A 56,684-nucleotide genomic window follows, 5' to 3' on the forward strand; every position below is an offset into this window, starting at 1 on the left:
CATGGGCATCAACTGGGTGTTTCATTCAATCGTCCTTACAACACTACAAAAAGGAACCTAGCACGTACGCACACGCATAGGGCGGCATTTCCTCACAAATGGTCGTCAAAACTGGTATAAAAAGCCTAAACAAAGTTAATCTTTGCGTCGCTTTCTTAAATTTTATCGTCGCGAAGCTTAAAGCGAGCCTAATTTACCCCCTTCTCCCCCAGCGTGTTTCGCAATTTGCATCGCAAAATGCAAATGTGTCAAAATTTTGGTTATACGTAATTCCAATACGAATCATTCTAAACCGCTTGCGCTGCGCGACTCAGATTATAGGCTTGCCCGATCCCGAATGCGACGGAAGAGCCCTATGAAAGCCTATCAAATTCACGACTTTTCTGCGGCGCCGCAGGTCCGCTCCCTGCCTGATCCGGTTCCCGCCGCAGGAGAGTTGAAAATCCGCATCCATGCCTGTGGTCTGAATTTCGCCGATCTGCTGATGATGCAGGGGCGTTATCAGGACACCCCCGCCCCGCCCTTCACCTTGGGGCTGGAATGCGCGGGCGAGGTCGTAGGCTGCGGCGAAGGCACATCGACCCCGCTGGGCACGCGCGTTGTGATCTATGCCGGTCAAGGGGGGCTGGCGGACTATGGCTGCTTCCCCGAAGAAAGCTGCATTCCGCTTGCGCAGGGCACATCCTATCTGGAGGCCGCGGGCCTGCTGATCGCGCATGGCACCTCGCATCTTGCGCTGGACCGGAAGGCGGGCTTGCGTAGCGGCGAGACGCTGGCCGTCATCGGAGCGGCTGGCGGGGTCGGGCTGACCGCCGTGGAAATCGGCGCAAGGCTTGGCGCAAAGGTCATTGCCGTGGCCCGCGGGGCAGAAAAATGCGCGGTGGCGCGCGCAGCAGGCGCGGCGATCACGCTGGATAGCGAAAGCGCCGACCTGAAAGCCCGCCTGAAAGAACTGGGCGGTGTGGATGTCGTGTATGATGCCGTGGGCGGCGCGTTGGGCGAGGCCGCATTTCGCGCGCTCAAACCGGGCGGACGCTTTCTGCTGATCGGCTTTGCGGGCGGCACTCCGCCCGAATTGCCGCTGAATCACGCGCTGGTCAAGAACATCTCCATTCTCGGCCTTTATTGGGGCGGAATGCGGCAGATTGATCCGGAGATGTTCCGCAGCTCTGTCGAAGCCGTGATGCAAGATCACGCCAAGGGGCTGCTGACCCCGCATATCTCGCATGTCTTCGATCTTGCCCAGATCGAGGAGGCCTTTGAAATGCTGCGCAGCCGCCGCTCGACCGGAAAGCTGGTCATCCGGATGGCACCTTCCACATCCGCGTGAAAAACTCTCCGGTTAACCTCTTTTCCGGCCAAAACCGCAGCGACTCTCTCTTGAAATGATCAGCAAGCCTGCCAATATCGGCAGACGACAAGCGTGCCACACGAGGCGCGCGCCGCTTCATGGAGGGATTTGATGGCTGGTTTTAACACGATGCGCACCAATGCCGGTACGCGTCAGGCGCTGATCGACGAAGGTCTGCGCGCTCATATGAACAAGGTCTACGGGCTGATGTCGGCAGCGATGCTGATCACCGGGGTCGTGGCATGGGCGTTGGCCGGTCTTGCAATGACCAATGATCCGTCGATGGCCGTCGGCACCATGCGCAATGGCACCATGCTGACCCAGTTCGGCGCGCTACTTTACACCTCGCCGCTGAAATGGGTGGTGATGCTGGCCCCGCTGGCCGTGGTCTTCCTGTTCTCGGCCACGATCCACCGCATGTCGGTTGGTGCGGCGCAGCTGGTGTTCTGGGTCTATGCCGCCCTTGTCGGTGCCTCGATCTCGTCGATCTTCCTTGTCTTCACCGGCGTTTCCATTGCGCAGACCTTCCTCGTGACGGCCATCGCCTTCGCGTCGCTCTCGCTTTATGGCTACACCACCAAACGTAACCTGTCGGCTATGGGTTCGTTCCTGATGATGGGTCTGATCGGCCTCATCGTGGCCTCGATCGTCAACATCTTCATCGCCAGCTCGGCGCTTGCCTTTGCGGTGTCCGTGCTGGGCGTGCTGATCTTCGCGGGCCTCACCGCCTATGACACCCAGAAGATCAAAGCGACCTATATCGAAATGGCCCATTCGGGCGAGGACTTCCTTGGCAAAGCGGCCATCATGGGGGCGCTGAGCCTCTATCTGGACTTCCTCAACCTGTTCATGATGCTCTTGCAGCTCATGGGGAACCGCGACTAAGGCGCCTACCTGCCTGTCTCGGCCGGAAAGCCAATAGCGCAGCCGCCGATCTTCGGCGGCTGCTTTCATATCTAGCCACCCCTCCCCCTTTCCCCTGCCTGCCAGAAGGCCCTGCGAAACCGCCTTCAAAGGGCCATTGTCAGCCGCTATCATTCGGGTCATGGAAATCGTTATCATCGTCGCGGTCATCGCATCGCTTTTCTTTGTGATCGGCATTGCCGAACCTCTGGCCGCGCGTTTGCGCCTGCCCTATTCCGTGATCATCGCGCTGCTGGGTATCCTGATCGGCAGCGCTGCCATCTTCTTCTTGCAGACCACCCTGACCGACGCGCTGAACCCGCTGGCCGAGGCGATCCTGAATTTGCCGATCAGGGCGAATGTCTTCCTCTATATCTTCCTGCCGCTCTTGCTGTTTCAGGTCACGCTGGGCATGAACCTGCGACGGATGCTGGATGACTGGGTGCCCATTCTGGTCATGGCCGTGGTGGCGGTGGTGGTGGCGACACTCTCGGTGGGCTATGCGCTGTCCTATACCTCCAGCCTGCCGCTGGCCGCCTGCCTTCTGGTCGGCGCCATTGTCTCGACCACGGACCCTTCGGCTGTGGTCAGCATCTTCCGCTCGCTTTCGGCCCCGCAACGCTTGGCGCGGATCATCGAAGGCGAGAGCCTGCTGAACGATGCCGCCGCCATCGCGCTTTTCGGGCTGTTTGTCAGCTATGTCATGCTGGGAGTACCGGACCCCAAACTGGGCGAGGCGCTTGGCCGCTTTCCGATGCTGATCGCCGGAGGCGTCATGACGGGCTGGATCCTGTCGCAGATCGGCCTGCGGATCATGGGCCTGTTTCCACGCTATGAACAGGCCCAGATGTCGATTTCGGTCGCGCTGCCCTATCTGGCCTATATCATCGCCGAACAGCTTATCGGGGCCTCGGGGGTGATTGCGGTTGTCGCCGCCGGGCTGACGCTCAATCTGGCGGGCCCGCGCCGGATCGAGCCGACGACATGGACCAATATGCGAGAGACATGGGATCTGGTGGCGCATTGGGCAGGGGCGCTGATCTTCATTCTCGCCGCGCTGCTGATCCCGCGGCTGCTTGAAGGCACGACAGTCACCGACTTCCTGCTGATCGGGGTCGTGGTGCTTGCCGCCATTCTGGCGCGTGCGGTGATCCTGTTCGGCCTGCTGCCGGTGCTGACCCTGCTGCGCCTTTCGCCGGTCGTGGAACGCCCCTATCGGGTGGCTATCCTGTGGGGCGGGCTGCGCGGCGCGGTCACATTGGCGCTGGCGCTGGCGGTCACCGAAAACGCGCTGGTCCCTGTCGAGATCAAGCGCGTGGTCGGTATTCTGGCCACCGGCTTCACCCTGTTCACCCTGATCGTGCAAGGGACAACCCTGCGCAGCGTGATCGGGCGGCTGGGGCTGGACAAGCTGTCCCCGCTGGATCAGGCGCTGGCCAATCAGGTGATCGCCGTTTCACTGCAAACCGTGCGGGAAGATGTCGCCAAATCCAGCGACAACTACAAGCTGAACCACGAGATCGTGCGGGCCGAGGCCAAGCGCTTCGGCGAGCGGCTGGACGAGGTCGTGCGCTCGGCCGAGGCCGGTGCCAATATCCTTGACCGTGACCGCATCACGCTGGGTCTGATCGCCTTGGCGGGGTTCGAGCGCGAACAGGTGCTGATCCGCCTGCGCGACCGCTCGATTTCCGCGCGCATCGGCGAGGCCGCGCTGAGCCAGACCGACCATCTGATCGAGGGCGCCCGCACGCATGGCCGGACCGGCTATCAACGTGCCGCCCGACGCGCGGTGTCTTACGGGCGCGCCTTCCGCATCGCAAGCTTCCTGCATAACCGCGCGCATTTCTCCGCCCCGCTGGCCCTGCTGACCGCCGACCGTTTCGAACGCCTGATCTCGGAACGGATGATCCTGCGTGATCTGGACACCTTCATCGACGCCCGCATCCGCCGGATCCACGGGCGTCGCGTGGCCGACCTTCTGCGCGAATTGCTGGGCCGTCGGGTGGAAAATATCGAAACCGCCCTCTTCGGCCTGAGGCTGCAATATCCCGGCTATGCCGAGGAACTGGAGCGCCGCCTGATCCGCCGCACCGCGTTGCGGATGGAAGAGCGCGAATATAACATCATGCATGAGGACGGCCTGATCAGCGAGGAAGTCTTCATTTCGCTGATACAGGATATCTCGGCGCGCAGGCTTCAGGCCGAAGAGCGCCCGATGCTGGATCTACAGGTGCAGCGGGCCGATATCCTGCGCCGGATGCGACTGTTCGAGGATCTCGACGACGCGGTGCGCAAACCTCTGGGCCGCAGCCTGCGCACGCGCTATTTCGACCCAGGCGACAAGATCATGCGCAAGGAAAGCCATGCCCGCAGCGTCTTCTTTATCGCCTCCGGCGCGGTCGAGCTTGAAACCGCGGGGCAGATCTCGCGTCTGGGCCGTGGCGACATGTTCGGCGAACTGGCTCTGCTGACAGGCAAGCCGCGCCGCACCGATGTGCGCGCGATCACGCCCTCGACCATTCTGGAACTCGACGAGAAACGCTTCCGTAAACTGATGCGCCGCAGTCCCGCGATCCGCGAAGCGGCAAAGATTGCGGCCGCCAAACGCGGGGTCTCTATCGACGCGCTGCTGGAGGAAACAAGCTGAGGGCGCTTTGCGACCTGACCCTTTGCGCCGTAAGCTGAGGCCGCAGCGGGGATGTGCCGGACACATGCCCGCCGCCCTCAGGCCGCGCGCAAGACAACAAGATAGTCGGTCAGCGCGTAGCGTCTGACGGGGAGGGTTGCCTCGATGGCGGCGAGCACGTCCTCGGGGCGATGTGTGGCAAAGACGCCGCTGACCGGCAGCTGCAACAGCGCCTGTTCCATCACGATCACCTTGCCATGCCGATAGCGGCCAAGGTCGTCCAGAACCCTGCCCAAAGGCTGATCCTCGAAAATGAACCGCCCCGACATCCAGGCATTTCCGGTCTGCGGGCTCCATTGTTGGCGTGCACCCCAGTGATGGCCCTCCAGCAGCACCTGCTGGTGCCTGCCAATCTTCAGATCGCCCGCATGGGGATGCGCCAGACGGGCCTCGCCCTCCTGCACACTTACGGCCAGCGCATGTTTCCAAAGATGCAGCTGATACGCCCCTGCCCCCGCCTGCAAGCTGACATGCCCGGCTTTCAGATGCAGCAGCGACGCGTTCTCGGCCACGCGGAACCGCGCGCGGCCCTGACGCAGACGCAGCCAGCCGCCGCCGTGATCTTCGGCGGCAAGCGCTGTTCCGGCATCCAGATCCACTGCGGTGCCACCGCTGAGCTGCGCCGAACGGATTTCCCCGATTCCGGTCTCCTGCAGGACCGGCGCGGCCATGCGGTGGTGCACATAGCCCAGCCCTGCCGCCGCAAACCCTGCCGCCAGACCTGACGAAAGAAAGGCCCGTCGACTGGCGCTGACCGGCCTTCGGAACACCGGAGCCGGAAGATCCTTCACATCATCCAGAGCCCGCCAGACATCCCAAAGGGCCTCGAACTCGGCACGATGCGCAGGATCTTTGGCCAACCAATGCGCCGCAGCCTGCCGGTCCTGTTCTGTCGCCTCTTTGGAATGGAGCGTCACAAACCAATGAAGGGCCTCGGATTTCACAGCGTTCTCTTCCTTCATGACATGCGTCACATCCGTGTCCTAATCTTCCTGTAGATCGCCTGCCAATTCGTCACGGCATCGCTGCAAGGATTTCATCACCAGTTTCTCGACGGCGCTGCGGCTGATCCCCATTTCCGCAGCCACCTCCGAATGCGACAACCCGTCGAACTTATGGAGCGTGAACGCCTGCCTTTGCCGCGGTGGCAGGGACGCAATCACCCTTTGCAGCCTGCGCAGCCTTTGCGCGTAATCATAGACCTGTTCCGTCGAGGGCGCGTGGCGGCTTTGGGTCTCCATCTCCGGTGCGGTTTCGTATCGCACCCGCGTGCTATGCGCCCGTAGGAAGTCATTCGCGACGTTATTGACCACGCTATGGACGAAGGAAGCCGGATGCGCGACATGCGAGGCGTCCCCTAACCGCTGGAGCTTGAACCAGCTTTCCTGAAGGACATCTTCCGCATCCGCAGGACTGCCCAACCTTGCCGCCACCCGCCGCGTTATCGCCCGATAGTTGGACAGAAAAACCCCGAGTATCTTTCGACGGGAGAGATCATCCGGCATGGCACAATCGCCCTGACGCGCCCCCCTGAGAAAGGGACACGACACCCGACACGGACCTGCCTGAAGATGCAAGGAAGCTGGACACCAGAACACCCGAATGTTTGAAGTGGCGTCAGGCTCCTCCGGTTTCTATGGGCTACCTTATCATAAGCCTATTTGCAAGATTTTCGACCGAAATTCCCGACAAAAACACTCTGACAGGCACTCTGCCATGCCCCGGCATTCCGGTCAGAAATCAAGCGATGCCGAGATAAAGTAGGTGCGGGAATCCTCGGTGTAATCTGCATCGGTGTCGGGCTGTTCATCAAAGATATTATTGACCCCTGCTTTCAGCGAGGCATGGTCCGTCAGGGTGTATTTGGCCAGAACATTGGCCACGGTATAGGCCGGAATACGTTCTTCACCGCTGCTATCCTCGCCGGTCACTTCAACCTGCTTGCCATAATGGTCAATCGAGCCGGTCAGCATCAGCCGGTCCGTCGCCTGCCATGACAGTTCCGTATGGATCTTGATATCGGGCTCTTCCGAAAGCACCGACCCGCTTGCAAGGTCTTTGGATTCAAGCAGTTTCGAGAATGTGGTATTCCATTGCAGCCTGTCGCTCAGCGCATAGTTCAGATTGCCCTGTATCCCGCTCGTGCGGGCTTCGTTGACATTGACATATTGTTTGACCCGCACACCGTTGAACGTGCCGATCTCGTTGCCCTGAATGCGGTTGGTAATGTTATTGAGGAAACCGCTGACGCTGCCGGTGATCGGCCCCTGATCATAATAGAAACCGGCCATGTAATTGGTGGCCAGTTCCGGCTTGAGATCGTCATTTCCCAGCCAGTAGGTCATGATGCCGCGATTGGCCTTATATTCGGCATAGAGGTAATCTTCATTCGACTGGCGCAGATTGGGTGCCTTGAAGCTCTTGCCGATCCCCGCTTTGAAGGTCAGCGCATCAGTGATGTCATAGGCCGCATTCACCACCGGCGAGAGATGGTCGCCGTAGATGCTGTTATAGTCATAGCGCAATGCGGTATCGATGCGGAAGCGGTCGGTGATCGACATCTGGTCTTTGGCATAAAGGCCGAGCTTGGTCATATCCGAGGTGCTTCCCCCGCCGGCAACACTGCCATCGGGGCTGTAATAAAGGCTCCCCTGCCCGCCATCTGCCAGCCGCGCATGCGACGCCTCAAGACCATAGACCACCGCATGGTCGATGCCGCCCAGCGTGTAGGTATCGGTCAGCGTGCCTTCCAGACCATAGGTCCGATAGTCTTCCGACTGCTGCAAGGTGGTGACGGTATCGGTATTGCTGACCGCCAGATCCGTTGTCGATTTCTCCCAGAACAGGCTCAGGGCCTCCTCGCCAAAGCTCCATTGTCCGCTATGGCGCAGGGACAGCGTATCACGGACAACCCCGTTAAGACCGTCATCCTCTGCGGTATCTTTCATATAGCTCTGGTCGGAATGGCCGATTTCGAATGTCAGATCCTGCGCATCATCAGGGCGCCAGTGGACCCGTGCCTTGAGATCCTTGCTTTCGCGCTGCCCGCCATCTTCATCGTCATCATGGCGGGTAAAATCACCCCATAAAGACATGCTCAGAGCGCCTTTGATCAGAGGTGCCGAGACAGAGCCGCTGACACGTTTGGTCGATCCCGTCTCATCACCGGTTGCGGCGTAATATTCTGCCGTAAGCGCGCCTTTCAGCCGCTCCTGATCGTCCTTCTTGGTGATGATATTGACCACCCCCCCGATACCGCCGGACCCGTAAAGCGCAGCCCCCGGCCCCTGAATGACCTCGATCCGCGCGATCGCATCCATCGGCACCCATTCCAGATCGCCTTTATAGGATGCGCCCTTCTGCTTGAGTTCCTCTGTGGTGACCGGCACACCATCAATCATGATCTTGGTGTAATCAGTGCCCGCCCCCCCGATGCTGATCTTGTTATTTGTCACAAATACGCCCGGCACGCTTTTCATCGCCTCGGCCACATTCGTATTGCCGCCATTTGCCAGATCTTCTGCCGTCACAACGGTTTTTGTACCCGCCTGAAGACGCGGATCATCCGACATCAGCGCGGAATTCGGCGTTGCAGGCGCAAGACCGCCCCCCTCGACCAGAATCGGATCAAGCGCCACCGCGCCATCGTCCCCGAGAGTGCCCGCCCCCGTATTGCCGACAAGCGTCACGGTGCTCTCGCTGGTATACTGGAACACAAGGCCCGTCCCTGACAGGACAGTTGCCAAAGCGGCATCCACCGACAGCGCCCCCGAAACCCCCGATGACCGTTTCCCGCGAACGAGATCCGCCGGATAGAAAATCTGTAGCCCCGATGCCTGACCGAATTGCGTCAGCACGGACCCAAGCGGACCCGGCGCAATCGCATAGGACACTGTCACCTGTGCCCCTGCGGGCGAAATCACGGCAGCCCCCCCGAGTATGGCCGTGGACGCCATGACTCGAAAACCCAGACTCGCGCAGAAACGGCTATAAGGGCGGCAGGAAAGACGGCTCAGTTTCATGGATAGGGTCCCAGTTCAAAATCTTCTCGCGCGCAGACATACGAGCGTTGCTGGAGAATAGACGTCTGCCACAGCCCGCCACCTCAGCCTGAATTTGAAATTTTCTGAAAAACCGCAGGGATTATGCCCCGCGACGACCGGAACCCGATAGACGTCAGAGGCCCTTTGGGGCGCAAAGACACGAAGCGCCAGCCGCTCGGGTCTCTTTGCAGAATATTGTTCGACACCCAAAGGCCGTTCTGGCCTAGAATAATATTATTTATAATCAATATTTTGAAGTTTCGCCCGACACCCAGAATGTCGTCCTGCCGACATCAAAAAACCGTCTTTCGACATCGTTTTCCCGACCTGTCCTGATGCCCCACGGCGCCCAGGCAAAGAAAAAGGCTGTTGGATGTCACTGAGAACTGACCCAGCCACGATAGAAAATGTCACTGAGAATTGACCCATGTGGAACCCTTCCCCTGACGGGATTTGTCGGGGGGCATTGGAGTGATCGACATGGATATTTTGAGCGTCATTCGACGTTGGGCACTTCGGGATAAGTTGCCCATCCGAGAGATTTCGCGACGGACTGGTTTGTCGCGCAACACAATCAGGCGTTACCTGCGCGCGGGTATCGTGGAGCCCAAGTTCAAAGCGCCATCGAGGCCGAGCAAGCTTGACCCGTACGCAGAGAAGCTGTCGGGCTGGTTGCTGGCCGAACAGCGCAAATCGCGCAAAGAGCGACGGACGGCGAAGCAGATGCACGCGGATCTGGTTCAGCTTGGATTTGACGGGTCCTACGAGCGGGTCTCGGCCTTTGTCCGAGCCTGGAAATCGGACCGGCAGCGCGCGCAGAACACGACGGATCGCGGGACATTCGTGCCTCTGGTGTTCAAGCCGGGCGAGGCCTTCCAATTCGATTGGAGCGAAGACTACGCGATTATCGGGGGTGAACGGACCAAGCTACAGGTCGCACACATCAAGCTGTCGCACAGCCGCGCGTTCTTGGTCAGGGCGTATTTGCTGCAGACACATGAGATGCTGTTCGACGCTCACTGGCATGCATTCAGGGTATTCGAAGGCGTTCCGGGGCGCGGGATCTACGATAACATGAGGACCGCAGTGGACCGTGTCGGTGACGTTAGGATGAGGGTTGCGCGCGATCCCGGGCAATCGGGCTATCGATCGTTCATGGTTCTGAAGGCCGAGGTTGACAGCCTGACTGGGGCGCGCCCTTATGTCCGCCGTCGCGACGAAACGGCTGCGGCCGGGCAACCAGCCTCGGTCTTTGCGACCCGCATCGGCATGAGGCGCAGGGGCTGGTATCCGGCGCTGCATCAGGCCGGTCATGCACCAGCATTCTGGAACCGGCACCCTGTGACTGGGCGGGCCGTACTTTATGTCTCTGAGGACGATACAACCAAATTCCACCGCCGATTCCTGACCCCTGCGACCATGTAGGATGGATTCGGCCTCCATCGCCAGACCTGCACCGCCAAGTTGCACGCCGCCGGCGTCAGACCGTTCTCGCCTGATGGAGTGGACTTCGGTCCCCTTTATCTACGCCAAGAGGCCGAACCGGTGCTGCAAAAGGCGGTAGGTCTTGGCCAGAGCTGATCCCGCACGTCCCATTTGACCGCAGAATCTAGGCAAGGGCAGCCAGATCGATAGCAGAATGCGTTGATCGTTCAAAACCCGTCTTTTGTCGAAAAAACGGCTTTTGGATGTCGAACAATAAAGAGGAATTTTGGCGAGCCGTGGAGGACTCGAACCCCCGACCTGAGAATTAGAAGTTCCCTGCTCTAATCCAGCTGAGCTAACGGCCCGCACTTTCTCAAAGCGTATCAGACAAAACGCGCATATTGTCAACTTGCCAAGGGAAAAGGATCCCCGCCAGAAATGGACCCCACCGGAACTGGATCTCTGGGTTCCATGAGCTGGGAAACCGCGCAAGCCTGCCCCATGCAGCCACGCAGCAGATCCCCTGCCACGGGTCTTGTTTTAGCCCCGCCCGCAAATGCGCCCCAGCCCCTGAGACCTGCCAGCACGGCAAGTCTTGTGCGAAACACAAGGCTAGGCGTGCAGCGACAGTCCCAGATAGACGCTCATCGGATCAAGGCGGTAATCGGCGAAAGGATCGCAGGTCACAAAGCCCTCCGATTCGTACAGGGCACGCGCGACGGAAAAGCTTTCCTGCGACCCTGTCTCCAGCCGCACTTCGGCAAAGCCCGCCTCGCGGATATCGGACAGAAGGTGGCGCAGCATCATACGGGCCAGACCGCGCCCGCGCTCTTCATATAGCACATGCATGGATTTCAGTTCCGCCAGCGTGGCAGAATGCGCCTTCCACGCCCCCATGCCAATTGCCCGGCCTTCCTGACGCATGACGAAAAAGCGGACCTGCGGTGCCGCCAGCGCATCGGGCGGCAGCATATGGATTGACTCAGGAGGTGTATCGGCATGCATCGCGTCGGAATGTCGCTTGTGCAAAAGCGCCAGATTTTCCTGCACCGGATGTTCACGCAAAATGGTAATCATATCCGCCTCCTCTGCCGAACATTGCCCGTCCAGTTTTGCACAGCAAAAAGGCGCACCGCAAGGCGCGCCCTATAATTTGAACAAAGGGATATCTCAGCGGCGGAGCTGGCGTTGCAGACGGCTTGGCGGGTCAACCCGAACCGGAATCGGCTGCAACTGCATATCGTGCTGACGCAGACCACCTGCCGGGATATCCTCATCCTCGGCCATCGCCATGATGCTGATCGCGAATTGCACGCCCGCAAAAACGATCGTGTTGAAAACCACCAGCATCGCTACGGCCAGAACGCCCATATCCGAGGTCGAGACAAGCTGCCAAAGATTGGCCACGTTAAAGGCCAGAAGCGTTGCGACAAAGGCAACAGCAAGGGCAAATCCGAACAGGACGTTACGGATATACAGACGAACGAGTTGCGGCATGACAGCTCCCTCCGGTTGTTACATTCAATGTAACGCATCAATTTCAAAAACCAAGAGCCGATTTTGTTTTTGCTTAGAAATTGGTCAACAACAGCGGCTGGACAGCGCGGACGGAGCACCCCTCGGGCATAAGCGCCTGCCAGCCTGACCGGCGCTGTTACGGTAGGAGCGCGGCGTTTGTGGCAGCTCTGTCATGCGTCTTGCTGGCTTGGGCACCCCGCCCTGCCCTTACGGCAATGCCGCGCACTGGCCTTTCCCCATACACTGGCCGGACAAGCAAAAGCCGGAGGTCTCCCCCCGGCTTTCTGCAATACCTGTCGTACAACGGATCAGACCAGATCGTCGCGCAGCTGGCGGGCCATATTGTCGATCACCGCATTGACGAATTTCGGCTCGCGACCATCGGGGAAGAAAGCGCGCGCGACTTCGACGAATTCATTGATCACAACTTTCGGCGGTGTCGCCGGATTGACCAGCTCGGCCCCTGCCGCACGGAACAGGGCCCGCAGAACCGAATCAATCCGGTTCAGCGGCCAGCTCTCCAGAAGCGCCTTATCGGTGGCCTTATCGATCTTGCCCTGCCACATCACCGCATCATCGAGGATGCGGCGGAACAGATCCACATTGCCTTCGGACATCTCGACATCATCGATCACCGCCCCAAAGCGAAAATTCTCGAATTCTGCCCGCACCTTATCAACAGACAGCCCGCCCGCTTCCATCTGGAACAGAGCCTGCACGGCATACAGCCTTGCTGCGGATTTCATACGGCGCTTCTCCTCCAGCGAGGGTTTGCGCGGTTTTTCGGCGGGCATATCTTCGGTCATGCGGTCTGGTTTCCTTCGGCTTCACCGGCAATGCGGAACGACTCGCCTTGCGGGCGGAAGCCGATCCCTTTTGTCCGGTTCGCCCATTTGCGCGATAGAGCCAGCAAATGCAAGGCCGCAGCAGCCGCGCCGCCACCTTTGTTTGACCGCGCGGTGTCGGCGCGGACATCGGCCTGTTCGTAATTTTCCACCGTCAGAATGCCGTTGCCGATCAGGATCCCCTCAAGCCCCATCAACTGGATCGCGCGCGAACTGTCGTTGCAGACCGTCTCATAATGCGTGGTCTCGCCACGGATCACACAGCCAAGAGCGGTGAAACAGTCGTAATCGGCCATACGGGCGGCCAGCTTGATTGCCGTCGGAATTTCCAGCGCGCCCGGCACTTCGATCACATCGACCACCGCGCCACAGCTTTCGGCCATCTCGCGCGCGCCCCTGACCAGATTATCGGCGATCTCCTTGTAATAAGGGGCCACCACGATCAGCATACGCACGGGCTTGTCGAAGCTTGGCGCAGGAAGGGTGTAATGGGTCTCGGATTCGGCCATCGTCTTGTCCTATCAGTATTTACGCGTCGCGCGGATTTCGAGCCCGTAGCCATCAATCCCGACGACTTTGGGCATGGGGGAATTGGTCAGCAGCTCGACTTTCGACAGGCCGAGGGCTGCCAGAATTTGCGCCCCCAGACCATATTGGCGCAGCGTGCTGGGGCTGTCTTCGCCCACCAGCGGCAATTTCATTCCCGGATCGCGCAGCGCCACAAAGACACCGCGGCCTTCGGCGGCAATCGCCTCCAGAGCGCGCCCGATATCGCCATCGCGTCCCGGCACCAGACCCAGCGCATCGCCCAGCGGGTCCAGCGAATGCATCCGCACCAGCACCGGTGTCCCGCCCGTCAGATCCCCTTTGGACAGCACGATATGTTCCGCGCCCTCCAGATCGTCGGTAAAGACGCGCATCGCCCAATCGCCCCCATGCACCGAGGTCACGGGTTTCTGGGCTGTCTGGGTCACAAGGTTATCGTAACGGCGGCGATAGGCGATCAGATCGGAGATCGTGCCGATCTTGATGCCGTATTTCTGGCCGAAGGCGATCAGGTCGGGAAGGCGGGCCATCGTGCCGTCTTCCTTCATCACCTCGCAGATCACACCGGCCGGGTTCAGCCCCGCCAGACGCGAGACATCGACCACGGCTTCGGTATGGCCTGCCCGCACCAGCACCCCGCCATCACGGGCGCGCAGCGGAAAGACATGGCCCGGCGAGGCAAGATCGGCGCCCGTTTTCATCGGGTCGATCGCCACCGACACGGTGCGCGCACGGTCATGCGCCGAGATCCCGGTCGAGATCCCCTCGCGGGCCTCGATCGAGACGGTAAAGGCGGTTTCCTGACGCGAGCTGTTGGAGGCCGCCATCGACGGCAGCCCCAGCGCATCCACCCGATCCGAGGTCAGCGCAAGGCAGACCAGCCCGCGCCCGTGGGTCGCCATGAAATTGATCGCATCGGGGGTCGCCATCTGCGCAGGAATGCAAAGATCGCCCTCGTTCTCGCGGTCTTCATGGTCGACAAGGATATACATGCGCCCGTTGCGGGCATCCTCGATGATTTCCTCGATGGAAGAGATCGCCTCGCGATAGCTTTCCTCGACGGGGCCCGGAACATCATGGGTGCCGGATTTGTCTACGGGTTTGATCTCGCTCATGCGTTCCACTCCTGCAGGCGCGCGACGTAACGCGCCATCGTATCGATCTCGATATTGATCGGGTCACCGGCCTTGGCCGCGCCCCATGTCGTCACTTCCTTGGTATGCGGAATGATATTCACCCCGAATTCCGCGCCCGACACTTCATTCACCGTCAGCGACGTGCCGTTCAGCGTGACCGAGCCTTTCGGCGCGATGAATTTCGCCAGATCATCAGGCGCGCGGAAGGTAAAGCGCGAGCTGTCGCCCTCGTCGCGGATCGACACGATCTCGGCCACGCCATCGACATGGCCCGCCACGATATGGCCGCCCAGCTCGTCGCCCACCTTCAGCGCGCGCTCCAGGTTCAGACGGCGTCCCACATGCCAGGAATTGCGCCCGATATTGGTCTTGGCGACGCTTTCCGCCGAGATCTGCACATCGAACCAGTCCTGCGGATCCTTGCCCTTGGAGATCACGGTCAGGCAAACCCCGTCACAGGCGATGGACGCGCCGATATCCACCGTGTCGACATCGTAAGAGGTGCCGATCCGCGCCCAGAGGTCGCCCTGCTGTTCCAGCGCAAGAACTTCGCCCATATCGGTAATGATCCCGGTGAACATCCTGATCTCCTTTTCGGTCCCCTTTCCCCTAACTTGGCAAGGGGGGCGGTGCAAGAACTGCTGCCGTTACATATGTGCACATCATCTGGGCACAACCGCGCCTTCGGGCGGAATGTCTAAATAATAATCTACAAGCCGCCCGATTTATGACACATATTCACCTTACCCAAGGGAATTGTCGCGATTCTCCGTTGTACCGCCTGTCACCAGTTCCGGACCCGTCCCGCCTATGCCCCTGTTTGACAACCGTCATTTCCTGCTTCTGCAAGGGCCGCACGGCCCCTTCTTCCGCCAGTTGGGCGAGATGCTGGGCCGCGCCGGTGCCACGGTCTGGCGTGTGGGGTTCAACGGCGGGGATGCCGCCTTCTGGAACGATGATGCCCGCTTCATCCCGTGGCAGGGCAAAGCCGAGGACTGGCCCGAAGCGGTCTCGGACCTGCTTCTGGAAAAACGGATCACCGATATCGTGCTATATGGCGACACTCGCGCCATCCACGCGCAGGCCATCCTTGCCGCACGGGCGCAGGGCCTGCGTGTGCATGTCTTCGAGGAAGGCTATCTGCGCCCCTATTGGGTCACCTACGAGCGCGGCGGCTCGAACGGGCATTCGCGGCTGATGGACATGGGCGTGGCCGAGATGCGCACAGCCCTTGCTCAATCCGATATCGACTTCCCCGATGCCCCGCCCCGCTGGGGAGATATGCGCCAGCATGTCTTCTATGGCGCGCTCTACCATTTCCTTGTGATGAAGGGGGCGCGACGCTGGCCCAATTTCCGCCCCCATCGCGGGGTCAGCGTGCTGGACGAATTCCGCCTTTATCTGCGCCGCATGATCCGCATGCCCCTGCATATGGTGCAGCGCTGGATCGCGACCTCTCAGGTGAAATATGGCGGCTTTCCCTATCACCTCGTTCTGATGCAACTGGAACATGACAGCAGTTTTGTCATGCATTCCCCGTTCAAAAGCCAGACCGAATTTCTGGATCTGGTGATGAGGGGCTTTGCCGAAGGGGCGCCCTCGCACCACCATCTGGTGCTCAAGGCCCATCCGCTGGAAGACGGGCGCGCGCCCATCGAGGCCGCCATCCGCGAGGGCGTTGCCCGCTACGGGCTCAGGGGGCGCGTGCATTTCGTGCGCGGCGGCAAGCTGGCCAATCTTCTGGCGCAGGCGCGCTCTGCCGTTACCGTCAATTCGACCGCAGCGCAGCAGGTGCTCTGGCGGGGATTGCCGCTCAAGGCATTCGGGCGGGCGGTGTTCGACAAACCCGAATTCGTCTCGACCCAGCCCCTGCCCGAATTCTTCGCGACCCCCGCACGCCCCGATACCCGTGCCTATCGCGATTATCGCCACTATCTGCTGGAAACCAGCCAGATTCCGGGCGGGTTCTATTCCGCCAAGGGGCGGCGCACGCTGCTGCGGCAGGTCGTGGATATGATGCTCTCCACCGAAGACCCTTACGACGCCCTGACCTCGGGAACAGCGGCACCACGGCAACAGTTGCGCGTAATCAAGTGACACAACTGGATTTTACTCAGGCTTTCTGCCACGCTGCCCGTCAAAATGCATAACGCATATCTATGAGAAGCATCCCGAAAGAGGAGCTCGAGCAGTGACGACGAATTTTTCCAAAGCCACGCGTGTGCTGGTTCTGTCTGCGTTGGTCTTCAGCGTGGCCGCCTGCGCTTTGCCGCGCTCGGGCCCAAACAAGCGTGAAATCTTTGCAGGCTCGGTCATGCGCAAGGGCGATGCCTTCATCGTCTCGGTCAATGACCATGTTGCCCGCGCAACCGCCGTCCAGCCGGCTCTGGGATTCTCCTCGAGCTTCCGCAACGCTGGCGTTCTGGGGTCGGATACCATCAATGCCGGCGATACGCTCTCGCTGACCATCTGGGAAAACGTCGATGACGGGCTTCTGGTCCAGCAAGGCACCAACGCCACCCAGCTCACCGAGGTGCAGGTGGATGGCGCAGGCTATATTTTCGTGCCCTATGCAGGCCGTATCAAGGCGGCGGGGAACACCCCCGACGGGCTGCGCCGCCTGATCACCGAAAAGCTGGATGCCCAGACCCCCGATCCGCAGGTGGCCGTGTCACGGGTGGCAGGCGACGGGTCGACCGTGTCGCTGACCGGTGCCATTGGCGGTCAGGGTGTCTATGCGATCGAACGCCCGACCCGCACGCTTTCGGCCATGATTGCCCGCGCCGGTGGTGTGTCGATCAACCCCGATATCGCCAAAATCACCGTCACGCGCAAAAACGGCCAGAGCGGCACTGTCTGGCTGTCGGATCTTTACGACAATCCACAGATGGATATCGCGCTGCGCAATGGCGACAAGATCCTTGTGGAACAGGACACCCGCGCCTTTACCGCACTCGGCGCCACCGGCACGCAAGCCCGCGTGCCCTTCGAAACCAAGACCCTTTCCGCGCTTGAGGCGATTGCCACCGTCGGAGGCCTGCAGACGCAGACCGCCGACCCGACCGGTGTCTTCGTGTTCCGCAACGAACCGCAAGAGATCGCCCGCGCCGTGCTGGGCCGCGATGACCTCGTGGGGGATCAGCGTATGGTCTATGTGCTCAACCTGACCGAGCCCAACGGCATGTTCATGGCGCGCGATTTCGCCATCCGTGACGGCGATACCGTCTATGTGACCGAAGCACCCTATGTCCAATGGTCGAAAACGCTTTCGGCGCTGACAGGGTCGCTGGGTCCGGTCAATACGATCAGCAATCTGGCCAATTAATGCCGCTGTCTGATGCAGAGGATATGGCCGCCGGGGTGCCCCGGCGGCTTTTCTTTTATAACGGCGGCTTTCTGCGTCAGCCGCGTCTGCGCCACATTCTGAAGGCGGCAGACCATAGCCTGCATCTGGGCCTGCCCCGCGCCGAAGACGGGGTCGTGGTCTGGGGGCGCTCGCCCTATGCAAATCGCGGCGAGGCTATCGCCGCGCGAACCGGCGCAACGCTGATCCGGCTGGAAGATGCGTTTTTGCGTTCGGTCCGCACGGGGCGCGCAGGAGAGCCCCCCTTGGGGCTGATCATCGACCCTGTCGGGGTGCATTTCGATGGCGCGCGCCCCTCGCGGATCGAAAGACTGCTGCAGAAAGCCGCTCTGGATGACGGGGCGCTTCTGGCACGGGCACGGCAGGGGATTGCCCGCCTCAAGGCGCTCGACCTCTCGAAATACAACGATTTCGACATCGCATTGCCGCCCCCCGCTCCGGGCTATGTGCTGGTCATCGACCAGACGCGGGGCGATGCCTCGATCACGCATGGCGCGGCCTCCGCCCGCACCTTCCGCGAAATGCTGGCCGTGGCGCGGATCGAAAACCCCAAGGCCCGCATCCTGATCAAGACCCATCCCGAAACCCGCGCAGGCTTCAGGGCGGGGCATTACAGCGCCGCAGATGGCGATGCCCTGACCGAGATTGTCACCGCCCCCCATTCCCCTTGGGCGCTGCTGGAGGGGGCGATCGCGGTCTATACCGTGTCGTCCCTGATGGGCTACGAGGCCATTCTTGCAGGGCACCGCCCCCGCGTTTTCGGCCAGCCTTTCTATGCCGGATGGGGACTGAGCCAAGACGAAGCCCCGCCTCCAAGGCGCGAGCGCCGCCTGACACGCGCCCAGATCTTTGCCGTCTCGCATCTGCTTGCGCCCACATGGTTCGACCCCTGCCGTGCGCGCCTGTGCAGCTTCGAAGAGGCGGTGGACCAGCTTGCCGCCCAGACCCGCGCCTATCGCGAGGACGGCCACGGCTATGCGATGACCGGCATGAGCCGCTGGAAACACAAACACCTGCGCCGCTTCTATGGCGGATACGGGCCGGTGCGCTTTGGCTCAGGCTCAGGCGCGGGCTCAGGCTCAGGCGCGGGCCAGCCTGTCCATTGGGCCAGCAAGCCCGACCGCCCGACCGGCGCGTGGCGGATGGAGGACGGCTTTTTACGCTCGCGCGGTTTGGGGGCCAAGCTGACGCCCCCCCTGTCTCTGGTGACGGATCGGCAGGGGATCTATTATGACCCGACCACCCCTTCCGATCTGGAAGCACTGATCGCGCAACCGCTGCCGGATCACGACCGGCTGCGCATCGAGCGGCTGCTGCGCGACATCCGCAAGGCGCGGCTGTCGAAATACAATCTTGCAGGCACCGCCCCCGCCCTGCCGCGCGGCCATCGCATCCTTGTGCCCGGTCAGGTCGAGGATGATGCCTCGATCCGCATGGGCAGCCCCGAAACCGGCAGCAATCTGGCCCTGCTCACCCGCGCCCGTGCCGAAAATCCGGATGCCGTGATCATCTATAAGCCACATCCCGATGTCGAGGCGGGATTGCGCAAAGGCAGCGTGCCCGCCGATGATCTGGCGCGGCTGGCCGATCTGGTGTGCCAAAAGACCGACGGGATTGCGCTGATCGAGGCCTGTGACGAAGTCTGGACCATGACTTCGCTGATGGGGTTCGAGGCCCTTCTGCGCGGCAAGCCTGTGACCTGTCTGGGGATGCCCTTCTATGCGGGCTGGGGCCTGACCCGCGATCTGATGCCACAGCCCCCACGCCGTCAGGCACGGCCCGACCTGTGGCAACTGGCCCATGCGGCGCTGATTGCCTATCCGCGTTATATGGACCCGCTGACCGGCCTGCCCTGTCCGCCCGAAATCGCGGTAGAGCGGCTGGCCCAGCCTCTGCGCACAGGGCTTTCCCTTCGCCTCCTGTCGAGGCTGCAGGATCTTGCGAAACCGGTCCGCCGTTAATCGCGCCGCCAGCGATGCAGCACATCGCCGCCGATCTCGCGCTGAGAGACAAGCCGGTAGCGCGGTGCCCCAGCCAACTGCGCGATCCCCATCGCACCGATCGCGGCACGGCCATCGCCGCCCAGAACCATCCCAGCCGTAAAGCCGATCAGCTCGTCCACCAGCCCCGCGCGCATCAGCGCGGCGGCAAAGCGCCCGCCCCCCTCGCAGAAGACCCGCGTCAGCCCAGCCGCCCCGAGCGCCTGCAAAAGCGCATGCGGGTCCATCCCGCCCTCGGCAAGCGGCACCTGGAACAGATTGGCCCCGCGCCCCTGCCAATAGGCGCGCGCCTGTTCAGGGGCCTGCGGCCCATGTGCCAGCCACAGGGGCGCCTGATCCAGCGAACCGGCCAATCGGGCGCGCGGCAGGTCCAGCCGCGAGGCCGCAACCACCCGCACGGGTTGCTGAACGGGCGTGAAATTGCGCACGGTCAAAAGCGGATCATCGGCGCGGGCCGTCTCTCCCCCGACCATGACCGCATCGAACTCGGCGCGCAGCGCGTGCACATGGGCACGCGCCTGCGCCGAGGTGATCCATTGGCTCTGCCCGTTGGACAGGGCGATCCGGCCATCGAAGGACGTGGCCAACTTCAAGGCCAGCCAAGGCCGCCCATGTTCGATCCGTGACAGAAAACCGGATTGTAGCGCCCGCGCTTCGGGCTCCAATGTGCCTTCCGTGACAGCAATCTCCGCCGCCCGCAGCATCGCATGGCCGCGTCCGGCAACCCGCGGATCGGGGTCTGTCTGCGCCGAGACCACCCGCGCCACACCGGCCTCGATCAGGGCCAGCGAACAGGGGGAGGTCTTGCCATAATGCGAGCAGGGTTCCAGCGTGACATAGGCCGTAGCCCCTCGGGCCGCCGCGCCTGCCTGCGCCAATGCGCGGCGCTCGGCATGGGGGCGGCCTCCCGGCTGGGTCCAGCCCCGACCGACAATGACGCCCCCCTTGACCAGCACGCAGCCCACCGCAGGGTTGGGCCATGTATTGCCAAGACTCCGCCGCGCAAGCGACAGGGCCAACCGCATGAATCGTTCGTCAGGCTGCATCAGTCCGGCGCGCCCGGGCGCAGTTCCGATACGAACTTGTCGAAATCATCCGCTTCCTGAAAATTCTTATATACACTGGCAAAGCGGACATAGCCCACCGTGTCGATACGGGCGAGCGCTTCCATGACAATCTCGCCGATTGTCTTGGAGGGGATATCCGTCTCGCCCATGCTTTCCAGCCGCCGCACAATACCCGAGATCATCTGGTCAAGGCGTTCCGGCTCGACCGGACGTTTCTGCATGGCGATCCGGATGGAACGCTCCAGCTTGTCACGGTCGAAATCCTCACGCTTGCCGGAGGTCTTCACCACCACCAAATCGCGCAACTGGACCCGCTCATAGGTCGTAAATCGTCCGCCACATGCGGGACAAAAACGCCTGCGCCGGATCGCGACATGATCTTCGGCCGGACGCGAGTCCTTCACCTGGGTATCAACATTTCCGCAAAACGGGCAGCGCATCGCGTCCCCCTTTTCCTGTAAAATCCGCCTCTATGGGGTCTCATGCCCCACTTATCCACAAGACTATAGGCGAGACGCGAATCATTGGGTAGCCATAAAGTGCGTCTACCAAATACGGGAAGGCGGAACCTGTGGCCGATCCGACTCAGCGCAGCATTGCGAAGACATGGCGGCTATGGGGCTGATCGCGATGTTCAAAGAGGTAAATCCCCTGCCACGTGCCCAGCACCATCCGCCCCGCGACCACGGGGATCTGCAAGGAAACAGGCAGCAGCGCCGCCTTCACATGGGCGGGCATATCGTCGGGGCCTTCATAGGTATGGACCATCCAGGACTGGCTGGGATGGGTTGTGGGCGGCACCAGCCTGTTGAAAAACCCGTGCAGATCGGTCTGCACATCGGGGTCGACATTCTCCTGAATGACAAGACTGGCCGAGGTATGACGGAGAAACAGCGTCAGCACGGCCTCATCGGGCGCGTCCTCCTCGACCCATTCGGCCACATCGCGGGTAAATTCGTATAGCCCCTGCCCCGTCGTGCCGATCCGGAATTCGCGTGTACTCATTGGCAGAACCAACCTCCTGCGCCCAAATGCCAGCCGTCCGGCGCATGGCAATACCCTTTTGCAATCAGCGCCTCGCCGATCGCGGAAAAATCGGCTTCGGGCGTACCGGCACAGTCCAGTCGCGCAAGCGGCTGCCCTCCGCGTGACACATCCACGCCCGCTCCCCGCGCCAGCCGGACCTCGTCCCCTTGGACAGCGCGCTCGACGAAATCGAAAACACTGTAATCGACGCCCTTATTGGTCAGAGTCACCTGCTCCCAGATGGTCGCGCCCACACCGGGCCAGGGCTGATAGGTGACCTCTTCGACCGGACGGGTCAGCACCAGATCGGGGGCGGCCTGCGGCCCGTAACGATAGGTCAGCACCCCGCCCTCCAGCGTGAGCGACAGCTGCGCCGCCTTCCCCTTGATCCGGCAATCCAGCAGGCTTTGCGCGGCCAGGGGCTGCGCCAGCATTCCGGCCACCAGCAGGGCCAGCATAGGCCCCCGCCGCCCGCGAACTGTCACCGCTTAGCCCGAAACCGGACGCGCCGCACTGCGATCACGCGCCGAAATCGCAAGACATTCGGGGTTGATATCCATGATCTTGCGCTCTTTTGCCCAAGCCGCATCCAAAGCCGCCGCATCCAGACCTGTCTGGCGCGTGGCCAGCGGGGTCTTGGTGCCATTGCCGATGCCGTTCACAAGATTATAGGTGCCGTCCTTGGCATCTTCGACATACAGAAAACAGGTGCCAGCCTGATCCATCGAAGGCCCGGTCGGGCGGGTCGCAAATACCGGATGCCCGTTTTCATCCACCACGCAGGCAGAGAGCACGAGCAGACCGAGCAAAGACATAATCTTGCGGGACATATTCACCTCGAAGCTATAATGGTTCCGGCATAGCAAGACCGGAGGCCAAGGGGAAGCCTTAGCCCGCACATCCGCTCAGCCCGTATAGGCCCGCCGCGCCGTTGCAATCTGCACCTCATGCGCCTGCGCCCATTCGATCAGCCCCAGAAGCGGCGGCAGCAATGACTGGCCCATCGCGGTCAGCGCGTATTCCACACTGGGCGGCTTGGTCGGAAAGACCGTGCGCCGGATCAGCCCGTCGCGCTCCAGATCCCGCAGGCTCTGGGTCAGCATCCGCTTCGAGATATCCGGCAGCGCCTTTGACACCTGCGAAAACCGGCGGGGGCCGGAGGCCAGCTCCAGCACGATCAGCGTGGTCCATTTCGCCGCCAGATGGTCCAGCACATGGCGCACCGGACAATCGGCCAGATCACGCCCCTGAGGATCGAACAGCCGTTCTTGCAGCATGGGGTTCCCTTCCTGTTACCTTGTACCGAAAACCTGCCTCCTTCACAGCGCAGGAAAAGGTCTCTATCCGAGACCTATACTCTTGTTGCAACCAAAAGGAAAGATAATGCGCTATATGATCACCGGTGCCTCGGGGCAGTTGGGCACACATGTTCTGGCCGCCTTGTCGGCGCGCATCCCGAAAGCCGACATCACCGCGCTGGTGCGCCGCGAGGATGCGGCCTCGGCGCTGGCGGCACAGGGCTACCACACCGCCATTGCCTCTTATGACGATGTCGACGCGCTCACCAAGGCATTTGACGGGATCGACCGGCTGTTGCTGATCTCGGGGTCCGAAGTTGGCCAGCGCGCCCGCCAGCATGGCAATGTGGTCGCTGCGGCCAAAGCGGCGGGCGTGGGCTTTGTTGCCTATACCTCGCTGCTGCAGGCCCATCGCTCGCCCATGCTGCTTGCCGCCGAGCATAAGGCCACCGAAGAGGCACTGGCGGCCTCGGGTGTGCCGCATGCCCTGCTGCGCAATGGCTGGTATTCGGAGAACATGCTGGCGGGGCTGGATCATGCGCTTGCCAATGGCACCATGATCGGGGCCTCCGGCACAGGCCGCTATGCCTCTGCGCCGCGCCACGATTACGCCGAGGCCGCCGCAATCGTGCTTGCAGGCGGCGACCATGCAGGCAAGATCTACGAACTGGCCGGCGATGCAAGCTATACCGGCGCGGAACTGGCCGGGATGGTCGCGCAGGCCTCCGGCAAACCTGTGACCTATATCGACCTGCCCCCCACCGAGTATAAGGCCGCGCTTGTGGGCGCAGGCATTCCGGACGGCTTTGCCGACGTGCTGGTCGACAGCTCTGTACGTGCGGGCGAAGGCTGGCTCGACGACCGCTCGAAGGATCTGTCGCGCCTGCTGGGCCACCCGACCGAACCGATGGCCGTCACAGTCCGCAATGCGCTATAATTACGCATGAAGGAGGGGGGCCATGCGCCCCTCCTGCACATCCGGTCAATCATGCGTTGAAATATGCAGGCTCATCGGGAATAGTCAAAGCACCTATTTCAGACGTTTCATTTGACATATCGCCCGCAGCGAGACCGGAGGACATCGCCATGAAGCCCGCCCTGACTGCCGAAAAAGCCGCAGCCCTTGTCCCTGACGGGGCCACTGTAATGATCGGGGGGTTCATGGGCGTGGGCACACCGCGCCGCCTGATCGATGCCCTTGTGGCAGCCGGTGTCAAGGACCTCACCGTGATCGCCAATGACACCGCCCGCCCCGATGACGGTATTGGCCGGCTGATCACGGCCCGCGCGATCAGCAAGGCGATTGTCTCGCATATCGGGCTGAACCCCGAGACCCAAGCCCAGATGATCGCGGGCGAGATCGAGATCGAGCTGGTGCCGCAGGGCACTCTGGTCGAACGTATCCGCGCCGCGGGCGTAGGCTTGGGCGGCGTGCTGACGCCTACGGGCGTGGGCACCAAGATCGCCGAGGGCAAAGAGGTCCTGACCATCGACGGCAAGGTGTTCCTGCTGGAAAAGCCGCTGGCGGCGGATTTTGCCCTGATTGCCGCGCATGAGGCCGATTATGTCGGCAATCTCACCTATTCGATGACCGCGCATAACTTCAATCCGGTCATGGCGATGGCCGCCACTACGGTGATCGCCGAGCCGGGGCTGATCGTGCCTGTGGGCGCGATCCCGCCCGATGGGGTCAAGACCCCGGGCGTATTGGTCGACCACCTGCTGGAAAGGCTGCACTGATGGATGCCAAGGAACTGATCGCCCGCCGTGTCGCACAGGAAATCCAGCCCGGATCGCTGGTCAATCTGGGCATCGGGCTGCCGTCGCTGGTGGCAAGCTATGTGCCGCAGGAAATGAATGTGTTCTTTCAGGCCGAAAACGGCGTGATCGGCCTTGGCTCGCGTCCGCCAGACGGGATGGAAGACCCCGATCTGACCGATGCGGGGGGCGGCTTTGTGACCGCCGTGCCGGGGGCGGCCTCGATTGACAGCGCAATGAGCTTCGGGCTGATCCGTGGCGGCCATCTGGATGTGACCGTGCTGGGCGGGCTACAGGTGGATGCGCGCGGCTATCTGGCCAACTGGATGGTGCCCGGCAAGCGCATCCCCGGCATGGGCGGGGCGATGGATCTGGTGGCGGGGGCCAAACGGGTCATCGTCGCCATGCAGCATTCTGCCAAGGGCGAGGCCAAGATCGTGACCGAATGCACCCTGCCCCTGACGGCGGAACGTCGTGTCAGCCTGATTGTCACCGAACTCGCGGTGATTGCGCCACAGGAAGACGGCCTGCATCTGCTGGAACGCGCCCCCGGCGTCAGTGTGGCCGAGATCGAAGCCCAGACCGAGGCCCCGCTGATCCATGCAGGCGAAGTGCCGGAGATGCACCTCCGGCCATAGCCCCCCCGATCCAGCAGCCGTGATGCCCCTGCCACTGGACCTACCTTGCGAGGTCTGGGCGAATCTCCCCTATCGTGACAAGGGCCCGATTACGGATCACGCGCTTGCTGAGAGCAGCAGCAGGGCCGGAGGCTTCGGACCTGTACCCCAATGCCGATTTCGCGGACCTCCAGCCAATGGCAACCGCCAAACCCGTGGCCGAATGCCGCCTTGCAGCTGGTGCCCCAAGCCGCGCGATCAAGCCTGCGCTTCCCCGACCTGTAACGGAAGCCCCGCGGCTTTCTCGGGGCGCCGCCACAAACGCTGCCACAAACGCCCCGCACCTGCTGCCTAGCCCGTAATATTGAACCCGCCATCAATATAATGCAGCCCGCCCGTCAGATTGGCGGCTTCGCGGCTTGCCAGAAAGGCGGCAAAGGCCCCGCAATCCTCGATGGTGGCCAGCTGATGGGTGGGCGCACGGGCGCTGGCGGCCTCCATCATCTCGTCGAAATGGGCAATGCCGGAGGCTGCGCGGGTTTTCAGCGGCCCGGGCGACAGCGCATGCACGCGAATGGCCTTCGGCCCCAGTTCTGCCGCCATATAGCGTGTCGCAGATTCCAGCGCCGACTTGACCGGCCCCATGATATTGTAATCCCGCACGACCTTCTCGGCGCCGTAAAAGCTGACGGTCATACAGGTGCCGCCCTCTTCCATCAGCGGCTCGGCACGGCGGACCAGCTCTATGAAGCTGCCCACCGAGATATCCATCGCCTGAGCCAATCCGCTGCGGGAACAGTCGGTGACCCGCCCATGCAGATCCTCTTTGGGACAGAAGGCGATAGAATGCACAAGCGTATCAAGCCGCCCCCATTGTTGCGTGATCTGCGCAAACAACGCCTCGATCTGATCCGGCATCCCGACATCCAGCGGTGCAATCAGTTCGGCCCCGAGCGCCTGCGCCAGAGGCCGAACATAGGGCTCAGCCTTGACGTTGAGATAGGTTATCGCCAGATCGGCACCCTGCGCCCGCAGCGCCTGCGCGCAGCCATAGGCGATCGAGGTCTCGTTGGCGACCCCGACAACCAGCGCCTTCTGCCCCTTCAATGAAAACATGGTCTGCTCCCGTGGTGGCATGTCCTGAAATTGGATCGCAAACGCCGTAGCCTCTGCCCTGAAACATCGTAAAACCAAACCCGATAGGATGACCTTATCATGCCCGAAGTCGCGAAAAATGCCACTCCGTTTTTGCTGCATTGCAGAAAATCCGAGCGGATCAGGCAAAAGCGGGGCGCAGATCCTCGACCATAGCCGAGCGGATCAGATCCAGCACGGGCGGCTCCACATCATAGCGGCGCAGGTGGATGCGGTAGGGGCGCGGCGCAAACCACCAGCTGAGTTTCAGCGCAGGCGTGGCGGCGGTGATCGACATCACATGCTGACGCAGCGCACCGCGCAGATTGCGGCTACAGGCCCCCACATGCAGCACCCGCGACCCGCTGCCGGTGGGCTGCAGGATCTTCAACCGGTGGCGGTTCTGCGGCGTCAGGTTCTGGCGGTAGCGGGTGAAGGCCTCGGCGGTCTCGGCAGGGTCACCCAGATCCTCGATCAGATAGATCACCCCGCATTCCCACGGGAAGCGCGCATCCAGGTCCTCGCCCCAATGAGCATTTTCCAGCACGACCTCTTCGCTAAAATGCGCCGCGCGCGCAGCTTCCACCACGCGCGCGATACGATCTAGCGGGCCATCAATGGTTTCAGGCCACATAGCTTACTGGTCGAGGAAGGACCGCAGCTTGCGCGAGCGCGACGGATGCTTGAGCTTGCGCAGCGCCTTCGCCTCGATCTGCCGGATACGTTCGCGGGTCACCGAGAACTGCTGACCCACTTCTTCCAGCGTGTGGTCGGTGTTCATGCCGATGCCGAAGCGCATCCGCAGAACCCGCTCCTCGCGCGGGGTAAGCGAGGCCAGAACCCGCGTGGTGGTTTCCTTGAGGTTTTCCTGAATGGCGCTGTCCAAGGGCAGCACGGCATTCTTGTCCTCGATGAAATCGCCCAGCTGGCTGTCTTCCTCGTCCCCGATCGGGGTTTCCAGAGAAATCGGCTCCTTGGCGATCTTCATCACCTTGCGAACCTTCTCCAGCGGCATCTGCAGCTTTTCGGCCAGTTCTTCCGGCGTCGGCTCGCGGCCGATCTCGTGCAGCATCTGGCGACCGGTGCGGACCAGCTTGTTGATCGTTTCGATCATATGGACCGGAATACGGATGGTGCGCGCCTGATCCGCGATCGAGCGGGTGATCGCCTGACGGATCCACCAAGTCGCATAGGTCGAGAACTTGTAGCCGCGGCGGTATTCGAACTTATCCACAGCCTTCATCAGACCGATATTCCCCTCTTGGATAAGATCGAGGAATTGCAGACCACGGTTGGTGTATTTCTTGGCAATCGAGATCACCAGACGGAGGTTCGCCTCGACCATCTCCTTCTTGGCGGCACGCGCCTCTTTCTCGCCCTTTTGCACCTGATTCACGATGCGGCGGAACTCGGTGATATCCACACCGATATAGGTCCCGATCTGTGCCATATCGCCACGCAGCTCTTCGACCTTGTCGCGGTATTTCTCCATCAGGGTCTGCCAGCCACGACCGGGCTTGGCGGCCATCGCATCGACCCAAGTCGGGTCAAGCTCGTATCCGCGATAGGATTCGATGAATTCGCGGCGGTTGATACGGGCCTGATCGGCCAGTTTCACCATCGCGGAGTCGGTCGACATGATACGGCGGTTGATGCCGTAAAGCTGGTCGATCAGCGCCTCGATCCGGTTGTTATGCAGATGCAGCGAATTCACCAGCTCGACGATCTCGGAACGCTTCTTCTGATAGGCCGCCTCGTCAGAGACCGAGAAAGTGCCATCCTCGTTCAGCGTGGCCGACATCCGCATATCCTGCATCTCGGCCAGATCGTCATAAAGCAGCGCAATGGATTCGAGCGTTTCGAGGACACGCGGCTTCAGCGTCGCTTCCATAGCGGCAAGCGACATGTTCGGCGCGTCATCATCATCCTCGTCATCCGAGTCGATCGGATTGCCGTCGGCATCGAATTCCTGCGATTTCTCGGTCTGGCGCGGCTGCTCTTCGCCCATCGTGCCGACCACGGGCTCGTCATCCTCGCCCTCTTCATCAAGCGAGCGCCCGAAAGTCGCATCAAGGTCGATCACGTCGCGCAGAAGAATATCTTCTTCCAGAAGCTCGTCCCGCCAGATGGTAATCGCCTGGAAGGTCAGCGGGCTTTCGCACAGCCCCGCGATCATCGTGTTGCGGCCTGCCTCGATGCGCTTGGCAATCGCGATCTCGCCTTCGCGCGACAGCAGTTCGACCGACCCCATCTCGCGCAGATACATCCGCACGGGGTCATCGGTGCGGTCCAGCGTCTCGCCCGAACCGGAGGACAGCGCAACCTCGCGCGAGCCGCCACCGGTCGTGGCCAGCGCACCGCCCGACGAGCTGTTATTATCGTCAGAGCCGTCTTCATCGGCCTCTTCGTCCTCGATCACGTTGATGCCCATTTCGGACAGCATCGACATGACGTCTTCGATCTGGTCGCCCGATACCTGATCGGGCGGCATGACCGCATTCAGCTGGTCATAGGTAATGTAACCTTTTTCCTTGGCCTCGGCGATCATGCGTTTGACCGCCGTCTTCGACATGTCGAAGGACGTACCATCGTCGCTGGCGGTATTAGGCTTGTTATCGTCGATGTCTTTGGCGGCCATGGGCGCTCCTTGATCGGCTTGGGCTGTAGCACGGCTAGGGCGGGAACGAATCATATCCCGCTGTTTTATCGAATCATTGAACCGAATCACAGAGGGGTGAATCGATCATATTCAGGGCGTTGCATCACGGCGTCATTTTTTCTTCCGCCATATCTCTTGATCGATCACCGATTGCAAATAGGCGGAGAGGGCTGCCCTGTCCTCCCCCATATCACTCGTATCGTCCAGCTTGGATCGCGACGCCTTCTGTCTTTGTCGCGTTGCTTGGCTCAAACGCCATGTGAGCCCTTCATCGGCGGCGCCCTCCAAGTCTTCCATCGCATCTTCCACCTCGGCGCGTACAGCACGGTCTGCATCCAGTTTGGCCAGTTCTTCGGCCAAGCACATACGCGCAAGTGCCGTATCTGTCACCTTCACAACAGGTGGTGCGCTTCGGAGATGGGGCAATCTCATCATTTTTTCAAGATAGTCCCCCATCTGATTTTGCAAGAGCCGTGCCATCTCTTCGTCCCCTGCCCCCAGATTTCGCAGCATCAGATTGCGCAAACGGTCGTGATCGGGATCCGCCAGCGGCGCATTTTCCAACTGCGCCTCGAACTCCGCCACCAGCGCGGGATGCGACACGCAGATCGCCAGCACCATCGCGGCACGCAGACGCTCGGCCACGGCAGCATCCTGCGCCACGGCCAGCATGGAATTGCGGGTCTGCTCCAGCGGCAATGCGGGCAGTTTTCCCCAAGCCCCGCGCCCCTGTGGATAACTCCGGCGGAAGTTACCCCCAGAGCCCTGTTGGTAAGCCTGTGGATAATTCCCACGCGAGGCCCCGCCACCGCCCTCGTCGCGGCCACGGCCCATTCCGAAAAGAGCCAGACGTTTTTCCCTGATCTCCTCGCCATAATGCGCGCGGATCGAGGGGTCCCTGATCTGCGAGATCGCGGCGCGCAGCTCTTTATCCAGAGCCGCCTTGCGCTCGGGGCTGTCAAAGACCCTGCCCTCGATCGCGCGGTTCCACATCAGGTCAATCATCGGACGGGCGGTCTCGAGCACCTCGGCCATCGCCTCACGCCCTTTGGCCTTAATCAGGTCATCGGGGTCCTGCCCCTCCGGCATGATCGCGATACGCAGCCCCTTGCCCGCCTCCAGAAGCGGCAAGGCAAGGTCGATCACCCGATGCGCGGCCCGAATGCCCGCCGTATCGCCGTCAAGCGCGATCACCGGCTCGTCATGGATACGCCATAGCAGTTGCAGCTGATGTTCGGTCACCGCTGTGCCCAAAGGGGCCACCGCGCCGCCAAAGCCTGCCTCGACCAGCGCGATCACGTCCATATAGCCTTCACAGACCACCAAGCGCGCACCTTTGCCGCAGGCTTCGCGCGCAGGTCCGTGGTTGTAAAGCGAGCGCCCTTTGTCGAAGAGCTCGGTCTCGGGCGAGTTCAGATATTTCGCATTATCATTAGGGTCCATCGCCCGCCCGCCAAAAGCGATGCAGCGCCCGCGCGGATCGCGGATGGGATAGATGATGCGGTTACGGAAGACGTCATAGGGCTGTTTGCCCTTGGTCGACGCCTTGGCCAGCCCAGCGCCCAAGATCAGATCCTCGGCAATCCCTTTGGCCCGCAGCGTGTCCCAAAGCCCCTGCCAGCCATCCGGCGCAAAACCGATCTCGAAGCGCGCCTGCGCGGCGGGGTCGAGCTTGCGCTTGGCCAGATAGTCGCGCGCGGCCTGCCCTGCCTGCGTATTCAGCATCAGGCGATAATATTTGACGGCCTCATCCATGACCTTGGCCAGCTCGGTGCGACGGTCCGACTTTTCCTGTGCACGCGGATCTCGGGCAGGCATCTGCATGCCTGCCTCCCGCGCCAGAATTTCGACGGCCTCCATGAACCCGACATTCTCGGTTTCACGCACGAAAGTAACAGCATCCCCTTTGGCATGGCAACCAAAGCAGTAATAATATCCCTTGCGGTCATCCACATGGAAAGACGCGGATTTTTCCTGATGGAAGGGGCAAGGGGCCCACATGTCCCCCTTGGCCTGATTGGACTTGCGATTGTCCCACATGACCTTGCGCCCGACCACCTGAGTGATCGAGATGCGCGTACGCAGTTCATCAAGGAATCCGGGTGGCAAGCTCATACAGAGTATATCGGCCCAGTTTGCGCCCCTGTCCAGAGGGGCAGCCCCCCTGTCCACGCAAAAAAATGTTTGCGACACGCAGTGGATTTTCACGGAAGGATGATTCGCCATCCGATACCGCGTTCCCCCGCAAGCGGTTACAAATTATAGAAAATCCTAAACACTATCATGGCAAAATTCGCCCAATCGCAATCATTTCAGGCCATCTTTTCCATACGCACCAATCCCGCCCGAGAATTGCCCCAATTTCGCCGCAGCTTAAAGATTAAGAACTTGTGAATGTTTGCTGCTGACCGGCAGTCCCTGTTCCAGTTTCCGGAGTTTGCTTATGGCCCATCGCCGCCCCTGTCTGACCGGTCTCGCCCGTCGGAGCCTGCGGCGGCCCCTGCGCCTGCATCACGATGAAACCGGCGCCATCCTCCCCATGACCATCGTGCTGCTGACCGTGCTGCTGGTACTGTCCGGCGTCGCACTGGATTTCATGCGGTTCGAGGCACGGCGCACGGAAATTCTGGCCGCTCTCGACCGCGCATCTCTGGCGGCGGCCTCGCTCAGCCAGGATCTGGATCCGAAACTGGTGGTCGAGGACTATCTCAAGAAGGCCGGACTTGACGGGCTGGACACCACCGTCACCGTTGAACAGGGCACATGGGGCGAATGGCGTCAGGTCCGTATCGATGCGGTCGATACGATGGATACCAGCTTCATGGGCAAGCTCAGCCAGATCGGCATCAAGACGCTATCCACCCATATTTCAAGCCAAGCCACCGAGGCGATTGGCAATGTCGAAGTCTCGATGGTGCTGGACATCTCCGGGTCTATGGGCACTTCGGTGGGCCGGAACACCACCCGTATCTCGGCCTTGCGCAGCAGCGCCTCGACCTTTGTCGACCTGATGTTCACCAAGGTTCAGCCGGCCTCCGCTCCGGCGGGCAGGCTCTCGATTTCGATCATCCCCTATAACCAGCAAGTGGTGCTGGGCAGCACGCTTGCCGACGAGTTCAACCTCTCGACCGACCAGACCCAGACCACCTGTGGCGATGTTTTCCTGCTGCCCAGCTCCAGCATCGCCATCAGCCCCACCACGCCCATCCAGCGCACGATGTATGGCGACAGTTTCGATTACACGCGCCAATATAACGACGACCGGTATATCAGCGACGAAATCAGCGTCCTGAACTGCCCGCAAAACAGCTATGCGACCGTGCTGCCATTCTCGAATTCGCAAACGGCCATCAAGAACAAGATCTCCGGCTTGCAGGCCGGCGGCGATACGGCAATCGATGTCGGGGCCCGTTGGGGGCTGGCGCTGCTGGACCCTGCCGCCAAACCCATTGTCAACAGCCTGATCAACAAGGGCGCGGTCAGCTCCGATCTGTCCGCCCGCCCCTACGCGTATGATCTGACAGGGTCGAAGGCCTCGAATGACCGCGCGATCAAGGTGATGGTGCTGATGACCGATGGCCAGAATACCGGCTCTTACAGTATCAAATCTGCCTATCGCTCCGGCGGATCTTTCTTCTATTCCACCGCGTCCTCGACCGCCTTCGGCACGGACCAGAACTCCTATAACGCGCTCTTTGCCAATATGACCGCGATCGACGCCAATCTCTATTACCGGTATTCCGACCGTTACTGGTATTACAAATACGGCTCGCAATGGTATCGCAAATCGGGCTCTCCCTATAGCGGCCAGTGGTCGGCCACCAATAGCCCCGGCACCTTGCGCCAGATTGCATGGAGCACCGTCTGGAGCCGGAACAGCGTGCCGCATGAATATGTCATCAAGACATTCATGAAACCGCTCTACGATGCGCTGGGGGCCAATAAATCGAGCAAGGAGATCTACGAACTCTTCTCGGAGCAATCTGAACGGGCCGCGACCTACAGCAATATCACCGATGACCAGCATGAAAAGGATGCCGCCCTTGATGCGGTCTGCACGGCGGCCAAGGCCAATGACATCCTGATCTATACACTCGCGGTCGATGCGCCCTCGGACGGTGCCGCAGTGCTGAAATCCTGCTCTTCGGGGGACGGGTTCTATTACGACATCACCTCGGACGAGCTGACCAATGCCTTCTCGAAGATCGCCGCCTCGATCAACTCGCTCCGGCTGACAAACTAGAAACCGCAAGGCGCGTCATGACCTCTTTCCTACGCAAATTCTTTCGTGACGATACCGGTGCCGGAACGGTGGCGGCGGTCATCATGCTGCCCTTTTTCCTGATCTTCGTGGTCGCTGCGGCCCAGATCTTCGTCTTGCAGAGCAAGCAGACCATGCTTGATCGCGGGCTGGAAATCACCGCGCGTAACCTCAGGCTGCAAACCTATGGCACCCTTTTTCCGACGCAGAACCAGATCAAAAGCAATATGTGCCGCAATATCGGCTTTATCAAAAACTGCATGAACCAGCTGACCATCGAGATGGTGGCTGTAGACCGCAGCACATGGACCGCGCCGAACTGGAACAGACAGGCCCTTTGCCACGACTATAGTGACGGCAAGGCCCTTGATGCGGAACCCGTGCTGCAGAAAGGCACGGATAACCAGATCATGCTGATGCGCGCCTGCCTGAAAGTGCCCGCCCTTGTCAGCGACACGATCATGTCCGCCTCTGCCGCAGGCCTGCTGCGATGGGCAATGCTGGCCAAGGATGATGACGGCGAACTCAATCTCATCTCGACCACCGTCTTTGCCAACGAACCGATCCAGCAATGACCCCTCTGCGCCTGTCCCTGCACAAGATGCACCGCGATGAAGACGGCTCGATCCCGATCGAAGCGATCTTCGCCTATCTGATCCTGACCGTGTGGATCTTTCTGGCCTTCCAGTTCTACGACGCCTTCCGCAAAAAAGGCGAGGTATCGCGTGCCGCCTATGCCGTGGCCGATATTCTGTCGCGCGAACGTTCGGCCATCGGCCCCAGCTATCTGGCCGGCATGAAGAAGGTCTATGATTTCGCCGCCCGCAAAAGCTTCGACGGGCAGACCATGATGCGGGTCACCCTGATCGAATGCCACACAACCGCCCAGGATACGGACAACTGCGACGGGGTCACGAAAAAAGCCACCCTGATCGGCTCGTATCCTGTGCCTGCCACGGGCGGGCTGAAAGCGCAAACACAGGCCTCACTGGATAACGAGGCCGACCGCATCCCGATCATGGGAGCGGGCGATACGGCGGTGATCGTGGAAACACTCTACCGCTACCGTCCCCCGTTCAATATCGGCAATCTCACACTGTTATTGCCGGGCGGCAATGGCAGCTCGGATGCCGTAAAGGTCGGCATGGCACAAACCAAAGACGGCATTCCAATCGGCAATTTCGTCGTGACCCGACGTCGTGGCACCCCCATCCAGTGGGACCCGTCCTCCTGACGCCTGCGCGCCCCAGCCCCTCCCCCAAGGCCACAGGCCGCGCAGATCGCCGGAGGCCATGCAAACGGGCTGGTCAAGCAATCCGCGCCTGCCTATGGTCTGCCCTGCCCCGTCGAAAGGAGAATCGATGCGACATCTGCCCTGCCTCGCTCTGGTCCCGTTGCTTTGCGCGACGCTTGCAGCTTGTGGCGGCGGCCCGATGATGGAAGGCGGATACCCCGAACTTCTGCCGCTCGATCAACTTCTTAACGACACAAGCGAACCGGATTACGCGGGCACCAGCACGCTGGAGTCCCGCGCCGCCGCCCTGCGCGCCAAGGCCGCAGCCCTGCGCGCAGAACCCACAGACGGCACGTCGCAGGGCACCAATTAAGCGCCCCCTGCGCCAAAGCCTCCCTGCCGCCTGCGCCAACCGGATGCCCCAGAACCGGATGCGCGTTGCACCAAGGGGGATTTCCGGCTAACAGACCACAACTCAGACCAATCCCGATGAGGTATCTCATGTCCGCACAACGCTCGACCGGCCCCGCTCTTCGTCTAGGCATTGCCGGCCTTGGCACAGTGGGCATCGGCGTGGTCAAAATCGTCCAGCGCCATGCAGACCTGCTGGCCGCCCGCACCGGCCACAAGGTGGAAATCACCGCCGTCTGCGCAAGAGACCGCAACAAGAACCGCGATGCGGATCTGTCCGGCTATGCATGGGAGAGCGACGCCGTCGATCTGGCCAAGCGCGAGGATATCGATGTCTTCGTCGAATTGATGGGCGGCCATGAAGGCGTGGCCAAAGATGCCACCGAGGCCGCGCTGGCCAGCGGCAAGGATGTCGTGACCGCCAACAAATCCCTGCTGGCCCATCACGGTCAGGCGCTGGCCGAGATGGCCGAAAGCCTTGGCCGCGTGATCCGTTTCGAGGCCGCGGTGGCGGGTGGCATTCCCTGTATCAAGGCCCTGACCGAAAGCATGGCAGGCAACCAGATCCGCCGTGTGATGGGCGTCATGAACGGCACCTGCAACTACATCCTGACGCGGATGGAAGATGCGGGCCTACCCTATGCGACCGTTTTCGAAGAGGCGCGCCAGCTGGGCTATCTGGAAGCCGATCCCAACCTTGATGTCGGGGGCATCGATGCGGGCCATAAACTGTCGCTGCTGGCCTCGATCGCCTTCGGCACAAAAGTCGCTTTCCATGATGTGCAACTGGAAGGCATCGGCCGCATCTCTATCGACGACATCCGTCGCGCGGGGGATATGGGCTATAAGATCAAGTTGTTGGGCGTGGCGCAAATGACCGGTCGCGGGCTGGAACAGCGGATGACCCCCTGCCTTGTGCCCGCGACCTCGCCCTTGGGGCAACTGAGCGGTGGCACCAATATGGTTGTCGTAGAAGGCGATAGCGTCGGCCAGATCGTGCTGCGCGGGGCGGGTGCGGGCGAAGGCCCAACCGCCAGCGCCGTCATGGGCGATGTCGCCGATATCGCGCGGGGCCTGCGCCTGTCCACCTTCGGCATTCCGGCCTCGCAACTGACCGAGGCCACCGCAGCGGTCGCCACCGCGCCCGCCTCCTATTATCTGCGCATCAACCTGTCCGACAAACCCGGCGCACTGGCCAAGGTTGCGCAGGCTCTGGGCAATGCAGGCATCTCGATTTCGCGGATGCGTCAATATGGCCATGCCGACAGCGCCGCTCCGGTGCTGATTGTCACCCATAAGACCACCAGCGATGCAATCGAGCACGCCATCGCCACCTTCCCGCAAACCGGCGTGGTTCAGGGCGACCCCGTGGCACTGCGTATCGAAGATCTCTGAAAGACATCGCCTGAAACAGGGCGGAACAAGGGCGGGGCGATCCCGCCCTTTTGCGTCCCCCCCCTGCGCAAGTCTCCTGCGCCCAGCCTCCTGCGCCCAGCCTCCTGCATTCGGTCTCTTGCATTCGGTCTCTTGCCCGAACCAACCGGTCCGACGATTCTCTTCGGCCCATCCTTGAAGCAATATGGCCCGTCGCAGCGTCACAAAACATTCGACCTGCAAAAAACCGTCAAGTCCCTGAATTAACTTTCTTCTGTTAGCGATCACGGGGGTTGCCCTACCTGCCGGAACGGGTTTTCTTGGCGCTGGCCCATTTGCACTGCGCGAATACGCGCAAGAAACAGGACAAGAAATGAACACTCCCGTAGATTTCAATGACCGTATGCTTTCGCTGGGCTTGGCCCGTGTGTCTGAAGCGGCCGCCCATGCCAGCGCCGACCTGATCGGTCGTGGCGACGAGAAAGCCGCCGACCAAGCCGCCGTGAATGCGATGCGCGAGCAGTTGAACATGCTCGACATCAAAGGCGTGGTCGTGATCGGCGAAGGCGAGCGCGACGAAGCGCCCATGCTGTATATCGGCGAGGAAGTCGGCACCGGCCAAGGCCCCGCTGTGGATATCGCGCTTGACCCACTGGAAGGCACCACGCTGACCGCGCTCGACATGCCCAACGCGCTGACCGTCATCGCGATGGCGCCGCGCGGCACGCTGCTGCATGCGCCCGACGTCTATATGGAAAAGCTCGCCATCGGTCCGGGATACGAGAAAGACGTGGTCTCGCTCGAGATGTCCCCCGCCGAGCGGGTGAACGCGCTGGCCAAGGCGCAAGGCGTCACCCCCCGCGATATCACCGTCTGCATTCTCGACCGCGAGCGTCATCAGGAGATGATCAAGGAAGTCCGCTCGACCGGCGCGGCGATCCGCCTGATCACCGATGGCGATGTGGCAGGTGTCATCCATTGCGCCGAAGCCGAGGCCACCGGCATCGACATGTATATGGGGTCCGGCGGCGCGCCCGAGGGCGTTCTGGCGGCATCGGCCCTGAAATGCATGGGCGGCCAGATGTGGGGCAAGCTGCTGTTCCGCAATGACGACGAGAAGGGCCGCGCGGCCAAGGCAGGCATCACCGATCTCGACAAGATCTATTCGCGTGACGAGCTTGTCACCTCGGATGTGATCGTCGCGATGACCGGCGTGACCAATGGCTCGATCGTGAAGGGCGTCAAGCGCGAGCCCGATTACATCGAAACCGAAACGGTGCTGATGCGTTCGAAAACCGGCTCCGTGCGCCGGATGATCTATCGCAACCCCACCAAGCGCAAGTAACCCCACAGACGGCCCCTCAGGGGGCCGTTTTACTTTGCCAAGGCGGCGATCCCCCCCCCCCCCGCCTGCCGGTTTCTTCTGGCGGCGCGCGCCCCTTTTGGCTAGGACTGCCGCCATGAGCGCCTTTCTGAATGTCGAACAATCCCTGACCAATCGCCATTGGGTGGGCCCCGGCCCCGAATCCGATCGGCTGACCGAAGCCATGGTGCAGGAAACCCGCCTGCCCCATCCCCTTGCCCGTATTCTTGTGGCCCGTGGCGTGCCGCCGATGGAGGCCGCAAGCTTCCTTGAGCCCACCCTGCGCGACCTGCTGCCCGATCCGCGCGAGATGCTGGATATGGAGAAAGCCTCGGCCCGCTTTCTGGCCGCGGTGAAGGCCCGCGAGCGCATCGCCATCTTTGCCGATTACGACGTGGATGGCGGCTCTTCTGCCGCCCTGCTGCTGGTCTGGCTGCGGCAGATGGGGCTGGACCCGACGCTGTATATTCCCGACCGGATCGACGAAGGCTATGGCCCGAACGTACCCGCGATGGAAACCCTTGCGCGCGATCATGACCTGATCATCTGCGTCGATTGCGGTACGCTTTCGCATGAGCCGGTCGCAGCCGCCAAGGGTGCGGATGTGATCATTCTCGACCACCACTTGGGCGGTGAGACCCTGCCCGATTGCGTGGCCTGCGTGAACCCCAACCGGCAGGACGAGACCAAGGATCTGGCGCATCTCTGTGCGGCCTCGGTGGTGTTCCTGATGCTGGTCGATGTGAACCGGCTGATGCGCGGCGAGGGCCTGAAGGGGCCGGACCTGATCGCCATGCTGGATCTGGTGGCACTGGCCACGGTGGCCGATGTGGCCCCGCTGATCGGCTGCAACCGCGCCTTGGTGCGGCAGGGGCTGAAGGTGATGGGGCGGCGCGACCGTGTGGGACTGCGCGCCTTGGCGGATGTCTCGCGTATGGATCAGGCGCCCAATGCCTATCACTTGGGTTTCCTACTGGGGCCACGGCTGAATGCGGGCGGGCGGATCGGTGCCGCCGATCTGGGCGCGCGTCTTCTATCGACCACCGACGAGGCCGAGGCGCAGGCGCTGGCCGACCGTCTGGACCAGCTCAACACCGACCGCCGCGACATCGAGAACCGCGTCCGCGAGGCCGCATTGAAACAGGCGGAAGACCGCGGGCTAGATGCGCCTCTGGTCTGGGCCGCAGGCGAGGGCTGGCATCCGGGCGTGGTGGGCATTGTCGCCGCCCGCCTGAAAGAGGCCACCAACCGCCCCGCCGTGGTGATCGGGCTGGATAAGGGCATCGGCAAGGGCTCGGCGCGCTCGGTCAACGGGGTGGACCTTGGTGCCTCTATCCAGCGTGTGGCCGCCGAGGGGCTGTTGCTGAAAGGCGGCGGGCATAAGATGGCCGCAGGTCTGACGGTCGAGGAAGGCAAGCTGGAGGCCGCGATGGAGCGTCTGGCAGAGCTGTTGGCCAAGCAGGGCGCGGGGGCCGGTGGGCCGCGTGATCTGCGCATCGACACGCTGCTGATGCCCGGTGCGGCCACAACCGACCTGATCGAGCAGATCGAACAGGCCGGCCCCTTCGGTCAGGGCGCCCCTGCCCCGCGTTTTGCCTTCCCCGCGATGGAAATTACCGGCGCGCGTCAGGTTGGCGAATCGCATCTGCGATTCTCTTTCGGGGATGGTCTGGGCCAGAAACGCGATGCCATCGCCTTCGGGGCCTTTGATAGCGCCATCGGTCCGGCCCTTGCCAAGCCGGGGGCGACACGATTCCATCTGGCCGGCCGACTGGAAATCAACACTTGGGGCGGCAGAAGCAAGGTTCAACTGCGGCTGGAGGACGCCGCACCCGCTATTGAAACCCTTTGAAAGCGCATATTTTCATGGGTGTTTTCCCCGCGCGCTACGACAGGTGAGAATATCGTGAAAAAACCTCTTGCGCGGCGAAGAAACCTCGACTATCTACCGCCCCACGCCGCAAGCATGGCCCGTTCGTCTATCGGTTAGGACGCCAGGTTTTCAACCTGGAAAGAGGGGTTCGATTCCCCTACGGGCTGCCACTTGCAACGCAGGCGTGTCAGAAATGGCCCGTTCGTCTATCGGTTAGGACGCCAGGTTTTCAACCTGGAAAGAGGGGTTCGATTCCCCTACGGGCTGCCACTGACACCGCCGAACACGCCAGAGTGGCCCGTTCGTCTATCGGTTAGGACGCCAGGTTTTCAACCTGGAAAGAGGGGTTCGATTCCCCTACGGGCTGCCAGCGCATTTCACTCTCACCACTATGAAAACAATAGCAAAGCACGCCTTGGCACTATTTGCACATTGCGGATCCTTACGTCAAATTTTAGTAATGTAATTACATTGCAAAATATTGACCAACGGAGTTTTTCATGACCCTCTTCCGCCTCGCCCTCACTGGCATCTTCGCCTTGAGCCTTGCCCATACGGCCGCCGCCGAGAGCCATATGCATACCCATGCCTCGGATGCTATTTATCATGGCTATTTCGAGGATTCGCAAATTGCAGATCGCAACCTTTCGGACTGGGACGGAAGCTGGCAATCGGTCTACCCCTATCTCAAGGATGGCACACTGGATCCCGTCATGGCCCATAAAGCCGAAAGCGGAGATAAATCCGCCGCCGAATACCGCGCCTATTACGATACAGGCTATAAGACCGACGTCGAACAAATTGATATCAAGGGCGACACCGTGACCTTCCATACCGGCACCTCGTCCTATAGCGGCACCTATCGCGCCGATGGGCATGAAACCCTGACCTATGCAAAGGGCAATCGCGGTGTGCGCTTCATCTTCAAGAAAGCCGCAGGTGATATGCAAGCCCCTGACTACATCCAGTTTTCCGACCATGCCATTGCACCGCAGAACGCGGTCCATTTCCATCTGTTCTGGGGCAATGACCGCGCCAGCGTCCTCAAGGAGCTGACAAATTGGCCGACCTACTATCCCACCGCGCTCAGCGGTGCGCAGATCGTGCAGGATATGCTGGCCCATTGAACCAAAGGGCCGGAACATCTCCGGCCTTCTCCTTCTGCCCCCAGCACGGACCAATGGCCCTGAGGCGGGCGTGGCCAACACAGATCGCCTTCATGCAAAACGCCGCCCCAACCGGAGCGGCGTTTTCTGGTTCACCCGAAACCGATAGCTTCGCCAGCGATGACAGAGCAGACCCCGTCAAGTGACAGCCGCCCCCCCCGAATGGCAAAATGACGCGGGTGATTTCACAAGGACGATCGCCCGACCGCCAGCGCACTTCACTCAGGCGTTGAAAAGGAAATGCAGAACGTCGCCGTCCTTGACCTCGTAGGTCTTGCCCTCGACGCGGAACTTGCCAGCCTCCTTGGCCCCCGCCTCGCCTTTGCCCGCGACATAGTCATCAAAGGCAATGGTCTCGGCACGGATGAAACCACGCTCGAAATCGCCGTGGATCACGCCTGCCGCCTGCGGCGCTAGCGTGCCCTGCGGAATCGTCCATGCACGCGCCTCTTTCGGCCCAACGGTGAAATAGGTCTGCAACCCCAGCAACTCGTAGCCTGCGCGGATCAGACGGTCGAGACCCGCTTCCTCAAGCCCCATTTCGCCCAAGAACATCTCGGCTTCCTCGGCCTCGAGCTGGCTGATCTCTTCCTCGATCTTGGCCGAAATCACCACCGTGCCCGCGCCCTGCGCCGCCGCCATCTCGGCCACTTTGGCTGAAAGAGAATTGCCGGTGGAGGCCGAGCTTTCTTCCACGTTGCAGACATAGAGGATCGGCTTCGAGGTCAATAGCTGCAGCATGCGCCACGCTTTCTGGTCGTCTTCCGAAACCTGCACCGTGCGCGCCGGACGGCCCGCCTCCAGCGCCTCTTTCGCGGCCAGCAGCAGTTTCTCCTGCTCTTTCGCTTCCTTATCGCCACCGCGGATCTTGCGCACAAGATTGGCCAGACGCTTCTCGATCGACTCGAGATCGGCGATCATCAACTCCGTCTCGATGGTCTCGGCATCGGCCACCGGATCGATGCGACCATCGACATGGGTCACATCGTCATCCTCGAAACAGCGCAGCACCTGCGCAATGGCATCGGTCTCGCGGATATTGGCCAGAAACTGGTTGCCCAGACCTTCCCCTTTGGACGCGCCCTTCACCAGACCCGCGATATCGACAAAGGTCATACGGGTCGGGATGATCTCTTTCGACCCCGCGATCTCGGCCAGCTTATCGAGACGCGGATCGGGAACTGCGACCTCGCCCACATTCGGTTCGATCGTGCAGAACGGAAAATTCGCCGCCTGCGCCGCTGCCGTCTTGGTCAGCGCGTTGAACAGGGTCGACTTGCCGACATTCGGCAGACCCACGATACCCATCTTGAAGCCCATCACGCTCTCCTTGGCAAAACGGTCCTGAAATTCTCGCCCCCTAGTAAAGCGCAGGCGCATTTCATGCAAGATTGACCCGCGCTTGAAGGCAATCCGGCCTTGCGGGCGCTAGACAAGCCCCGCGCCTTGCGCGAAAAGAGGCGCAAAGCTTAGGGAGCATGTCATGACCACCACCCGCATCGATACCAAGTTCGCGGCCCTGAAAGCCGAAGGGAAGAAAGCCTTTGTCGCGTATATCATGGGCGGCGACCCAGATGTGGCGCATTCTCTCGAGGTCATGAAAGCCCTGCCCGCCGCCGGCGTGGATATTATCGAACTGGGCATGCCCTTCACCGATCCGATGGCGGATGGGGCCACCATCCAGCTTGCCGGCCAACGCGCGCTGGATGGCGGCATGACGCTGCAGAAAACGCTGGATATGGCAACGGAATTCCGCAAAACCGATGATACCACCCCGATCGTGATGATGGGCTATTACAACCCGATCTATTCGCGCGGCGTGGACAAGTTCCTGATCGACGCCAAAGCGGCAGGGATTGACGGATTGATCGTCGTGGACCTGCCGCCCGAAGAAGATGAGGAGCTGTGCATTCCGGCGCAGAAAGCCGGAATCAACTTCATCCGTTTGGCCACTCCCACAACTGACGCGAAGCGCCTGCCCAAAGTGCTGCAGAACACCTCCGGCTTTGTCTATTACGTATCGGTTACCGGCATCACCGGTGCCGCGGCAGCCCAACCGCGCGACGTAGCCCCCGAAGTGGCCCGCATCAAGGCCTCGACCGATCTGCCGGTGATCGTGGGCTTTGGCATCAATACCCCCGATGCCGCCCGCGACATTGCCGCTATTGCAGACGGCTGTGTGGTCGGTTCAGCTATTGTCAAGGAAGTTGCCGCGGGCAAAGGCACTGAAGATATCGCAACATTTGTCGCAGCGCTTGCTGCGGGTGCCCATTCCGCCTGATCCATCGCGTCGGAAAAGGGGGCTCTGCCCCCAGCGCCTGACGGCGCCTCCCCCGGGATATTTCAGGCAGCTGGAAAACAGGAAAGACGCATGGACGTATCGGCCGCCTCATTGATACATCGGCGGTGCAATCCCATGCGCCTCCCGTCTGTCCATCTGCACGGCCATCGGCGTCCCCGCCTGTTCCGCCTCTCAACTTTGAAACAATAGTCTTAAATTTACCCTAATGTTTCCAGCTGCCCGAAATATCCTCGGGGGATGAATTGCGGCTTCAGCCGCAAGAAGGGGGCAGACAGCCCCCTTTCGCAACATCTCCGCCATGCAGCATTGTTCAATTGCCATCTCCGAGCGGCATTGCTAAGCCATGAGCAAAATTAACTTTCGGAGTGTTTTCCATGGCCGTTATCACTTGCATCGACGATCTTAAACGTCTTCACAAACGCCGCACGCCGAAGATGTTTTACGATTATGCCGAGAGCGGCTCCTATACCGAGCAGACGTTTCGCGAGAACACCACCGATTTCCAGAAGATCCGTCTGCGCCAGAAAGTGGCCGTAGATATGGAGGGGCGCTCGACCGCGACCAAAATGATCGGGCGCGATGTCGCTATGCCTGTCGCCCTGGCCCCTGTCGGGCTAACGGGGATGCAGCGCGCCGATGGCGAGATCAAGGCGGCCCGGGCAGCGGAAAAGGCCGGCGTCCCCTTCACATTGTCGACGATGTCGATCTGCTCGATCGAGGATGTGGCCGCCCATACGACCGATCCGTTCTGGTTCCAGCTTTATGTGATGAAGGACGAAGACTTCGTGGATGCCACGCTGGAGCGCGCCAAAAAGGCGGGCTGTAGTGCGCTGGTGCTGACGCTGGATCTCCAGATCCTCGGCCAGCGGCACAAGGATCTGAAAAACGGTCTGACCGCCCCGCCGAAACTGACCCTGCCCGTTCTGCTGGATCTGGCCACAAAATGGCAATGGGGCTTCGAGATGCTGCAGACCAAGCGGCGCTTCTTCGGCAATATCGTGGGCCATGCGAAGGGCGTGAGCGATGCCTCGAGCCTTGGCAGCTGGACCGCCGAGCAGTTCGACCCCAAGCTCGACTGGTCGAAAATCGCCCGCATTCGTGACCAATGGGGCGGCAAGCTGATCCTGAAGGGGATCCTTGATGAGGATGATGCCCGATTGGCACGCGATTTCGGGGCCGATGCGATGATCGTGTCGAACCATGGCGGGCGTCAGCTGGACGGGGCGCTGAGCGCCATCCGTATGCTGCCGAAGATCCGCGAGGCCGTAGGGCCGGAGATGGAAATCTTTATGGATAGCGGCATCCGTTCGGGGCAGGATGTGCTCAAGGCTCTGGCCTTGGGGGCCAATTCCACCTTCATCGGTCGCGCCTTCATTCATGGGCTGGGCGCGATGGGCGAGCAGGGCGTGGCCACGGCGCTGGAGATCATCCGCAAGGAGCTGGATATCACCATGGCCCTGTGCGGCGAGAAGAACGTGCACGATCTCGGGCGTCACAACGTGCTTCTGCCCACGGGCTTCCTGGACGAATACGCCTGAGAAGGCCGTTTTGGGGCTTGCCATAAAGGGGATTCTCGCCTAATGGCAGGCGCTCATGGGTCGCACCCTTGGAGGCGGCTCTTTTACATTCCATATTCGGAGATAGCAAAATGGCAAAAGAGATCGAAACGATCGAAGCCGTCGTGCGTTCGGGGACGGGCAAGGGGGCCGCTCGCGCAGCACGTCGTGAGGGCAAAGTACCTGCAATCGTTTACGGCGATGGTAAAGAACCGCTGGCACTGAACCTCGAGTTCAACCCGCTTCTGACCCGTCTGCGCAAAGGCCGCTTCCTGTCGACCCTGTTCAACCTGAAGGTCGAAGGTCAGGAAGACGTCCGCGTGATCTGCCGCGGCGTTCAAAAAGACGTCGTCAAAGACCTGCCGACCCACGTCGACTTCATGCGCACCCACCGCAACTCGCGCATCGCACTCTTCGTGCATGTCGAGTTCGTGAACCACGAAGCCGCACCGGGCCTCAAGCGCGGTGGCGTTCTGACCATCGTACGTCAGGAAGTCGAGCTGGAAGTTCTGGCCGGTGATATCCCCGAGCAGATCGTTGTCGATCTGACCGGCAAGAAAATCGGCGACGTGATCCACATCTCCGAAGTCTCGCTGCCCAATGGCGCGAAACCGACCATCGACCGCGACTTCGTCATCGCAAACATCGCAGCGCCCAAAGGCCTTGGCGGTGGTGACGACGAAGAAGAAGGCGAAGCCGCAGCTGAATAATCTGCGCGCAGACCTCTGTCTGACGGAACGCGGGGCCAATGGCTCCGCGTTTTGCATTGCAAGAGAAGGCGATCAGGCCAGCGCTGCCTCGCCCGCAAAGGCAAGCCCCTCATATTCCCAGCCCATCAACCCGCCCAGCATGATCTTCACGGGCCGCCCGATCCGCGCAATCGCCAGCGCCGCCTGCTCGGCTGCGTTGCAATGCGGACCAGAGCAATAGACCACAAAAAGGGTGTCTTGCGGCCAGTCAGCCAGCCGCTCTGCCGTGATCATGCGATGCGGCATGAACACCGCGTTCGGGATATGGCGGCGGGCATAGGTGTCCGGCGTCCCCATCACATGCAACAGGACGAAGCCGCCATCGGCATCGTGCACATCATGGCAATCGGTATGCAGCGCGCATTGGGGTTCCAGCAGCGCCACGACATCGGCGGCAGCAACAGGCGGGCGGGACAGAACAGCATTCATTTCGAAACTCCTTTTCTCGATAAGGCCAGATTGCCAGACCCTGCCCCATCGCGTAAGATGGCGGAATGACAACGCAAGACAATATCCTGCCACTTCTGCCTTTGCAGCCGATCGCCAATAACCGTGTCGTGGCGCTGATCTATGACGGGCTATGCACCTTTGAATTCGGTGTCACCGCCGAGATTTTCGGCCTCCCGCGTCCCGAGATGGGCCCGCATTGGTACCGGTTCCGCACAGCGGCGATCGAGCCGGGCCCGCTCCGCGCGCATGGCGGGCTGAGTGTCAGTACCGATGGCGGGCTGGAACTGCTGGAGGAGGCAGGCCTGATTGTCATCCCCGGCTGGCGCGGCGCGCATACCCCCGCCCCGCCCGCACTGACAGCCGCGCTGATTGCAGCCCATGCGCGCGGCGCGCGGATTGCCACGATCTGTTCGGGCGCTTTTGTGCTGGCCCAGACGGGGCTGCTCGACGGCCACAGCGCCACCACCCACTGGCGCTATGCCAAAGATTTTGCGGCCCGCTATCCGGATGTCACCCTGCGGGCCGACAATCTCTATACCGATGATGCCCCGCTTTATACCTCTGCGGGCTCGGCGGCGGGGCTGGATCTGGGGCTGCATATCGTACGGCAGGATTTCGGCGCGGAGGCCGCCAATTCGGTCGCCCGCCGCCTCGTCATCGCCTCCCATCGCGATGGCGGGCAGAACCAGTTCCTGCCCCGCCCTGTCCCGCGCGCCACCGAGGCCGACAGGATTGCGCCCCTGCTGGACCGGCTGCGCCAGAACCTCACCCATACCCCCACCATCAGCAGCCTCGCAAACGCCTGCGCCATGAGCGAGCGCACTTTCCTCAGGCGCTTTCTCGACGCCACAGGCACCACCCCGATCCGCTTCCTCAACGAAGAGCGTCTCAGACAGGCCGCCCTCCTCCTCGAAGCCCCCACCCCAAGCATCGACCAGATCGCCGAGCGCTGCGGCTTCGGCTCCGCCGCGCTCCTGCGCCACCACTTCCGCAAACGCTATGGCGTGGCCCCTGCCACTTGGCGTCAGCGCTTCGGCCAGATAGAAAGCGCCTGACGCTTATTTTCCAGCTGCCCGAAATATCCCGGGGGTGAATGGCGCGGGCACCGCGCCAGAGGGGGCAGAGCCCCCAGCCCCTCACGGCAACGGGCCGCATGAACCGAAGGACAAAACACATGCAACTCTGGGTGGGCCTCGGCAATCCGGGCGCGAAATATGCCGGAACCCGACATAACATCGGCTTCATGGCGCTTGACCGCATCGCCGAAGACCACGGCTTCGGCCCGTGGAAATCCAAATTCCAAGGCCAGATCAGCGAGGGCCGCTTGGGCTCCGAGCGTATCGTGCTGCTCAAGCCCGAGACCTTCATGAACAATTCCGGCCAGTCGGTCCGCGCGGCAGCCGATTTCTACAAATTCACCGTAGAAGACCTGACCGTCTTCCATGATGAACTCGACCTTGCCCCGGGGAAATGCCGTTTAAAACAGGGCGGAGGCCATGCAGGCCATAACGGGCTACGCTCGATCCATGCGCATCTCTCGCCCGATTACCAGCGCGTGCGGCTGGGCATCGGCCACCCGGGCCATAAAGACCGCGTGGCGGGCTATGTGCTGGCCGATTTTGCCAAATCCGAAGAGCAGATGCTGGATGACCTGATGCGCGGCCTCTCGGACGGCGCCACAGCTCTGGCCTCGGGCGACGGGCAGAAATTCCTCAACGCCGTCAGCCTGCGCACCGCGCCCCCCCGCAGTTCAACGGGCACACGCCCCGAAAAGATCCAGACCGAGCGCCCCGCCAAACCTGCCGCCGCGCCGGAAGACACCCGCTCGCCGCTGGAAAAGCTAAAAGACAAGTTCGGGAGATAGTCCTAAGACAAGGACAGCCATTGATCTATGCTCGGAGCAGTTAGAAAAAAGGATCGCTCCAATTGCATTTTCTCAAAGCCTTAAAAGACACCCCGCCCTTTGTCGGCGGACTTCTGATGGTTTTTTGCTGGCGATCACCACTTACGCGCTAGCAGATAGCCATTTCCAGTCAGAACTCTTCTCTCAATGGGCAAGCTTCATCGGCGCAGGGGCTACGCTGATAGCCGGCGCGGCTGCATGGATATCAGCCATGAGGGCTGCGCGTGTATCTGAAGCAATGGGGCTAGTTTCGGATGCAGCACGGCATGTCGAGGCTTTGCTAACTGCGCGGCACGAAGTTTATATTGAAGCGGGCGCCCCACCGATAGTGACCAGCTTGGCCATGGAACTTACTATTGTTTCCCGTGCACTGGGCACAGGATCATTAAAGACATCGCGACAGCTACTAAACGAGCTTTCGACCCAACCAAAACCCGTCGCACAGTCCCATCTCGCTCTGCGTGAAGCAGCTGCGGCACTTGCTTCTGGCTACGTAACGCTTTTCTCGGCAGCAGAGTATTGCGATCAAATCGTCGGAGGGAGCAATCACAGCGGCGTTCAGCGTAGTCGCCATGGTAACTACGCAAAACAGCTTGTCGCTATGGAAATCTGCGACAGCCGCCACAAAGACCTTTTGACACGGAAGGCAGACTAACAAGCTCCGCCGAAGCGGCAGAGCTTGCCAAAGGATCACCTTACCAATGGCCGGTGTTTTCCATGCTGGCCCAAGGCTCGGCGGGGGCGAGGGCATCGCCCATTTGTAGCAGCTCGATCGACACATTATCGGGCGAGCGTACAAAGGCCATATGGCCATCGCGCGGCGGGCGGTTGATGGTCACGCCCGCCTCTTGCAGCTTGGCGCACATGTCGTAGATATTCTCGACCCGATAGGCCAGATGCCCGAAGTGGCGGCTGTCCGAGGGCAGACCGCTATCACCATCCCAGTTCCACGTCAGCTCGACATCGGCACGGCCATCTTCTTGGCCCGGCGGGCACATGAAGACCAGCGTGAAGCGGCCCTTGTCATTCTCGATCCGGCGGCGCTCGATCAGACCCAGAAGTTTGAAAAACCCGATCGTCTTTTCCAGATCCAGCACGCGGACCATAGTGTGCAGATATTCGACCTTCATAGCGGCCTCCTTTCGTTTGGATGCAAGGTAATCCACAGCTTTGAAAGAGCAAGCAGTTGCTCCCCGAGGCTTTTCCCGCGATACAGAGAGCCAATCGAATCCGCCTGTAGAGTTTACGGAGACCGCCATGACGCTTACCCCCGAACAGCTTGCCGATATCGAGGAACAGCGCGCGCTGTCGCAGCCGACCCGCCGCGCGGTCTCGCCGGGGATGGAAGAGCGCCTGTATACCGCGCATCCGGTTCTCGATCACGGGCTGATCCGCGTCATCGACTATATGGGCGATGATAATGCTATCACGCAGGCCGCGCGCGTCAGCTATGGCCGTGGCACCAAGAAGGTCTCGGATGACCGCGGGCTGATCCGCTATCTGATGCGCCACTGGCACTCGACCCCCTTCGAGATGTGCGAAGTGAAGTTCCATGTGAAGCTGCCGGTCTTTGTCGCCCGCCAGTGGATCCGCCACCGCACCGCCAATGTGAATGAATATTCGGCGCGCTATTCGATCCTCGACCGCGAGTTCTATATCCCCGAGCCTGACCAGCTGGCGGCGCAATCCACCGTCAACCATCAGGGCCGTGGCGCGGTTCTGCAAGGCGCCGAGGCAGCACGCGTGCTGGACATGCTGCGCGAGGATGCAATGCGGTCCTACGACCACTATGAGGACATGCTGACCGCCGATGAGGACGCCGGCAAACAGGGGCTGGCGCGCGAATTGGCGCGGATGAACCTGCCCACCAATATCTATACCCAATGGTATTGGAAGGTAGACCTGCACAATCTCTTCCACTTCCTGCGCCTGCGTGCCGATGCCCATGCGCAATATGAGATCCGCGTCTATGCCGAGACCATGTGCGATATCGTCAAGGACTGGGTGCCTGCCGCCTATGAGGCCTTCGAGGATTACCGTCTGGGCGGGGTCAACCTGTCAGGCCGCGCGGTCGAGGTGCTCAAGCGCCGCCTTGCGGGCGAAACCGTCACCGCCGAGACTTCGGGCATGTCCAAAGGCGAATGGCGCGAATTCGAAGCCATCTGGGGCTGATGGCGGGGCTTGAACGCTTTCTGAAAGAACAGGAGCGCGACTTTCCGGTCGCGCTTTCGGAATTGCAGGCCGGTCGCAAGCGCGGCCACTGGATGTGGTGGATTTTTCCGCAACTGGCCAGTCTGGGCATATCGCCGCGATCAAAGGAATTCGGGTTGGCCGATATGTCGGAAGCCCGCGCCTATCTGGACAACCAGACTTTGCAAACACGGCTCAGTGCCGCTTGCAAAGCCGTGCTGCAACATCCAGAAAAAGATATAGACGACATTCTGGGAACGGTCGATGCGCGCAAGTTACGCTCTTGCATGACGCTGTTCGAAATGGCTGAAACCGACGCGAAGTCGGACAGCGGTGCCATATTCACTCGTGTTCTTGTCACTTTTTACAATGGCAGCCGCTGCCCTCGCACGCTCGAGCAGCTTTAACCTTCAGGGGCGATATCTTCCCCTGTACTGGCTACATACACACATACCGGTCTACTCGTGACACACGGCGGAGGCGTTACTCGTTAACACTTGAAACATTGCCTCCGCCGCCGCCCCGATATATGTCCGAGGCATGTTTGTTTTAGCATCTGCAAACAAGTTTTGTAAAATTAAAACAATTAAAATGCTTAATTTTCAGTTACTTATCAGGGTTACGTTAAGCCAGCTTGGCAACCCATGTTGATAGCGCCGCAAGCGATTTTGGCTCGTCCAGAAACGGAATATGCGCCCGATCCGCGACCTCCGCGAAGATCATATCCGGCCTGAGCTGCTGCATTTTTGCTGCGGTCTGCGCGCTCAACAGCACCGAATTCGCTCCGCGAATCAGACAAAGCGACAGCTCTGCGAAAGCTTCGAAGAACGGCCAAGCCTCGGGCAGATCACCTTTGAAGTCCTTCAGGAAAGGCTCGCGCAACGCAGGGTCGTAACGCAGGCGCAGGCCTTCGGCGGTTTCCAGATAATGGTGACGCACCTCCTGCGCCCAGCGGCTGGCGGGAACATTTGCAAAGCCCACCATCAGATCGGGCAGACGCGCGGCCATAGCATCATAGGTCTTCGCAGCAGGATTGCGCCCGAGATAGTCGAAAATCGCATTCAGCCCCGCCGTTTCAAGCTTTGGCCCCACGTCATTCAGGCAGGCCCCCAGCAGCCGGTCATGCGCCACTGCCGCCAGATACATCGCAATCAGCCCCCCGCGCGAGGTGCCCAGAATCGCCGCCTTCTGCAGCCCCAGATGGTCCAGAAGCGCCAACGCATCGGCGCCCTCCTGCGGCACGGTATAGGTGGTAGCCCCCGTAAACTCCGACTGCCCGCGCCCGCGGTAATCCATGCGGATCAGCCGCACGCCCATGTCCAGCAGATAGGGCGCCACATAGTCGAAATCGGCCATATTGCGGGTCAGCCCCGATAGCGCCAGCACCGGCACCCCCTGCCCCTCGTCACGATAGGCCAGTTTCGCACCATCGGCGGCGGTAAAGAATTGCGTCATCGGGAAATCCTCCTATGTCCTATGCTCAGGATAGGCCTGCGCGCCCCGAGCGCCATGAAAAAGGGGCGGTCCGCCGCCCCTTCGCCTTCACGTTGGCTTCAGACGCCTAGTCGCCGCGCGGGAAGCGCTTGTTGGATTCCAGCACATTGAGGTCCATGTGATTGCGCATATAGGCCTCGGAGGCATCCTTCAGCGGCTGGTAATCCCACGGATAATAGCCGCCCTGACGCAGCGCATCATAGACCACCCAGCGCCGCGCCTGCGAGGCCCGCACATCCGCATCATAGCGGTCCAGATCCCAGCGCGCCTCGGCCTCGGCTTTCATCGCCCTGTAGGCCTGCGAATGGGCGGGGTCACCTGCTAGGTTCACCAGTTCATGCGGGTCAGCCCCCAGATGGAAAAACTGGTCGGGGTCCAGCTTGCACAGGTTCAGCTTGTAATCTCCCTGCCGCAGGCTGACGAGCGGCGCGTAGGACCCTTCGGCGGCATATTCCATCTTCACAGCCGTCTCGCGCGTGCCGCCTTTGGCCAAGGGCAGAAGGCTTTCGCCATCCAGCCAAGGCGCGATCTCCTGCAGGTCGATCCCCGCCAGATCGCACAGCGTCGGCGTCACATCAATGGTGGAGACAGGCGTCTCGACCAGACGCGGCGCGACCCCGCTGGCCGCCATCATCAATGGCACCCGCGCCGAGCCCTCGTAGAAGTTCATCTTGAACCACAGCCCGCGCTCGCCCAGCATATCGCCATGATCCGAGACAAAGAGGATGATCGCCTCTTGGCCGGTGCTTTCCAGCGCCTCCATGATCTCGCCAATCTTATCGTCGCAATACGAGATATTGGCGAAATAGGCGCGGCGGCTGTCGCGGATATCCTCTTGGGTGATGTTGAAATTGCGCCAGTCATTGGCGTCAAAGATGCGCTTCGAATGGTTGTCCTGCTTGTCGTAGCCCATGTCGGGGACCGTGGGCATTAGATGCTCGCACTCCTCATAGAGATCCCAGTATTTCTTGCGCGCCACATAGGGGTCATGCGGATGGGTCATACTGACGGTCAGCATCCATGGGCGATTGTCCAGCCCCCGCGCCAGATCATAGACCTTCATCTTCGCCTCATGGGCGACATTGTCGTCATATTCCAGCTGGTTGGAGATCTCACCCACGCCCGCGCCAGTGACCGAGCCCATATTGTGATACCACCAGTCGATCCGCTCACCCGGCTTGCGGTAATCCGGCGTCCAGCCGAAATCAGCGGGGTAGATATCGGTGGTCAGGCGTTGTTCGAACCCGTGCAGCTGGTCAGGCCCCACGAAATGCATCTTGCCCGACAGGCAGGTCTGATAGCCTGCCCGACGCAGGTGATGCGCGAAGGTCGGAATATCCGAGCGGAACTCGGCGGCATTGTCATACACCCCCGTCGAACTGGGCAGCTGCCCCGACATGAAGGCCGCCCGCCCCGGAGCGCAAAGCGGCGAGCCCGTATAGGCATTGGCAAAGCGCACCGACCGTGCCGCCAGCTTCTTGAGATTCGGCGCATGCAGCCACTCGGCCGGTCCATCGGGGAACAGGGTACCGTTGAGCTGATCCACCATGAAGATCAGGATATTCGGTTGCGACATCGCGGGGGCCACTCCTCGTTGATTTGAAAATCTCATCAGACCTGCCCAGAAAGCAGGCTTGAACCGGCTTTCTTTGACCGGATTGCGCAGTTCCACCCATGTGCATGACAAAAACGGATTGCCATGTTAGGGTAGGAATGCACTAATTGACTCGTCAATCAAAAAAACACAAAGCAACCGGGAGTAACAATGAAAGCCAAATTTCTGGGCGGTGTGACCGCCTCTGTCATCGCCCTCAATGCCGCTGCCGCTTTTGCCGATTGTGGCACCGTGCGGTTTTCCGATGTCGGCTGGACGGATATCACCGCCACCACCGAAACCGCGAAAGAAGTGCTGACCGCTCTTGGCTATAAGGTCAATGTCGATGTGCTCGGCGTGCCGGTCACTTTCTCGTCGCTGGCCTCGAATGATATCGACGTCTTCCTTGGCAACTGGATGCCCGCGCAGCAGGCCGCCATCGGCCCCTATCTCGACAAAGGCACGATCGATGTGGTCACCACCAACCTGACCGGCACCAACTACACGCTGGCCGTTCCGACCTATCTTTACGACAAGGGGCTGCATAGCTATGCCGATATCCCGAAATTCGCCGACGAGCTGGATCACAAGATCTACGGCATCGAGCCGGGCAATGAAGGCAATGGCTACCTGATGGACCTGACCGAGAAGGGCAAGGTTCTGGAGGGGTTCCAGATTGTCGAAAGCTCGGAACAGGGCATGCTGGCACAGGTGGGGCGTCTTTATCCGAAAAAGAAGGCGGTGGTGTTCCTTGGCTGGGCCCCGCATCCGATGAATTCGACCTATGACATCAAATACCTGACCGGCGGCGAGGATTTCTTTGGCGGCGAAGGCACGGTGCAGACCGTGACCCGTAAAGGCTATGCGACCGAATGCCCGAATGTCGGCAAGCTGCTGAAAAACATGACCTTCACCCTGCCGATGGAAAACGAGATCATGGGGGCGATCCTCAATGACGGCAAAGACCCCGACGAGGCGGTTCCGGCATGGCTGAAAGCGCATCCCGATGTCGTCACCCCGTGGCTGGACGGCGTGACAACCATTGACGGCAAAGAGGGCCTGCCGGTTGTGAAAGACGCGCTAGGTCTGTGACCCCGCTCTCAAAACGACAAAGCCGCGCAAGCCCCGCTTTGCGCGGCTTTTTGCGGCCCGCTGTTCTTCCAAGAACTTCAACCGCTTGAGGCGACGCCCCCTGAGTCGGCGGCACGTGCCAGCCCCCTGCCCGACAGGGTCGATCCTGCAATTTTTGCGACAAGTTTTTCCCTTATGTCGCAAATCCCCGTCGCAGGGGTCGCAAATGCGCCTTCGCCAAATCTTAATCGTGACTACTCTGGATCCATTGAAACCCACAGCCGCGCAGCACTAGCGTGCCATGGAGACAAGGCCATGCAACCCTCCGCTTCCCTTCCCGAGCTTCTCGCCCGCCGCAAACCCGGCCATGCGCTCGAACAGGCCTTCTACACCTCTCCCGAGATCTTCCAGACCGATCTCGACCAGATCTGGTACAAGGAATGGCTCTTTACCGCCTCGCGCGCCGAGCTGCCGAAGAAAGGCGCCTATGTCACCCATAAGGTCGGCGCCTATACGGTGGTGATCGTGCGTGGTCAGGATGATGTCATCCGCGCCTTCCATAACACCTGCCGCCACCGTGGCTCGGTGATCTGCCAGCACAAGAAGGGCACCGCTGCCAAGCTGGTCTGCCCCTATCACCAATGGACCTACGAGCTGGATGGCCGCCTGCTATGGGCGCGTGATATGGGGCCGGAGTTCGATGCCTCGAAACACGGGCTGAAGCCCGTTCACTGCCGTGAGGTCTCGGGGCTGATCTATATCTGTCTGGCCGAGAATGCGCCCGATTTCGACACGTTTGCCGAGACCGTCACTCCCTATCTGGAGGTGCATGACCTGTCCAATGCCAAGGTCGCCTTCCAGTCCACCATCATCGAGAATGGCAACTGGAAGCTGGTGTGGGAGAACAACCGCGAGTGCTATCACTGCGCGGGCAACCACCCCGACCTGTGCCGCACCTACCCCGAAGATCCCTCGATCACCGGTGTCAGCGCCGATGGCACCTTCCCCGAGAAGGTTGAAAACCACTTCAACCGTCTGGAAGGCATGGGTGCGCCCTCGCGCTTCAAGATGGCCGATAACGGCGAATATCGCGTGGCGCGTATGCCGCTCTTGGATGGTGCCGAAAGCTATACGATGAACGGCAAGATCGCCGTGAAAAAACGTCTGGGCCGCGTGCCGGTGCTGGATGCGGGCACTTTGCTGCTGTTCAACTACCCCACCACGTGGAACCACTTCCTGTCGGACCATTCGATCACCTTCCGCGTGACGCCGATCAGCCCGACCGAGACCGAGGTCACCACCACATGGCTGGTGAACAAGGATGCGGTCGAGGGGCAGGATTATGACCTCAAGAACCTCACCACCGTCTGGGAACATACCAATGACGAAGACCGCCGCGTGGTCGAGGACAACCAGCAGGGCATCAACTCGCCCGCCTATGAGCCCGGCCCCTATTCGCCAACCCATGAGGATGGCGTGATCCAGTTCGTGAATTGGTATTGTGACACCATGACTTCGCGGGTGGGCCCCGTGAAGCTCGCAGCGGAGTAAGTTAATGACCCTCATCCCCGGCGAAACCGCGATCAAGATCTGGAACGATTCAGAAGAGCTGGAATGCGTCTCGGTGCTGCCCGAGGTGCCCAATGTGATGACCTTCTGTTTTCAGGCACCTTCACGGGCGATCTTCGACTACCAGCCCGGCCAGTTCCTGACCTTGGAAATTCCGGTGCCGGGTGGGCCTTTGTACCGCACCTATACGATCTCGTCCTCGCCCTCGCGGCCGATGTCGATCACCGTGACGGTCAAGGCCCAGCCCGAGTCCATCGGGACCCGCTGGATGTTCGACAACCTCAAACCGGGGATGAGGATCAAGGCGATCGGCCCCACCGGCAGCTTTACCAACGCCAATTACCCTGCCGAAAAATATCTCTTTATCTCGGCAGGGTCGGGCATCACGCCGATGATGTCGATGACCACGCATATGTATGATCTGGGCCGCGATTGCGACATTGTTTTTGTGAATTGCGCCCGCCGCCCGTCAGAGATCATCTTCCGCGAACGGCTGGAACATATGGCCTCGCGGGTACACGGGATCGACCTGAAATGGGTTGTCGAAGGGGCTGATAAATACGAACCCTGGACCGGATATCAGGGCTTTTTCAACCAGTTGATGCTGGGCCTTATGGCGCCCGACTATCTCGAACGCGAGGTCTTCTGCTGCGGCCCCGAACCCTTTATGACCGCCGTGCGCGAAGCCTTGGCGGGCCTTGGCTTCGATATGGACCACTACCATCAGGAAAGCTTCAGCGCCCCGATC

General features: G+C 61.0%; 53 protein-coding genes, 4 tRNA genes and 1 pseudogene (2 of these 58 only partly in view). 32 read left to right on the forward strand and 26 right to left on the reverse strand.

Annotated elements, in window-relative coordinates:
* Positions 1–25: the start of a helix-turn-helix transcriptional regulator gene (locus WDB88_RS11930; protein WP_339107897.1), read on the reverse strand. 341 nt of this gene lie to the left of the window's left edge; only the first 25 of its 366 coding nucleotides appear in the window; it begins with the start codon at positions 23–25; its stop codon lies off the left edge, out of view.
* Positions 26–355: 330 nt separating this feature from the next.
* Between WDB88_RS11930 and WDB88_RS11935 the strand changes: the two genes are divergently transcribed.
* The 3 genes from WDB88_RS11935 (at position 356) to WDB88_RS11945 (ending at position 4,901) form a co-directional block, all read left to right on the forward strand.
* Positions 356–1,330 (forward strand): NADPH:quinone oxidoreductase family protein, encoded by a 975-nt coding sequence (locus WDB88_RS11935; RefSeq protein ID WP_339107898.1) that lies wholly within the window; start codon positions 356–358, stop codon positions 1,328–1,330.
* Between the two features lie 132 nt (positions 1,331–1,462).
* Positions 1,463–2,236 (forward strand): Bax inhibitor-1/YccA family protein, encoded by a 774-nt coding sequence (locus WDB88_RS11940; RefSeq protein WP_339107899.1) that lies wholly within the window; start codon positions 1,463–1,465, stop codon positions 2,234–2,236.
* 160 nt (positions 2,237–2,396) lie between these two features.
* Positions 2,397–4,901 (forward strand): cation:proton antiporter, encoded by a 2,505-nt coding sequence (locus WDB88_RS11945; protein WP_339107900.1) that lies wholly within the window; start codon positions 2,397–2,399, stop codon positions 4,899–4,901.
* Positions 4,902–4,978: 77 nt separating this feature from the next.
* Here WDB88_RS11945 and WDB88_RS11950 read toward each other — a convergent pair whose 3' ends face one another.
* The 3 genes from WDB88_RS11950 to WDB88_RS11960 form a co-directional block, all read right to left on the reverse strand.
* Positions 4,979–5,914, reverse strand: coding sequence for a DUF4880 domain-containing protein (locus WDB88_RS11950; RefSeq protein ID WP_339107901.1), 936 nt, complete (start codon positions 5,912–5,914; stop codon positions 4,979–4,981).
* A gap of 9 nt (positions 5,915–5,923) precedes the next feature.
* Positions 5,924–6,445 (reverse strand): RNA polymerase sigma factor, encoded by a 522-nt coding sequence (locus WDB88_RS11955; protein WP_339107902.1) that lies wholly within the window; start codon positions 6,443–6,445, stop codon positions 5,924–5,926.
* Positions 6,446–6,673: 228 nt separating this feature from the next.
* Entirely contained in the window at positions 6,674–8,863 is a 2,190-nt protein-coding gene (locus WDB88_RS11960) for a TonB-dependent receptor (RefSeq protein WP_339107903.1), read from the reverse strand.
* A 600-nt stretch (positions 8,864–9,463) separates the two neighbouring features.
* On the opposite strand from WDB88_RS11960, the pseudogene istA reads away from it, so the two are divergent.
* Positions 9,464–10,084: pseudogene (istA, locus tag WDB88_RS11965) on the forward strand (IS21 family transposase); the annotation flags it as partial.
* Positions 10,085–10,695: 611 nt separating this feature from the next.
* On the opposite strand, the gene WDB88_RS11970 reads toward istA, so the two are convergent.
* From WDB88_RS11970 to WDB88_RS12000, 7 genes are all read right to left on the reverse strand, one after another.
* Positions 10,696–10,773: transfer RNA gene (locus WDB88_RS11970), tRNA-Arg, on the reverse strand.
* Positions 10,774–11,020: 247 nt separating this feature from the next.
* Complete coding sequence (locus tag WDB88_RS11975) at positions 11,021–11,485, reverse strand: GNAT family N-acetyltransferase (protein WP_339107904.1); 465 nt, start codon at positions 11,483–11,485, stop codon at positions 11,021–11,023.
* 93 nt (positions 11,486–11,578) lie between these two features.
* Complete coding sequence (locus tag WDB88_RS11980; protein ID WP_339107905.1) at positions 11,579–11,905, reverse strand: hypothetical protein; 327 nt, start codon at positions 11,903–11,905, stop codon at positions 11,579–11,581.
* Positions 11,906–12,234: 329 nt separating this feature from the next.
* The gene (gene nusB / locus WDB88_RS11985; protein WP_339107906.1) at positions 12,235–12,732 is read right to left on the reverse strand and encodes a transcription antitermination factor NusB; all 498 of its coding nucleotides are present in this window, start codon (positions 12,730–12,732) and stop codon (positions 12,235–12,237) included.
* Complete coding sequence (locus tag WDB88_RS11990; RefSeq protein WP_339107907.1) at positions 12,729–13,280, reverse strand: 6,7-dimethyl-8-ribityllumazine synthase; 552 nt, start codon at positions 13,278–13,280, stop codon at positions 12,729–12,731. Before WDB88_RS11990 ends, nusB begins: the two co-directional genes overlap by 4 nt.
* Positions 13,281–13,292: 12 nt before the next feature.
* Positions 13,293–14,432, reverse strand: a complete 1,140-nt coding sequence (gene ribB / locus WDB88_RS11995) for a 3,4-dihydroxy-2-butanone-4-phosphate synthase (RefSeq protein ID WP_339107908.1) — start codon at positions 14,430–14,432, stop codon at positions 13,293–13,295.
* Positions 14,429–15,034 carry a riboflavin synthase gene (locus WDB88_RS12000; protein WP_339107909.1) on the reverse strand — a complete coding sequence of 202 codons (606 nt, stop codon included), beginning with the start codon at positions 15,032–15,034 and terminating at the stop codon, positions 14,429–14,431. The genes ribB and WDB88_RS12000 overlap by 4 nt, the downstream gene beginning before the upstream one ends.
* A gap of 229 nt (positions 15,035–15,263) precedes the next feature.
* Here WDB88_RS12000 and WDB88_RS12005 point away from each other — a divergent pair, with 229 nt between their 5' ends.
* The 3 genes from WDB88_RS12005 to WDB88_RS12015 all read left to right on the forward strand — a co-directional run bounded on the left by WDB88_RS12005 (position 15,264) and on the right by WDB88_RS12015 (position 19,778).
* The gene (locus tag WDB88_RS12005; RefSeq protein WP_339107910.1) at positions 15,264–16,550 is read left to right on the forward strand and encodes a capsule biosynthesis protein CapA; all 1,287 of its coding nucleotides are present in this window, start codon (positions 15,264–15,266) and stop codon (positions 16,548–16,550) included.
* A 94-nt stretch (positions 16,551–16,644) separates the two neighbouring features.
* The gene (locus WDB88_RS12010) at positions 16,645–17,778 is read left to right on the forward strand and encodes a polysaccharide biosynthesis/export family protein (RefSeq protein ID WP_339107911.1); all 1,134 of its coding nucleotides are present in this window, start codon (positions 16,645–16,647) and stop codon (positions 17,776–17,778) included.
* Positions 17,778–19,778, forward strand: a complete 2,001-nt coding sequence (locus WDB88_RS12015) for a capsular polysaccharide biosynthesis protein (RefSeq protein WP_339107912.1) — start codon at positions 17,778–17,780, stop codon at positions 19,776–19,778. Before WDB88_RS12010 ends, WDB88_RS12015 begins: the two co-directional genes overlap by 1 nt.
* On the opposite strand, the gene ribD is transcribed toward WDB88_RS12015, so the two are convergent.
* From ribD to WDB88_RS12045, 6 genes are all read right to left on the reverse strand, one after another.
* The gene (gene ribD / locus WDB88_RS12020; protein WP_339107913.1) at positions 19,775–20,863 is read right to left on the reverse strand and encodes a bifunctional diaminohydroxyphosphoribosylaminopyrimidine deaminase/5-amino-6-(5-phosphoribosylamino)uracil reductase RibD; all 1,089 of its coding nucleotides are present in this window, start codon (positions 20,861–20,863) and stop codon (positions 19,775–19,777) included. The two genes, WDB88_RS12015 and ribD, sit on opposite strands and share 4 nt — an antisense overlap.
* Entirely contained in the window at positions 20,863–21,324 is a 462-nt protein-coding gene (gene nrdR, locus WDB88_RS12025; protein ID WP_339107914.1) for a transcriptional regulator NrdR, read from the reverse strand. Before nrdR ends, ribD begins: the two co-directional genes overlap by 1 nt.
* A gap of 145 nt (positions 21,325–21,469) precedes the next feature.
* Positions 21,470–21,889 (reverse strand): secondary thiamine-phosphate synthase enzyme YjbQ, encoded by a 420-nt coding sequence (locus WDB88_RS12030; RefSeq protein WP_339107915.1) that lies wholly within the window; start codon positions 21,887–21,889, stop codon positions 21,470–21,472.
* Positions 21,886–22,368, reverse strand: a complete 483-nt coding sequence (locus WDB88_RS12035; RefSeq protein ID WP_339107916.1) for a hypothetical protein — start codon at positions 22,366–22,368, stop codon at positions 21,886–21,888. Before WDB88_RS12035 ends, WDB88_RS12030 begins: the two co-directional genes overlap by 4 nt.
* A 30-nt stretch (positions 22,369–22,398) precedes the next feature.
* Positions 22,399–22,740, reverse strand: a complete 342-nt coding sequence (locus WDB88_RS12040; protein WP_339107917.1) for a hypothetical protein — start codon at positions 22,738–22,740, stop codon at positions 22,399–22,401.
* Between the two features lie 75 nt (positions 22,741–22,815).
* On the reverse strand, positions 22,816–23,187 hold the full coding sequence (locus tag WDB88_RS12045) for a helix-turn-helix domain-containing protein (RefSeq protein ID WP_339107918.1): 372 nt from the start codon (positions 23,185–23,187) through the stop codon (positions 22,816–22,818).
* Positions 23,188–23,293: 106 nt separating this feature from the next.
* On the opposite strand from WDB88_RS12045, the gene WDB88_RS12050 reads away from it, so the two are divergent.
* The 3 genes from WDB88_RS12050 (at position 23,294) to WDB88_RS12060 (ending at position 25,604) form a co-directional block, all read left to right on the forward strand.
* Positions 23,294–24,145: an SDR family oxidoreductase gene (locus WDB88_RS12050; RefSeq protein WP_339107919.1), complete on the forward strand. Its 852-nt coding sequence runs from the start codon at positions 23,294–23,296 to the stop codon at positions 24,143–24,145.
* Positions 24,146–24,294: 149 nt separating this feature from the next.
* A complete protein-coding gene (locus WDB88_RS12055) occupies positions 24,295–24,948 on the forward strand; it encodes a 3-oxoacid CoA-transferase subunit A (protein WP_339107920.1) in 654 nt (217 codons plus the stop codon).
* Positions 24,948–25,604, forward strand: coding sequence for a 3-oxoacid CoA-transferase subunit B (locus WDB88_RS12060; protein WP_339107921.1), 657 nt, complete (start codon positions 24,948–24,950; stop codon positions 25,602–25,604). Before WDB88_RS12055 ends, WDB88_RS12060 begins: the two co-directional genes overlap by 1 nt.
* 330 nt (positions 25,605–25,934) lie before the next feature.
* On the opposite strand, the gene fabI is transcribed toward WDB88_RS12060, so the two are convergent.
* The 4 genes from fabI to dnaG all read right to left on the reverse strand — a co-directional run bounded on the left by fabI (position 25,935) and on the right by dnaG (position 31,491).
* A complete protein-coding gene (gene fabI, locus WDB88_RS12065; RefSeq protein WP_339107922.1) occupies positions 25,935–26,699 on the reverse strand; it encodes an enoyl-ACP reductase FabI in 765 nt (254 codons plus the stop codon).
* 160 nt (positions 26,700–26,859) lie between these two features.
* Entirely contained in the window at positions 26,860–27,351 is a 492-nt protein-coding gene (locus WDB88_RS12070) for a hypothetical protein (protein ID WP_339107923.1), read from the reverse strand.
* Between the two features lie 3 nt (positions 27,352–27,354).
* Positions 27,355–29,355 (reverse strand): RNA polymerase sigma factor RpoD, encoded by a 2,001-nt coding sequence (gene rpoD / locus WDB88_RS12075; RefSeq protein WP_339107924.1) that lies wholly within the window; start codon positions 29,353–29,355, stop codon positions 27,355–27,357.
* Between the two features lie 132 nt (positions 29,356–29,487).
* Positions 29,488–31,491: a DNA primase gene (gene dnaG, locus WDB88_RS12080; RefSeq protein ID WP_339107925.1), complete on the reverse strand. Its 2,004-nt coding sequence runs from the start codon at positions 31,489–31,491 to the stop codon at positions 29,488–29,490.
* A 328-nt stretch (positions 31,492–31,819) separates the two neighbouring features.
* On the opposite strand from dnaG, the gene WDB88_RS12085 reads away from it, so the two are divergent.
* The 11 genes from WDB88_RS12085 (at position 31,820) to WDB88_RS12135 (ending at position 41,019) form a co-directional block, all read left to right on the forward strand.
* Positions 31,820–33,619 carry a pilus assembly protein TadG-related protein gene (locus WDB88_RS12085; protein WP_339107926.1) on the forward strand — a complete coding sequence of 600 codons (1,800 nt, stop codon included), beginning with the start codon at positions 31,820–31,822 and terminating at the stop codon, positions 33,617–33,619.
* Between the two features lie 17 nt (positions 33,620–33,636).
* Positions 33,637–34,212 (forward strand): hypothetical protein, encoded by a 576-nt coding sequence (locus WDB88_RS12090; protein WP_339107927.1) that lies wholly within the window; start codon positions 33,637–33,639, stop codon positions 34,210–34,212.
* Positions 34,209–34,871: a hypothetical protein gene (locus WDB88_RS12095; protein ID WP_339107928.1), complete on the forward strand. Its 663-nt coding sequence runs from the start codon at positions 34,209–34,211 to the stop codon at positions 34,869–34,871. The genes WDB88_RS12090 and WDB88_RS12095 overlap by 4 nt, the downstream gene beginning before the upstream one ends.
* Positions 34,872–34,998: 127 nt before the next feature.
* Positions 34,999–35,244, forward strand: a complete 246-nt coding sequence (locus tag WDB88_RS12100; protein WP_339107929.1) for a hypothetical protein — start codon at positions 34,999–35,001, stop codon at positions 35,242–35,244.
* A gap of 128 nt (positions 35,245–35,372) precedes the next feature.
* Complete coding sequence (locus WDB88_RS12105) at positions 35,373–36,677, forward strand: homoserine dehydrogenase (protein WP_339107930.1); 1,305 nt, start codon at positions 35,373–35,375, stop codon at positions 36,675–36,677.
* A 352-nt stretch (positions 36,678–37,029) separates the two neighbouring features.
* The gene (glpX, locus tag WDB88_RS12110; protein WP_339107931.1) at positions 37,030–38,001 is read left to right on the forward strand and encodes a class II fructose-bisphosphatase; all 972 of its coding nucleotides are present in this window, start codon (positions 37,030–37,032) and stop codon (positions 37,999–38,001) included.
* Between the two features lie 115 nt (positions 38,002–38,116).
* Positions 38,117–39,871: a single-stranded-DNA-specific exonuclease RecJ gene (gene recJ, locus WDB88_RS12115; protein ID WP_339107932.1), complete on the forward strand. Its 1,755-nt coding sequence runs from the start codon at positions 38,117–38,119 to the stop codon at positions 39,869–39,871.
* Positions 39,872–39,987: 116 nt separating this feature from the next.
* A tRNA-Glu gene (locus WDB88_RS12120) sits at positions 39,988–40,062 on the forward strand.
* 25 nt (positions 40,063–40,087) lie between these two features.
* Positions 40,088–40,162: transfer RNA gene (locus tag WDB88_RS12125), tRNA-Glu, on the forward strand.
* A 25-nt stretch (positions 40,163–40,187) separates the two neighbouring features.
* Positions 40,188–40,262, forward strand: a tRNA-Glu gene (locus WDB88_RS12130).
* Between the two features lie 130 nt (positions 40,263–40,392).
* A complete protein-coding gene (locus WDB88_RS12135; protein ID WP_339107933.1) occupies positions 40,393–41,019 on the forward strand; it encodes a metal-binding protein ZinT in 627 nt (208 codons plus the stop codon).
* Between the two features lie 261 nt (positions 41,020–41,280).
* Here WDB88_RS12135 and ychF read toward each other — a convergent pair whose 3' ends face one another.
* Entirely contained in the window at positions 41,281–42,378 is a 1,098-nt protein-coding gene (ychF, locus tag WDB88_RS12140; RefSeq protein WP_339107934.1) for a redox-regulated ATPase YchF, read from the reverse strand.
* 163 nt (positions 42,379–42,541) lie between these two features.
* On the opposite strand from ychF, the gene trpA reads away from it, so the two are divergent.
* The 3 genes from trpA to WDB88_RS12155 all read left to right on the forward strand — a co-directional run bounded on the left by trpA (position 42,542) and on the right by WDB88_RS12155 (position 45,626).
* The gene (gene trpA, locus WDB88_RS12145) at positions 42,542–43,339 is read left to right on the forward strand and encodes a tryptophan synthase subunit alpha (RefSeq protein ID WP_339107935.1); all 798 of its coding nucleotides are present in this window, start codon (positions 42,542–42,544) and stop codon (positions 43,337–43,339) included.
* A gap of 395 nt (positions 43,340–43,734) precedes the next feature.
* A complete protein-coding gene (locus WDB88_RS12150) occupies positions 43,735–44,898 on the forward strand; it encodes an alpha-hydroxy acid oxidase (protein ID WP_339107936.1) in 1,164 nt (387 codons plus the stop codon).
* Positions 44,899–45,008: 110 nt separating this feature from the next.
* Positions 45,009–45,626, forward strand: a complete 618-nt coding sequence (locus tag WDB88_RS12155; protein ID WP_339107937.1) for a 50S ribosomal protein L25/general stress protein Ctc — start codon at positions 45,009–45,011, stop codon at positions 45,624–45,626.
* Positions 45,627–45,698: 72 nt separating this feature from the next.
* Here WDB88_RS12155 and WDB88_RS12160 read toward each other — a convergent pair whose 3' ends face one another.
* A complete protein-coding gene (locus tag WDB88_RS12160; protein ID WP_339107938.1) occupies positions 45,699–46,094 on the reverse strand; it encodes a rhodanese-like domain-containing protein in 396 nt (131 codons plus the stop codon).
* A gap of 65 nt (positions 46,095–46,159) precedes the next feature.
* On the opposite strand from WDB88_RS12160, the gene ftrA reads away from it, so the two are divergent.
* The 3 genes from ftrA (at position 46,160) to WDB88_RS12175 (ending at position 48,673) form a co-directional block, all read left to right on the forward strand.
* The gene (gene ftrA, locus WDB88_RS12165) at positions 46,160–47,170 is read left to right on the forward strand and encodes a transcriptional regulator FtrA (protein WP_339107939.1); all 1,011 of its coding nucleotides are present in this window, start codon (positions 46,160–46,162) and stop codon (positions 47,168–47,170) included.
* 119 nt (positions 47,171–47,289) lie between these two features.
* Positions 47,290–47,979, forward strand: coding sequence for an aminoacyl-tRNA hydrolase (pth, locus tag WDB88_RS12170; protein WP_339107940.1), 690 nt, complete (start codon positions 47,290–47,292; stop codon positions 47,977–47,979).
* Between the two features lie 124 nt (positions 47,980–48,103).
* Positions 48,104–48,673, forward strand: a complete 570-nt coding sequence (locus tag WDB88_RS12175) for a hypothetical protein (RefSeq protein ID WP_339107941.1) — start codon at positions 48,104–48,106, stop codon at positions 48,671–48,673.
* Between the two features lie 40 nt (positions 48,674–48,713).
* On the opposite strand, the gene WDB88_RS12180 is transcribed toward WDB88_RS12175, so the two are convergent.
* The gene (locus WDB88_RS12180; protein WP_339107942.1) at positions 48,714–49,148 is read right to left on the reverse strand and encodes a VOC family protein; all 435 of its coding nucleotides are present in this window, start codon (positions 49,146–49,148) and stop codon (positions 48,714–48,716) included.
* 127 nt (positions 49,149–49,275) lie between these two features.
* On the opposite strand from WDB88_RS12180, the gene thyX reads away from it, so the two are divergent.
* Together thyX and WDB88_RS12190 are read left to right on the forward strand one after the other, a co-directional pair.
* Positions 49,276–50,190, forward strand: coding sequence for an FAD-dependent thymidylate synthase (gene thyX / locus WDB88_RS12185; protein ID WP_339107943.1), 915 nt, complete (start codon positions 49,276–49,278; stop codon positions 50,188–50,190).
* On the forward strand, positions 50,190–50,615 hold the full coding sequence (locus tag WDB88_RS12190) for a DUF1810 family protein (protein ID WP_339107944.1): 426 nt from the start codon (positions 50,190–50,192) through the stop codon (positions 50,613–50,615). Before thyX ends, WDB88_RS12190 begins: the two co-directional genes overlap by 1 nt.
* A gap of 217 nt (positions 50,616–50,832) precedes the next feature.
* On the opposite strand, the gene WDB88_RS12195 is transcribed toward WDB88_RS12190, so the two are convergent.
* Positions 50,833–51,663, reverse strand: coding sequence for an alpha/beta hydrolase (locus WDB88_RS12195; RefSeq protein WP_339107945.1), 831 nt, complete (start codon positions 51,661–51,663; stop codon positions 50,833–50,835).
* 106 nt (positions 51,664–51,769) lie between these two features.
* Positions 51,770–53,278 carry a choline-sulfatase gene (gene betC / locus WDB88_RS12200; protein WP_339107946.1) on the reverse strand — a complete coding sequence of 503 codons (1,509 nt, stop codon included), beginning with the start codon at positions 53,276–53,278 and terminating at the stop codon, positions 51,770–51,772.
* A 189-nt stretch (positions 53,279–53,467) separates the two neighbouring features.
* On the opposite strand from betC, the gene choX reads away from it, so the two are divergent.
* The 3 genes from choX to WDB88_RS12215 all read left to right on the forward strand — a co-directional run.
* Positions 53,468–54,388, forward strand: coding sequence for a choline ABC transporter substrate-binding protein (gene choX / locus WDB88_RS12205; RefSeq protein ID WP_339107947.1), 921 nt, complete (start codon positions 53,468–53,470; stop codon positions 54,386–54,388).
* Positions 54,389–54,682: 294 nt separating this feature from the next.
* Complete coding sequence (locus WDB88_RS12210; RefSeq protein ID WP_339107948.1) at positions 54,683–55,918, forward strand: aromatic ring-hydroxylating dioxygenase subunit alpha; 1,236 nt, start codon at positions 54,683–54,685, stop codon at positions 55,916–55,918.
* Between the two features lie 4 nt (positions 55,919–55,922).
* Positions 55,923–56,684 carry the 5' portion of a hybrid-cluster NAD(P)-dependent oxidoreductase gene (locus WDB88_RS12215; protein WP_339107949.1) on the forward strand. Its footprint extends 309 nt past the window's final position, so the window shows 762 of its 1,071 coding nt (coding positions 1–762); the start codon lies at positions 55,923–55,925; its stop codon lies off the right edge, out of view.

Source organism: Thioclava sp. GXIMD4216 (genome assembly GCF_037949285.1).
GTDB classification, from domain to species: domain Bacteria; phylum Pseudomonadota; class Alphaproteobacteria; order Rhodobacterales; family Rhodobacteraceae; genus Thioclava; species Thioclava litoralis.

Bases quoted from the DNA above. Each gene is read 5' to 3' on its own strand.
- WDB88_RS11935 (WP_339107898.1), top strand. From the start codon at position 356: ATGAAAGCCTATCAAATTCACGACTTTTCTGCGGCGCCGCAGGTCCGC.
- WDB88_RS11940 (WP_339107899.1), top strand. From the start codon at position 1,463: ATGGCTGGTTTTAACACGATGCGCACCAATGCCGGTACGCGTCAGGCG.
- WDB88_RS11945 (WP_339107900.1), top strand. From the start codon at position 2,397: ATGGAAATCGTTATCATCGTCGCGGTCATCGCATCGCTTTTCTTTGTG.
- WDB88_RS11955 (WP_339107902.1), bottom strand. From the start codon at position 6,445: ATGCCGGATGATCTCTCCCGTCGAAAGATACTCGGGGTTTTTCTGTCC.
- WDB88_RS11975 (WP_339107904.1), bottom strand. From the start codon at position 11,485: ATGATTACCATTTTGCGTGAACATCCGGTGCAGGAAAATCTGGCGCTT.
- WDB88_RS11980 (WP_339107905.1), bottom strand. From the start codon at position 11,905: ATGCCGCAACTCGTTCGTCTGTATATCCGTAACGTCCTGTTCGGATTT.
- nusB (WP_339107906.1), bottom strand. From the start codon at position 12,732: ATGACCGAAGATATGCCCGCCGAAAAACCGCGCAAACCCTCGCTGGAG.
- WDB88_RS11990 (WP_339107907.1), bottom strand. From the start codon at position 13,280: ATGGCCGAATCCGAGACCCATTACACCCTTCCTGCGCCAAGCTTCGAC.
- ribB (WP_339107908.1), bottom strand. From the start codon at position 14,432: ATGAGCGAGATCAAACCCGTAGACAAATCCGGCACCCATGATGTTCCG.
- WDB88_RS12000 (WP_339107909.1), bottom strand. From the start codon at position 15,034: ATGTTCACCGGGATCATTACCGATATGGGCGAAGTTCTTGCGCTGGAA.
- WDB88_RS12005 (WP_339107910.1), top strand. From the start codon at position 15,264: ATGCCCCTGTTTGACAACCGTCATTTCCTGCTTCTGCAAGGGCCGCAC.
- WDB88_RS12015 (WP_339107912.1), top strand. From the start codon at position 17,778: ATGCCGCTGTCTGATGCAGAGGATATGGCCGCCGGGGTGCCCCGGCGG.
- ribD (WP_339107913.1), bottom strand. From the start codon at position 20,863: ATGCAGCCTGACGAACGATTCATGCGGTTGGCCCTGTCGCTTGCGCGG.
- nrdR (WP_339107914.1), bottom strand. From the start codon at position 21,324: ATGCGCTGCCCGTTTTGCGGAAATGTTGATACCCAGGTGAAGGACTCG.
- WDB88_RS12030 (WP_339107915.1), bottom strand. From the start codon at position 21,889: ATGAGTACACGCGAATTCCGGATCGGCACGACGGGGCAGGGGCTATAC.
- WDB88_RS12035 (WP_339107916.1), bottom strand. From the start codon at position 22,368: ATGCTGGCCCTGCTGGTGGCCGGAATGCTGGCGCAGCCCCTGGCCGCG.
- WDB88_RS12040 (WP_339107917.1), bottom strand. From the start codon at position 22,740: ATGTCCCGCAAGATTATGTCTTTGCTCGGTCTGCTCGTGCTCTCTGCC.
- WDB88_RS12045 (WP_339107918.1), bottom strand. From the start codon at position 23,187: ATGCTGCAAGAACGGCTGTTCGATCCTCAGGGGCGTGATCTGGCCGAT.
- WDB88_RS12050 (WP_339107919.1), top strand. From the start codon at position 23,294: ATGCGCTATATGATCACCGGTGCCTCGGGGCAGTTGGGCACACATGTT.
- WDB88_RS12055 (WP_339107920.1), top strand. From the start codon at position 24,295: ATGAAGCCCGCCCTGACTGCCGAAAAAGCCGCAGCCCTTGTCCCTGAC.
- WDB88_RS12060 (WP_339107921.1), top strand. From the start codon at position 24,948: ATGGATGCCAAGGAACTGATCGCCCGCCGTGTCGCACAGGAAATCCAG.
- fabI (WP_339107922.1), bottom strand. From the start codon at position 26,699: ATGTTTTCATTGAAGGGGCAGAAGGCGCTGGTTGTCGGGGTCGCCAAC.
- WDB88_RS12070 (WP_339107923.1), bottom strand. From the start codon at position 27,351: ATGTGGCCTGAAACCATTGATGGCCCGCTAGATCGTATCGCGCGCGTG.
- rpoD (WP_339107924.1), bottom strand. From the start codon at position 29,355: ATGGCCGCCAAAGACATCGACGATAACAAGCCTAATACCGCCAGCGAC.
- dnaG (WP_339107925.1), bottom strand. From the start codon at position 31,491: ATGAGCTTGCCACCCGGATTCCTTGATGAACTGCGTACGCGCATCTCG.
- WDB88_RS12085 (WP_339107926.1), top strand. From the start codon at position 31,820: ATGGCCCATCGCCGCCCCTGTCTGACCGGTCTCGCCCGTCGGAGCCTG.
- WDB88_RS12090 (WP_339107927.1), top strand. From the start codon at position 33,637: ATGACCTCTTTCCTACGCAAATTCTTTCGTGACGATACCGGTGCCGGA.
- WDB88_RS12095 (WP_339107928.1), top strand. From the start codon at position 34,209: ATGACCCCTCTGCGCCTGTCCCTGCACAAGATGCACCGCGATGAAGAC.
- WDB88_RS12100 (WP_339107929.1), top strand. From the start codon at position 34,999: ATGCGACATCTGCCCTGCCTCGCTCTGGTCCCGTTGCTTTGCGCGACG.
- WDB88_RS12105 (WP_339107930.1), top strand. From the start codon at position 35,373: ATGTCCGCACAACGCTCGACCGGCCCCGCTCTTCGTCTAGGCATTGCC.
- glpX (WP_339107931.1), top strand. From the start codon at position 37,030: ATGAACACTCCCGTAGATTTCAATGACCGTATGCTTTCGCTGGGCTTG.
- recJ (WP_339107932.1), top strand. From the start codon at position 38,117: ATGAGCGCCTTTCTGAATGTCGAACAATCCCTGACCAATCGCCATTGG.
- WDB88_RS12135 (WP_339107933.1), top strand. From the start codon at position 40,393: ATGACCCTCTTCCGCCTCGCCCTCACTGGCATCTTCGCCTTGAGCCTT.
- ychF (WP_339107934.1), bottom strand. From the start codon at position 42,378: ATGGGCTTCAAGATGGGTATCGTGGGTCTGCCGAATGTCGGCAAGTCG.
- trpA (WP_339107935.1), top strand. From the start codon at position 42,542: ATGACCACCACCCGCATCGATACCAAGTTCGCGGCCCTGAAAGCCGAA.
- WDB88_RS12150 (WP_339107936.1), top strand. From the start codon at position 43,735: ATGGCCGTTATCACTTGCATCGACGATCTTAAACGTCTTCACAAACGC.
- WDB88_RS12155 (WP_339107937.1), top strand. From the start codon at position 45,009: ATGGCAAAAGAGATCGAAACGATCGAAGCCGTCGTGCGTTCGGGGACG.
- WDB88_RS12160 (WP_339107938.1), bottom strand. From the start codon at position 46,094: ATGAATGCTGTTCTGTCCCGCCCGCCTGTTGCTGCCGCCGATGTCGTG.
- ftrA (WP_339107939.1), top strand. From the start codon at position 46,160: ATGACAACGCAAGACAATATCCTGCCACTTCTGCCTTTGCAGCCGATC.
- pth (WP_339107940.1), top strand. From the start codon at position 47,290: ATGCAACTCTGGGTGGGCCTCGGCAATCCGGGCGCGAAATATGCCGGA.
- WDB88_RS12180 (WP_339107942.1), bottom strand. From the start codon at position 49,148: ATGAAGGTCGAATATCTGCACACTATGGTCCGCGTGCTGGATCTGGAA.
- thyX (WP_339107943.1), top strand. From the start codon at position 49,276: ATGACGCTTACCCCCGAACAGCTTGCCGATATCGAGGAACAGCGCGCG.
- WDB88_RS12190 (WP_339107944.1), top strand. From the start codon at position 50,190: ATGGCGGGGCTTGAACGCTTTCTGAAAGAACAGGAGCGCGACTTTCCG.
- WDB88_RS12195 (WP_339107945.1), bottom strand. From the start codon at position 51,663: ATGACGCAATTCTTTACCGCCGCCGATGGTGCGAAACTGGCCTATCGT.
- betC (WP_339107946.1), bottom strand. From the start codon at position 53,278: ATGTCGCAACCGAATATCCTGATCTTCATGGTGGATCAGCTCAACGGT.
- choX (WP_339107947.1), top strand. From the start codon at position 53,468: ATGAAAGCCAAATTTCTGGGCGGTGTGACCGCCTCTGTCATCGCCCTC.
- WDB88_RS12210 (WP_339107948.1), top strand. From the start codon at position 54,683: ATGCAACCCTCCGCTTCCCTTCCCGAGCTTCTCGCCCGCCGCAAACCC.